The 55,900-nt window shown below is 66.7% G+C and carries 56 protein-coding genes (1 of these 56 cut by a window edge); 26 read left to right on the top strand and 30 right to left on the bottom strand.

The features are described 5' to 3' along the window. Positions 1–388, bottom strand: partial view of an Lrp/AsnC family transcriptional regulator gene (locus C7401_RS34780; protein ID WP_112176529.1) — the 5' portion only. The gene continues 152 nt to the left of window position 1, outside the view; the window shows 388 of its 540 coding nt (coding positions 1–388); it begins with the start codon at positions 386–388; its stop codon lies beyond the left edge, outside the window. 162 nt (positions 389–550) lie between these two features. Here C7401_RS34780 and mdeB point away from each other — a divergent pair, with 162 nt between their 5' ends. Both mdeB and C7401_RS34770 read left to right on the top strand, forming a co-directional pair. After that, the gene (gene mdeB / locus C7401_RS34775) at positions 551–3,265 is read left to right on the top strand and encodes an alpha-ketoglutarate dehydrogenase (RefSeq protein ID WP_112176527.1); all 2,715 of its coding nucleotides are present in this window, start codon (positions 551–553) and stop codon (positions 3,263–3,265) included. A 187-nt stretch (positions 3,266–3,452) separates the two neighbouring features. After that, the gene (locus C7401_RS34770) at positions 3,453–4,310 is read left to right on the top strand and encodes a VOC family protein (protein ID WP_112176526.1); all 858 of its coding nucleotides are present in this window, start codon (positions 3,453–3,455) and stop codon (positions 4,308–4,310) included. Positions 4,311–4,367: 57 nt separating this feature from the next. Here the strand turns inward: C7401_RS34770 and C7401_RS34765 are convergent, their stop codons facing one another. From C7401_RS34765 to C7401_RS34750, 4 genes are read right to left on the bottom strand one after another with little or no spacing between them, the layout of a single operon-like run. Continuing rightward, positions 4,368–5,165: an ABC transporter ATP-binding protein gene (locus C7401_RS34765; RefSeq protein ID WP_258397346.1), complete on the bottom strand. Its 798-nt coding sequence runs from the start codon at positions 5,163–5,165 to the stop codon at positions 4,368–4,370. Then, positions 5,162–6,028 carry an ABC transporter ATP-binding protein gene (locus tag C7401_RS34760; RefSeq protein ID WP_112176524.1) on the bottom strand — a complete coding sequence of 289 codons (867 nt, stop codon included), beginning with the start codon at positions 6,026–6,028 and terminating at the stop codon, positions 5,162–5,164. The genes C7401_RS34765 and C7401_RS34760 overlap by 4 nt, the downstream gene beginning before the upstream one ends. 12 nt (positions 6,029–6,040) lie before the next feature. After that, positions 6,041–7,864: an ABC transporter permease gene (locus C7401_RS34755; protein ID WP_112176522.1), complete on the bottom strand. Its 1,824-nt coding sequence runs from the start codon at positions 7,862–7,864 to the stop codon at positions 6,041–6,043. 42 nt (positions 7,865–7,906) lie between these two features. Beyond that, complete coding sequence (locus C7401_RS34750; RefSeq protein ID WP_112176520.1) at positions 7,907–9,085, bottom strand: ABC transporter substrate-binding protein; 1,179 nt, start codon at positions 9,083–9,085, stop codon at positions 7,907–7,909. A 330-nt stretch (positions 9,086–9,415) separates the two neighbouring features. On the opposite strand from C7401_RS34750, the gene C7401_RS34745 reads away from it, so the two are divergent. The 5 genes from C7401_RS34745 to C7401_RS34725 all read left to right on the top strand — a co-directional run bounded on the left by C7401_RS34745 (position 9,416) and on the right by C7401_RS34725 (position 14,372). Next, on the top strand, positions 9,416–10,390 hold the full coding sequence (locus tag C7401_RS34745; RefSeq protein ID WP_112176518.1) for a LysR family transcriptional regulator: 975 nt from the start codon (positions 9,416–9,418) through the stop codon (positions 10,388–10,390). Next, on the top strand, positions 10,387–11,883 hold the full coding sequence (locus C7401_RS34740; protein ID WP_112176516.1) for an NAD(P)-binding domain-containing protein: 1,497 nt from the start codon (positions 10,387–10,389) through the stop codon (positions 11,881–11,883). The genes C7401_RS34745 and C7401_RS34740 overlap by 4 nt, the downstream gene beginning before the upstream one ends. Before the next feature lie 13 nt (positions 11,884–11,896). Further along, complete coding sequence (locus C7401_RS34735) at positions 11,897–12,460, top strand: CMD domain protein (protein ID WP_112176514.1); 564 nt, start codon at positions 11,897–11,899, stop codon at positions 12,458–12,460. Next, positions 12,457–13,032, top strand: a complete 576-nt coding sequence (locus C7401_RS34730; protein ID WP_112176512.1) for a peroxidase-related enzyme — start codon at positions 12,457–12,459, stop codon at positions 13,030–13,032. Before C7401_RS34735 ends, C7401_RS34730 begins: the two co-directional genes overlap by 4 nt. A 140-nt stretch (positions 13,033–13,172) precedes the next feature. Beyond that, positions 13,173–14,372 carry an ABC transporter substrate-binding protein gene (locus C7401_RS34725; protein ID WP_112176510.1) on the top strand — a complete coding sequence of 400 codons (1,200 nt, stop codon included), beginning with the start codon at positions 13,173–13,175 and terminating at the stop codon, positions 14,370–14,372. Positions 14,373–14,409: 37 nt separating this feature from the next. On the opposite strand, the gene C7401_RS34720 is transcribed toward C7401_RS34725, so the two are convergent. The 7 genes from C7401_RS34720 to C7401_RS34690 all read right to left on the bottom strand — a co-directional run bounded on the left by C7401_RS34720 (position 14,410) and on the right by C7401_RS34690 (position 21,993). Continuing rightward, the gene (locus tag C7401_RS34720; protein ID WP_258397345.1) at positions 14,410–16,368 is read right to left on the bottom strand and encodes a family 2A encapsulin nanocompartment cargo protein cysteine desulfurase; all 1,959 of its coding nucleotides are present in this window, start codon (positions 16,366–16,368) and stop codon (positions 14,410–14,412) included. After that, on the bottom strand, positions 16,343–17,275 hold the full coding sequence (locus tag C7401_RS34715; RefSeq protein ID WP_110382762.1) for a family 2A encapsulin nanocompartment shell protein: 933 nt from the start codon (positions 17,273–17,275) through the stop codon (positions 16,343–16,345). The genes C7401_RS34720 and C7401_RS34715 overlap by 26 nt, the downstream gene beginning before the upstream one ends. Before the next feature lie 140 nt (positions 17,276–17,415). Beyond that, positions 17,416–17,679, bottom strand: a complete 264-nt coding sequence (locus C7401_RS34710) for a helix-turn-helix domain-containing protein (protein ID WP_112176506.1) — start codon at positions 17,677–17,679, stop codon at positions 17,416–17,418. Further along, a complete protein-coding gene (epsC, locus tag C7401_RS34705) occupies positions 17,676–18,662 on the bottom strand; it encodes a serine O-acetyltransferase EpsC (protein WP_112176504.1) in 987 nt (328 codons plus the stop codon). Before epsC ends, C7401_RS34710 begins: the two co-directional genes overlap by 4 nt. A gap of 56 nt (positions 18,663–18,718) precedes the next feature. Beyond that, entirely contained in the window at positions 18,719–19,186 is a 468-nt protein-coding gene (locus C7401_RS34700; protein ID WP_112176502.1) for a rhodanese-like domain-containing protein, read from the bottom strand. Positions 19,187–19,591: 405 nt separating this feature from the next. After that, a complete protein-coding gene (locus C7401_RS34695) occupies positions 19,592–20,557 on the bottom strand; it encodes a 2-hydroxyacid dehydrogenase (RefSeq protein ID WP_112176500.1) in 966 nt (321 codons plus the stop codon). Between the two features lie 47 nt (positions 20,558–20,604). Further along, the gene (locus C7401_RS34690) at positions 20,605–21,993 is read right to left on the bottom strand and encodes an MFS transporter (RefSeq protein ID WP_112176498.1); all 1,389 of its coding nucleotides are present in this window, start codon (positions 21,991–21,993) and stop codon (positions 20,605–20,607) included. A gap of 326 nt (positions 21,994–22,319) precedes the next feature. On the opposite strand from C7401_RS34690, the gene frmR reads away from it, so the two are divergent. From frmR to C7401_RS34670, 4 genes are all read left to right on the top strand, one after another. Next, positions 22,320–22,595, top strand: coding sequence for a formaldehyde-responsive transcriptional repressor FrmR (gene frmR / locus C7401_RS34685; protein WP_112176622.1), 276 nt, complete (start codon positions 22,320–22,322; stop codon positions 22,593–22,595). Positions 22,596–22,649: 54 nt separating this feature from the next. Next, on the top strand, positions 22,650–23,759 hold the full coding sequence (locus C7401_RS34680; RefSeq protein WP_112176496.1) for an S-(hydroxymethyl)glutathione dehydrogenase/class III alcohol dehydrogenase: 1,110 nt from the start codon (positions 22,650–22,652) through the stop codon (positions 23,757–23,759). A 22-nt stretch (positions 23,760–23,781) separates the two neighbouring features. Beyond that, complete coding sequence (gene gfa / locus C7401_RS34675; RefSeq protein WP_112176494.1) at positions 23,782–24,357, top strand: S-(hydroxymethyl)glutathione synthase; 576 nt, start codon at positions 23,782–23,784, stop codon at positions 24,355–24,357. Positions 24,358–24,723: 366 nt separating this feature from the next. Beyond that, positions 24,724–25,014, top strand: a complete 291-nt coding sequence (locus C7401_RS34670; protein ID WP_112176493.1) for a hypothetical protein — start codon at positions 24,724–24,726, stop codon at positions 25,012–25,014. A 187-nt stretch (positions 25,015–25,201) separates the two neighbouring features. Here the strand turns inward: C7401_RS34670 and C7401_RS34665 are convergent, their stop codons facing one another. Next, positions 25,202–26,098: a LysR family transcriptional regulator gene (locus tag C7401_RS34665; RefSeq protein ID WP_112176492.1), complete on the bottom strand. Its 897-nt coding sequence runs from the start codon at positions 26,096–26,098 to the stop codon at positions 25,202–25,204. A 110-nt stretch (positions 26,099–26,208) separates the two neighbouring features. Here C7401_RS34665 and C7401_RS34660 point away from each other — a divergent pair, with 110 nt between their 5' ends. Beyond that, positions 26,209–27,177, top strand: a complete 969-nt coding sequence (locus tag C7401_RS34660; protein ID WP_112176490.1) for an NmrA/HSCARG family protein — start codon at positions 26,209–26,211, stop codon at positions 27,175–27,177. A 415-nt stretch (positions 27,178–27,592) separates the two neighbouring features. Here the strand turns inward: C7401_RS34660 and C7401_RS44630 are convergent, their stop codons facing one another. Continuing rightward, the gene (locus tag C7401_RS44630) at positions 27,593–27,928 is read right to left on the bottom strand and encodes a hypothetical protein (RefSeq protein ID WP_146758048.1); all 336 of its coding nucleotides are present in this window, start codon (positions 27,926–27,928) and stop codon (positions 27,593–27,595) included. 296 nt (positions 27,929–28,224) lie between these two features. Here C7401_RS44630 and C7401_RS34655 point away from each other — a divergent pair, with 296 nt between their 5' ends. The 3 genes from C7401_RS34655 to C7401_RS34645 all read left to right on the top strand — a co-directional run bounded on the left by C7401_RS34655 (position 28,225) and on the right by C7401_RS34645 (position 30,630). Continuing rightward, positions 28,225–29,931, top strand: coding sequence for a site-specific integrase (locus C7401_RS34655; protein ID WP_112176488.1), 1,707 nt, complete (start codon positions 28,225–28,227; stop codon positions 29,929–29,931). Beyond that, positions 29,909–30,271 (top strand): hypothetical protein, encoded by a 363-nt coding sequence (locus tag C7401_RS45790; RefSeq protein WP_258397344.1) that lies wholly within the window; start codon positions 29,909–29,911, stop codon positions 30,269–30,271. The genes C7401_RS34655 and C7401_RS45790 overlap by 23 nt, the downstream gene beginning before the upstream one ends. Positions 30,272–30,369: 98 nt before the next feature. Further along, the gene (locus C7401_RS34645; protein WP_112176486.1) at positions 30,370–30,630 is read left to right on the top strand and encodes a DUF1488 family protein; all 261 of its coding nucleotides are present in this window, start codon (positions 30,370–30,372) and stop codon (positions 30,628–30,630) included. Positions 30,631–30,711: 81 nt separating this feature from the next. On the opposite strand, the gene C7401_RS34640 is transcribed toward C7401_RS34645, so the two are convergent. Beyond that, a complete protein-coding gene (locus C7401_RS34640; RefSeq protein WP_112176484.1) occupies positions 30,712–31,080 on the bottom strand; it encodes an antibiotic biosynthesis monooxygenase family protein in 369 nt (122 codons plus the stop codon). Between the two features lie 158 nt (positions 31,081–31,238). Between C7401_RS34640 and C7401_RS34635 the strand changes: the two genes are divergently transcribed. Beyond that, a complete protein-coding gene (locus C7401_RS34635) occupies positions 31,239–31,664 on the top strand; it encodes a MarR family winged helix-turn-helix transcriptional regulator (protein WP_258397343.1) in 426 nt (141 codons plus the stop codon). A gap of 53 nt (positions 31,665–31,717) precedes the next feature. Here C7401_RS34635 and C7401_RS34630 read toward each other — a convergent pair whose 3' ends face one another. Continuing rightward, on the bottom strand, positions 31,718–32,593 hold the full coding sequence (locus C7401_RS34630; protein ID WP_112176480.1) for a LysR family transcriptional regulator: 876 nt from the start codon (positions 32,591–32,593) through the stop codon (positions 31,718–31,720). A gap of 259 nt (positions 32,594–32,852) precedes the next feature. Between C7401_RS34630 and C7401_RS34625 the strand changes: the two genes are divergently transcribed. Beyond that, a complete protein-coding gene (locus C7401_RS34625) occupies positions 32,853–34,064 on the top strand; it encodes an amidohydrolase family protein (protein WP_112176478.1) in 1,212 nt (403 codons plus the stop codon). Positions 34,065–34,075: 11 nt separating this feature from the next. On the opposite strand, the gene C7401_RS34620 is transcribed toward C7401_RS34625, so the two are convergent. The 13 genes from C7401_RS34620 to C7401_RS34560 form a co-directional block, all read right to left on the bottom strand. Then, positions 34,076–34,927 carry a bifunctional allantoicase/(S)-ureidoglycine aminohydrolase gene (locus C7401_RS34620; protein ID WP_112176476.1) on the bottom strand — a complete coding sequence of 284 codons (852 nt, stop codon included), beginning with the start codon at positions 34,925–34,927 and terminating at the stop codon, positions 34,076–34,078. 71 nt (positions 34,928–34,998) lie between these two features. After that, positions 34,999–36,216: an amidohydrolase family protein gene (locus tag C7401_RS34615; protein WP_112176474.1), complete on the bottom strand. Its 1,218-nt coding sequence runs from the start codon at positions 36,214–36,216 to the stop codon at positions 34,999–35,001. A gap of 142 nt (positions 36,217–36,358) precedes the next feature. After that, a complete protein-coding gene (locus tag C7401_RS34610; protein WP_373864478.1) occupies positions 36,359–37,300 on the bottom strand; it encodes a vWA domain-containing protein in 942 nt (313 codons plus the stop codon). Continuing rightward, complete coding sequence (locus tag C7401_RS34605; RefSeq protein WP_112176473.1) at positions 37,297–37,872, bottom strand: tetratricopeptide repeat protein; 576 nt, start codon at positions 37,870–37,872, stop codon at positions 37,297–37,299. The genes C7401_RS34610 and C7401_RS34605 overlap by 4 nt, the downstream gene beginning before the upstream one ends. Continuing rightward, positions 37,869–38,855, bottom strand: a complete 987-nt coding sequence (locus C7401_RS34600; RefSeq protein ID WP_112176471.1) for a vWA domain-containing protein — start codon at positions 38,853–38,855, stop codon at positions 37,869–37,871. Before C7401_RS34600 ends, C7401_RS34605 begins: the two co-directional genes overlap by 4 nt. Beyond that, positions 38,852–39,793 carry a calcium incorporation protein MxaA gene (locus C7401_RS34595; RefSeq protein ID WP_112176469.1) on the bottom strand — a complete coding sequence of 314 codons (942 nt, stop codon included), beginning with the start codon at positions 39,791–39,793 and terminating at the stop codon, positions 38,852–38,854. Before C7401_RS34595 ends, C7401_RS34600 begins: the two co-directional genes overlap by 4 nt. Then, positions 39,790–40,671, bottom strand: a complete 882-nt coding sequence (locus C7401_RS34590) for a DUF58 domain-containing protein (protein WP_112176467.1) — start codon at positions 40,669–40,671, stop codon at positions 39,790–39,792. Before C7401_RS34590 ends, C7401_RS34595 begins: the two co-directional genes overlap by 4 nt. A 3-nt stretch (positions 40,672–40,674) precedes the next feature. After that, complete coding sequence (locus tag C7401_RS34585) at positions 40,675–41,694, bottom strand: AAA family ATPase (RefSeq protein WP_112176464.1); 1,020 nt, start codon at positions 41,692–41,694, stop codon at positions 40,675–40,677. A 42-nt stretch (positions 41,695–41,736) separates the two neighbouring features. Next, positions 41,737–42,699: a LysR family transcriptional regulator gene (locus C7401_RS34580; RefSeq protein WP_112176462.1), complete on the bottom strand. Its 963-nt coding sequence runs from the start codon at positions 42,697–42,699 to the stop codon at positions 41,737–41,739. A 15-nt stretch (positions 42,700–42,714) separates the two neighbouring features. Beyond that, the gene (locus C7401_RS34575; protein ID WP_112176460.1) at positions 42,715–43,506 is read right to left on the bottom strand and encodes a hypothetical protein; all 792 of its coding nucleotides are present in this window, start codon (positions 43,504–43,506) and stop codon (positions 42,715–42,717) included. Further along, a complete protein-coding gene (locus tag C7401_RS34570; protein WP_112176458.1) occupies positions 43,503–44,417 on the bottom strand; it encodes a substrate-binding domain-containing protein in 915 nt (304 codons plus the stop codon). The genes C7401_RS34575 and C7401_RS34570 overlap by 4 nt, the downstream gene beginning before the upstream one ends. Positions 44,418–44,446: 29 nt before the next feature. Then, on the bottom strand, positions 44,447–44,866 hold the full coding sequence (locus C7401_RS34565) for a c-type cytochrome (protein WP_112176456.1): 420 nt from the start codon (positions 44,864–44,866) through the stop codon (positions 44,447–44,449). A 182-nt stretch (positions 44,867–45,048) separates the two neighbouring features. Then, positions 45,049–46,866 carry a methanol/ethanol family PQQ-dependent dehydrogenase gene (locus C7401_RS34560; protein ID WP_112176455.1) on the bottom strand — a complete coding sequence of 606 codons (1,818 nt, stop codon included), beginning with the start codon at positions 46,864–46,866 and terminating at the stop codon, positions 45,049–45,051. A 514-nt stretch (positions 46,867–47,380) separates the two neighbouring features. Between C7401_RS34560 and C7401_RS34555 the strand changes: the two genes are divergently transcribed. From C7401_RS34555 to C7401_RS34515, 9 genes are all read left to right on the top strand, one after another. Beyond that, complete coding sequence (locus tag C7401_RS34555; protein ID WP_112176453.1) at positions 47,381–47,767, top strand: 4a-hydroxytetrahydrobiopterin dehydratase; 387 nt, start codon at positions 47,381–47,383, stop codon at positions 47,765–47,767. 170 nt (positions 47,768–47,937) lie between these two features. Continuing rightward, positions 47,938–48,966, top strand: a complete 1,029-nt coding sequence (locus C7401_RS34550) for a beta-ribofuranosylaminobenzene 5'-phosphate synthase family protein (RefSeq protein WP_112176450.1) — start codon at positions 47,938–47,940, stop codon at positions 48,964–48,966. Positions 48,967–49,106: 140 nt separating this feature from the next. After that, entirely contained in the window at positions 49,107–50,069 is a 963-nt protein-coding gene (locus tag C7401_RS34545) for an NAD(P)-dependent methylenetetrahydromethanopterin dehydrogenase (RefSeq protein WP_112176448.1), read from the top strand. A gap of 62 nt (positions 50,070–50,131) precedes the next feature. Continuing rightward, positions 50,132–51,400 carry an ATP-grasp domain-containing protein gene (locus C7401_RS34540; RefSeq protein WP_112176616.1) on the top strand — a complete coding sequence of 423 codons (1,269 nt, stop codon included), beginning with the start codon at positions 50,132–50,134 and terminating at the stop codon, positions 51,398–51,400. Beyond that, entirely contained in the window at positions 51,375–52,400 is a 1,026-nt protein-coding gene (mch, locus tag C7401_RS34535) for a methenyltetrahydromethanopterin cyclohydrolase (RefSeq protein WP_112176446.1), read from the top strand. Before C7401_RS34540 ends, mch begins: the two co-directional genes overlap by 26 nt. Positions 52,401–52,435: 35 nt before the next feature. Further along, positions 52,436–53,467 carry an ATP-grasp domain-containing protein gene (locus C7401_RS34530; protein ID WP_258397350.1) on the top strand — a complete coding sequence of 344 codons (1,032 nt, stop codon included), beginning with the start codon at positions 52,436–52,438 and terminating at the stop codon, positions 53,465–53,467. Continuing rightward, positions 53,460–54,377, top strand: coding sequence for a triphosphoribosyl-dephospho-CoA synthase (locus C7401_RS34525; RefSeq protein WP_112176442.1), 918 nt, complete (start codon positions 53,460–53,462; stop codon positions 54,375–54,377). The genes C7401_RS34530 and C7401_RS34525 overlap by 8 nt, the downstream gene beginning before the upstream one ends. 137 nt (positions 54,378–54,514) lie before the next feature. Then, positions 54,515–55,024 carry a formaldehyde-activating enzyme gene (gene fae, locus C7401_RS34520; protein WP_112176440.1) on the top strand — a complete coding sequence of 170 codons (510 nt, stop codon included), beginning with the start codon at positions 54,515–54,517 and terminating at the stop codon, positions 55,022–55,024. 78 nt (positions 55,025–55,102) lie between these two features. Beyond that, on the top strand, positions 55,103–55,510 hold the full coding sequence (locus C7401_RS34515) for a hypothetical protein (protein ID WP_112176438.1): 408 nt from the start codon (positions 55,103–55,105) through the stop codon (positions 55,508–55,510). A gap of 95 nt (positions 55,511–55,605) precedes the next feature. On the opposite strand, the gene C7401_RS34510 is transcribed toward C7401_RS34515, so the two are convergent. Next, positions 55,606–55,900, bottom strand: a 295-nt coding sequence (locus C7401_RS34510) for a transposase (protein WP_146757927.1), incomplete at its 5' end; no start/stop codon positions are given.

Below are 55,900 nucleotides of genomic sequence, written 5' to 3'. Positions count from 1 at the left end.
AGTGTTCCAGGCTCTGCATGTCGGGCATCACGACGCGCAGCAGGTAATCGGCGTCGCCGGTCATCAGATAGCACTCCATGACCTCGGGCCGTTCCGCGATCGCTTCTTCGAAGCGGTTCAGCGCGTCTTCCACCTGTTTCTCCAGGCTGACCTGGATAAACACATTCAGATGCAGCCCGAGGGCTTCCGCGTCCAGCAGCGTGACCTGCTGGCGGAACAGCCCGAGCCGCTCCAGCGTTCGCACGCGATTGAAGCACGGCGTCGATGAAAGATTGACGGCGCGCGCCAGTTCGGCGTTGGTGATGCGAGCGTCTTTCTGAAGCTGCTGCAAGATCGCGATGTCGATGCGGTCGAGCCGGCGGGGGCCGGACTTCTGTTCTGAAGTCATAGTGCGCAAATTCCTCAAACAAGCCGATTGAAGGAATTTCTACACTATACGGTAACGATTCCGGAGTCAAAAGAGACGCACATTCTGCGGCTCGGCGCGTAAGCTGGCACGACGATCCCAAGCAAGTTCAGACACCCGTTTTCCCCCATCCGGAGTTGTGTCATGACCGATTTATCGAGCGGCGGTGCGTCGCTGCTGGCCCTTACCCAAAGCAAGGAAGACGGTGATCCGCACGAGACCGCCGAGTGGCTCGATGCCCTGGACGGCGTCATCCAGCACGTGGGCCTCGACCGGGCGCAGTACCTGTTCGACCGCCTTGCCACCCATGCGCTGTCGCGCGGCGTCGCGACGGCCCGCGCAAGCAAGACGCCCTATGTGAACACGATCCCGGTCGAACAACAGGGCCCGTACCCGGGCGACGTGGAGACGGAAGAACGGCTTGCGGCGGCGTTGCGCTGGAACGCCCTGGCCATGGTGGTTCGCGCGAACCGGGCCTATGGCGAACTCGGCGGACACGTCGCCAGTTACGCGTCGGCGGCCGACCTGTTCGAAGTCGGCTTCAATCACTTCTTTCGCGGTGCGACCGCCGCGGGCGGAGGCGACCTGGTGTACTTCCAGCCGCATTCGTCGCCGGGTGTCTACGCGCGGGCGTATCTCGAAGGCTTTCTCGACGAAACCCATCTCGAACACTACCGCCGGGAGATCGCGGGGCCGGGCCTGTGTTCGTATCCGCACCCGTGGCTGATGCCGGACTTCTGGCAGTTCCCCACGGGTTCGATGGGGATCGGGCCGATCAATGCCATCTACCAGGCGCGTTTCATGCGCTATCTCCAGAATCGCGGCCTCTCGACCACCGATGAGCGCAGAGTCTGGGGATTTTTCGGCGACGGCGAGATGGACGAGCCCGAATCGATCGGCGCGTTGTCGCTCGCCGCGCGCGAGGGTCTCGACAACCTGGTCTTCGTGATCAACTGCAATCTCCAGCGGCTCGACGGCCCGGTGCGCAGCAACGGCCGCATCATCGACGAACTCGAAGCGCAATTCACGGGTGCGGGCTGGAACGTCATCAAGGTGCTCTGGGGTTCGGACTGGGACGCCCTGTTCGCGCGCGATCGCACCGGCGCGTTGCTGCGCGCCTTTTCCAATACTGTGGACGGCCAGTTCCAGACCTTCTCCGCGAACGACGGCCAGTACAACCGCGAACGATTCTTCAACCAGAACCCCGAGCTTGCGGCACTGGCGGCCCATTTGAGCAACGACGACATCGACCGCCTGCGCCGTGGCGGCCACGACGTTCGCAAGCTCCACGCCGCGTATCACAAGGCGACCGGCCACCGCGGCCAGCCGACCGTCATCCTCGCCAAGACCATGAAGGGTTTCGGCATGGGCCCGATCGGCCAGGGGCGGATGACGACGCACCAGCAGAAAAAGCTCGACGTCGAGCAACTCAAGGCGTTCCGGGACAGGTTCCGCTTGCCCTTGTCGGATGATGACGTCGAGCAATTGCGCTTCTACAAGCCCGCCGCCACGAGTGCGGAGATGAAGTACCTCCACGATCGCCGGGCGGCGCTCGGCGGCTACCTGCCCCGGCGGCGACAGGCCGCGTCGTCGGTTCCGACGGTGCCCGAACTCGCTTCCTGGGCGCAGTTCTCGCTCGATGCCAACGGCCGCGAAATGTCCACGACCATGGCGGTCGTGCGCATGCTGGGCAGTCTCCTGAAGGACCCGACGCTCGGGCCGCGCATCGTCCCGATCGTCGCAGACGAGGCGCGCACTTTCGGCATGGCCAACCTGTTCCGCCAGGTCGGGATCTATTCGCCACTTGGTCAGTTGTACGAACCGGAGGACCTCGGCACGATGCTGTACTACCGCGAGGACAGCGGCGGCCAGATCCTCGAGGAAGGCATTTCGGAAGCCGGCGCCATCTCGTCGTGGATCGCCGCTGCGACGTCGTACAGCGTTCACGATCTGCCGATGCTGCCCTGCTACATCTACTACTCGATGTTCGGCTTTCAGCGCATCGGCGACCTGATCTGGGCGGCGGCGGACCAGCGCGCGCGCGGTTTTCTGATTGGCGCCACGGCGGGCAAGACGACGCTGGGCGGAGAAGGACTTCAGCATCAGGACGGCACGAGCCATCTCGCCGCCTCGACGGTGCCCAACTGCCGGGCCTACGATCCCGCGTTCGCCTACGAGGTCGCGCTCATTATGGATGAAGGCATGCGGGAGATGGTCGAACGTCAGCGCGACGTGTTTTATTACCTGACCGTCACCAACGAGAACTACGCGCAACCCTCCGCGCCGGCCGCCGATCTCGAAGCGCTGCGCGCGGGGGTGCTCAAAGGCATCTACCCGCTTCACGACGCACAAGGCACCGAAGCAAGCGTTCAGTTACTGGGCTCGGGGGCGATCCTCGGCGAAGTGCTCGCGGCCGCGCAACTGCTCAGGCAGGACTGGGGCATCGAGGCGGCGGTGTGGAGTGTCACGAGCTTCACCGAACTGCATCGCGACGGCGTCGCCGCCGAGCGGAATCGGCGCTTCAGTGCGGCTGAGGTTGGAACGCCGCCCTATGTGACGTCGGTTCTCGAAGGCTCCCGTGGCCCGGTCGTCGCGGCGACGGACTATGTGCGCGCCGTGCCCGAACTGATTCGCGCCTACGTGCCACGGCGCTATGTCACGCTCGGCACCGACGGCTTTGGCCGCAGCGACACGCGCGCGGCCCTGCGCGAGTTCTTCGAGGTCGATCGAATCGCCATTGCGATTGCGGCGCTCGGCGCGCTCGCGGACGAAGGCGCGATCGAGCGCACCGTGCTCAAGGCGGCGATCGAGCGATATGCAAGGGAAAACACGCCGACGGCGCCGACGTGGGAGCGTTGAGCCATCGGGAGGGAGACGGGGCGCAAGGCCCCGCCTTCTGCCAAATCGCGCTGAACAAATCACGATCGCTTGGTTCAAGGCGTGCACAACAGTCAGTACACTTTCGAGCGTCTTTCCCACCCAACGGAATCGCAGCGGGCTTCGTGGCATGCGTTCCGCACCCTGCACACTGGAGGAATACGCTGCAATGAGTCGCATCCCCGCCCCCGTACTCGACCACGTCGTCGTCAACGTCAAGGATCAGCTCGACCAGGCGTCGGACATCTATCGCAAGCTGGGCTTTGCCCTGACCGCGCGCGGTCATCACTCGCTCGGATCGAGCAATCACCTCGCGATCTTCGGCGAAAACTATCTGGAACTGCTCGGCTTCGAGCCAGGCAAGCGCGTGAACCGCCCGGACATTGTCGATGCGCCGCTTGGCCTCTCGGGACTCGTGTTCAAGACCGACGATTCGTTCGCGCTGCATGAGGCGATCACCGCGCGCGGCATTGCGGTCGAGCCGCCCGCCGAATTCTTCCGGCCCGTTCAACTGGAAGGCGGCGCACAGGACGCGCGCTTTCGCACCGTGCGTCTTGGCGCGGAACTCGTGCGCAACGGCCGCACGTTTTTCTGCCATCACTTCACGCCGCAGCTCGTATGGCGCGACGAGGACCGGGAGCATCCGAACGGCGTGACCGACATTGTCGGCTTCGTCGTCGCTTCGCCCACGCCGCAACGGGTCGCCGATCTCTATGAGCGTCTGTTCGGGCCCGGCGTCATCGAGCCGGTCGGCGAGGATCGTTACCGTCTGAAGGCCGGGCGCGCGAGCGTCGAGTTCGTGACGCCGGCGGAGGCCGAGCGCCGTTATGGCGCGGTTGCCGTCACCCAGGATGGGAGCGAGCGTTACGTGGCGCTGGATCTGCGCGTGCGTTCGCTCAGCACGTTGCGGCAACTGTTCGAACGCAACGGCGTTGCCTTCGCCACGACTGCGGACGGCGCGCTGCGCGTGGCCGCCGCCGATGCCGCGGGTGTCGCGCTGCGCTTCGTGGAAGGCGGCGCGGCGTGAGGGAAACGTAATGCCAGGCGGCGCACGAACGCTTTCGCGCGCCGCCTGCTCCTTCGGTTACGACGCCGTTTGCGCCGCGAGCGGGCCGCCCAGGTAGGCGTCGCGAATGCGCTCGTCCGCAAGCAGCGCGGAAGCCTCGCCAGAGAGCACCACGCGCCCCGTTTGCAGCACGTAGCCGCGATGCGCGATCTGCAAGGCGAGACTCGCGTTCTGCTCCACCATGAAGAACGTCACGCCTTGGGCGTTGATCGTGCGGATCAGGTCGAGCACCTTGTCGACGTAAAGCGGCGAGAGCCCCATGGTCGGCTCGTCCATGCACACGAGCTTCGGTCGGCTCATCAGCGCACGCGCCATCGCGAGCATCTGCTGCTCGCCGCCCGAAAGCGTGCCGGCGCGCTGGTTGAGGCGCTCCTTCACACGCGGGAATAAGGTGAGCATACGCTCGTAATCTTCCGCGATGCCTTCGCGGTCGCGCCGCGTGAAGGCACCTATCAGCAGATTCTCGCGCACACTCATGTCGCCGAACAGCCGCCGCGCCTCGGGCACGGAGGCAATGCCGCGGCGCACGATCTGTGCGGTATCGAGCCCGTCGAGCGGTGCGCCGTCGAAACTCACCGTGCCCGCGCGCGCCTTGTGCAGGCCGAGAATCACCTTCATGGTGGTCGATTTGCCGCTTGCGTTGCCGCCGAGCAGGCAGACGATCTCGCCGCGCGGCACCGCCACCGTCACGCCGAAATGAACCTGGCTCTGGCCATAGAACGTGTCGATGCGGTCGAGCTTCAGGAGCGGCGTGGTCATGGTGCGGCGTTCGCGGGTCGGGTCGTTGAAAAGTGGAATGACTTGCGCCTCGCTCATACGGCCACCGCGCGCGAAAGGTCGTCGGCGCCCACATGGCGATGGCCGAGATAGGCTTCGATCACGGCGGGGTCGTGGCGCACCTCGTGCGGCGCGCCCTGTGCGATGACGCGGCCCTCGTCGAGCACAAGCACGCGGTCGGACAGCGTCATCACGAGTTCGAGCTTGTGCTCGATGAGCAGAATGGTCAGCCCTTCTCGCTTGAGTTCGAGCAGCAGCGCGAGCATTTCGGCCGTTTCGGATTCGTTCATGCCGGCGGTCGGTTCGTCGAGCAGCAAGATGCGCGGGCCGAGCATCAGCGCGCGCGCGATCTCCACGCGCCGCCGGTTCGCATAGGAAAGGCTGTGCGCGGGCTGGTCGACACGCGGCGTGAGCCGCTCGCCAAAGCGCTCGATCACCGCGTGCGCTTCGGCGCGCAGCGCGGCCTCGGCGCGCCGCACGGCGGGCGGCTGAAACAACGCGCGCAGCAGTTCCGCCACCGCGCCCGCAACCGGCCAGCCACGGCGCGCGACTTCGAGGCGCGCATGCGCGCCCATCAAGACGTTGTCGAGCACGCTCAGGTTGCCGAACACGCGGCCATGCTGGAACGTGCGCGCAAGGCCGCGCGCGGCAAGCTGCTCGGGCGCGTAGCCCGTGACGTCCTCGCCGTCGAAGCGGATCACGCCTTCGTTGGGCATGTCGGCGCCCGCGAGCAGATTGAAGAGCGTGGACTTGCCCGCGCCGTTCGGACCGATCACGCTCACGCATTCGCCGCGCGCAATCGAAAAGCTCACCCCCGCTACGGCGGTCAGCCCGTCGAAGCGGCGCGTGACGTTACGCACATCGAAGAGGATTTCGGCATTCGCCGTGGCATTCGTGGACATGGTGTTTCCCCTTCAGACCGAACCGAACAAGCCCTGAGGCCTGAACCGCACGAGCAGCAAAAGCACGACGCCGTACACGAGCATGCGATACTCCGCGGCGAAGCGGAACAGCTCGGGCAGGCTGATGAGCGCCGTCGCGCCGATGATTGCGCCCGCAACATTCCCCAGGCCGCCGAGAATCACCATGGTCAGCCCGAGAATCGAGACCTGCGAGTCGAAGGTCTGGTAGTTGATATAGCTGTACAGGTGCGCGGCGATCCCGCCGCCTATGCCCGCCGCGAAGCCGCCCCACGCGAACGCGAGCGCCTTGTAACGGTTCGGTTTGACACCATAGGCGCGCGCGGCCACGTCGTCTTCGCGCACCGCGCGCCACGTGCGGCCCAGATGCGAGTGCAGCAGCCGCAGTTGCAGCAGCGCGAGCACGATCAGCACGGCGAGCGTGAACCAGTAGACCGAGCGCGCGCTGTCGAGCGTCCAGCCGAACAGCGAGAGCGGCGCGATGCCCGACACGCCGATGGGACCGCGTGTGAGACCGTCCCAGTTGAGCACGACGAGCCCCACGATCTCGCCAATGCCGAGCGTCGCGATCGAGACGTAATGGCCGCGCAGGCGGAACGACGGATACACGAGCAGCGTGCCGAGCGCCGCCGTCAGCAGCCCCGCGAGCACGATGGTCAACGCGGGCGACCAGCCGAAATCGGCCGAGAGCAGCGCCGAGGCATAGGCGCCGATCAACAGCAGCGCCGCGTGACCCAGCGAAATCTGCCCCACCGTGCCCGCCACGAGCGTGAGGCTCAGCGCAAGCAGGCCGTAGATCCACGCGTTCGTGAGCGTCTGCAACACGTAGCCGGAAGAGACCGCGAACGGCAGCGCGGCGGCGATCGCGATGAGGACGGCGATCACCGGTTTGGGCACATTGATCGCGCGCCGGTTCGAAACGAAGGTGCCCGTAAGCGGCTCGGGCGGCAGGCGCCGGTTCGCGCTGAACAAACCGTTAGGACGCCACACGAGAAACGCCAGCAGCAGCACGAACGCAAACAGGTCGCGATAGCTCGTGCCAAAGAGCGCCACACCGTAGCTTTCCACGAGCCCGAGAAGCAGGCTGCCCGCAATCGCGCCCGGCACGTTGCCGAGGCCGCCTATGAGCAGCGCCACGACGCCCTTGAGGGTGGCCTGGAAGCCCATCGCCGGGTCGATGCTGTTGTAGTACATGCCGACGAGCAAGCCGCTCAGGCCGCCCAGTCCGCACGCGATCGCGAACACCACGCGGTTCACCGCGTTGACGTCCACGCCCATCTGCTGCGCCGCGTCGCGGTCCTGCGCCGTCGCGCGCACGGCCCAGCCAAGACGGCTAAAACGCAGGAACGCGTAGAGCACGGCGGCCGCGCCGATGCCGATCGCCGCGATCAGCACGTCGAGCGAGCCAAGCGTGGCGCCGCCGATCGAGAGCGTCCAGTTCGGCAGCGGTGACGGCACCGGGCGCGGGTCAGGCCCGAACACGAGTTGCGCGAGCTGGTCGAGCACGAAACTGATGCCGATGGTGGCGAGCAACGGTGCGATGCGCGCCGCGCCTTGCAGCGGCCGCAGCCCGATGCGCTCGATCGCCATGCCGAGCACCGCGCAAGCCGCGATGGTGGCGGCGAGCGCGAGCGGCAACGGCAAGCCGAGCCGCGTGAGACACAGCCAGCCGACGAACGCGCCCACCATGTAGACGGAGCCGTGGGCGAAGTTGATGAGATGCGAGACGCCGAAGATCAGCGCCAGCCCCACAGCCAGCAACGCATAGATGTTGCCGACGATCAGGCCGTTGAGAGTGTAGTCAAGCCATGCGCTCATGGTCGCCAGGTTTCCGTTTGGAGGCCTAAGGAGTCGCCACGCTTATTGCGTACGCAGCGCGCTTGCGCCGTCCCAGCGCGCGAACTTGCCGTCCTTCACGACGAGATCCTGATTCTTCGCGCCCGCCACGCGGCGCGTTTGCGCATCGAAGCGGAAGTGCCCGAAAATCACGCTCGGCACATCGTCGATTTTCGCGAGGCCGTCGTGCACGGCGGCGCGCGTGGCGCCGTAGCGGCGTAGCAGTTCGCCCGAGAGAATCATGGCGTCGTAGGCACGCGCGGCAAACGTGTCGGGGTCGGCGCCGTACTTCGCGCGATAGCGCTGCACGAAGCTCTGCACTTCGGGGCGCGGATCGCCGGGGAAGAAGTTCGACTCGGTATAGACGCCGTTCACGGCGTTGCCGCCGAGTTCGAGAAACTTCGGCGAGTACACCGACCCCACTGCCGCGATGGGCAGCGTGACGCCGGCGGTGCGCGCCTGACGCACGATCTGCGCGCCGTCCGAGTAGTACGAGATCAGCACGATCGAATCGGGGTTCGCGCTGCGCACACGCGTGAGCGTGGCGCGAAAGTCCTTTTCGTCGGGCTGGTAGCCTTCGGCGGCCACGATCTGCGCGCCGTTCGAACGCGCGGCTTTCGCGAAGATGTCCTCGCTCGTGCGGCCCCAGTCGGTGTTCAGATAGAGCACCGCGATCTTCTTGAAGCCCAGGCCGCCCGTGACGTACCGCGCGAGCATCGGCTGCTCCTCGGCCTGGCTGATCGCCGTGCTCCACATATAGTCGCCGCCCTTCGTGAAGTCGGGGTGCGAGTTCGTGAAGCCGAACTGCACGAGGCCCGCGCGCTGATAGATGGGCGAAGCCGCCATCGAAGCGCCGCTGGAGAGGTCGCCCAGTTCAAGCAGGATGCGGCTGTCGCCCGTGAACTTCTGCGCGATCGCCACGGCCTGGCGCGGGTCGCTGCGGCTGTCCTCGAACTCGTATTGCAACGGATGGCCGTGAATGCCGCCGCTACCGTTGATCTGTTCGAGCGCGAGGTCGAAGCCGCGCTTCCACTGCTCGCCGTACTGCGCGTCCTGGCCGGTGAGCGGCCCGCTCACGCCCACCCAATAGGGATCGGCCGCGTGCGCCGCGTAAGGCAACGCCAACGCGCCGAGGCACGCCAGCGTGCGCAACCACTTGAATGGCGCGAACGCGCCGCCCTCTTTGCCTGACCGGTTCGACATGCTTGATTCCCATACGACGGATTGAAGTGCTGCGATCTAATCACGCGCTAAATACGCGAACCAACCAAGTTTCGAGTTAAAGCTATTAAGTGCGATTGTGAAATGCTTATTCGCTTTGCGGGATTGCGCGGGTGCACGCATTGCGCCCAGGTGTCGCAACGCCTTGCCGTACGGCACTTTGCGTGCTTTTCGCGCGGCGTGAACGGCGTGCGGAAAACGCGGCTACGTCTCCATCATTTGTCGAACGTTCATTTGGAAAGCTCGATTTATTATAAGAATCGCGCATACAGGTGGCCCTAGAATGCCCACACCACATGAATGGGACGCCGCATGGAGTTGCATCAACTCGAAGCCTTTTCCGCCGTGATTTCAGCCGGCAGCATCACGGGCGCGGGCCGCTTGCTGGGCCGCTCGCAACCCAGCGTGACGCGCGCGATTCAGGATCTCGAACTCGAACTCGGCTACGCCCTGTTCGATCGCAAGGGGCCGCGCGTGACGCCCACGCAACGCGCCTTCCTGCTTTACGCGGAAGTCGAGCGCTCGCTGGTCGGGCTCGACGCGATTCGCGCGAGCGCGCGGGCCATCGGTCTCGACGAAGCGCGGCCGCTGCGCGTGGCAGCCACGCCTGCGCTCGCGGCGGCACTCGTGCCGCGCGCGCTCGCTCGCAGCGGCCTTGCGATCGACACGCATTTGCGTAGCGCCGCAGCAGAGCAGGTCGTGGACGCGCTGCTCTCGCGCGCCGTCGACATCGGCATAGCCACGCTGCCGCTCGCGCACGGCGATATCGATCTGCATTACGTGATCGAAGCGCCTTGCGTAGCCGTCCTGCGCGAAGACGATCCCCTCGCGCAGGCGGCAACGCTCTCGCTCGCGCAACTCGCCCCGCGCAGCCTCGCGACGGTCGCGAACCGCTATCGCCTGCGGCGCGGCATCGACCGCGCCTTCGAGGCAGCGGGCCAGCGCGCGCACGTCGTGCTCGAAAGCAATGCATCGCTCAACGCGATGATGGCGGCGCAGGCGGGGCTTGCCGTCGCCGTGGTCGATCCCGCCACCGCGTTCGGCACACCGGTCGCGGGCGTGGTGACGCGCGCGCTCGACGTCGACATTCCCTTCTTCTACGGCGTATTCAGCGCGGCGGGCAGACCGCCGCGCGACGATGCGAAGGCGTTCGTGGAAGCCGTGGCGGCCGTCTCGCTCGAACTGCTGCCGGGCGCAACACGCCACGGCGCGCAGCGTCATGACGCGCTGCTCGCCCGCCGCGAGGCGACTGCCTCGCCTCACACCAACGAAGGAGCGACCGTATGAGCGCCACCCTGCACGCCGTCGAGCGTCCAAACGACGCCGATATCACCGCCACCGGTCTTGCCGCGCTCGAAGCCCGCTTGCGCGAAGACCTCGCGTGGCTCGACCTGCCCGCGCCCGCCTGGGTGCCCCCGCGCGAAATCGATGGTCAGCGTGTGCTCGATGTCGCCATTGTCGGCGCGGGCATGGCCGGTCTCGCCATTGCGGCGGAGTTGCGCCTGTTGGGCATCGGCAACGTTCAGGCCTTCGACACCGCGCCTGCCGGACTTGAAGGACCGTGGCTCACGCACGCGCGCATGCTCACCCTGCGCTCGCCCAAGCAACTGGCGGGCCCCGCGCTCCGGTTGCCCGCGCTCACGTTCCGTGCGTGGTACGAGGCGCAGTTCGGGCGCGAGCAGTGGGAAGCGCTCTACAAGATTCCGCGCGACCAATGGATGGCGTATTTGCGCTGGTATCGGAGCGTGCTCGACCTGCCCGTGCGCAACGACACGCGGCTCGCGCTGCTGCACCCGCGCGCGGGCGGGTTGCCCGAACTCGAACTCGCTTCCACGGGCGGCGCGCAGGAGCGCGTGATCGCACGCCATGTGGTACTGGCCACGGGCCGCGAAGGCACCGGCGGCCCTGCGCTGCCCGCGCTAGCCGCGAATCTGCCGGCCCACATGCGTGCGCATTCTTCCGATGCCATCGATTTCGCCGCGTTGCGCGGCAAGCGCGTGGGCGTGGTCGGTGCGGGCGCTTCGGCGTTCGACAATGCCGCGTGCGCGCTGGAAGCGGGTGCGGCGCGCGTGGATCTGTTCATTCGGCGCGCCACGCTGCCCGCGATCAACAAGCTCACCGGCATCGGCAGTCCCGGCCTCGTGCATGGCTTCGCCGATCTCGACGACGACTGGAAATGGCGCTTCCTCCACTACGCGGGCCAGTCGCAAACGCCACCTCCGCGTGACAGCGTGCTGCGCGTGTCCCGCCACCCGAACGCGCTCTTTCATCTGTCGAGTCCGCTCGAAACGCTCACGCTGGAAGGCGAAACGATCATCCTCAGCACGCCGAAAGGTCGCTACGAACTGGACTATGTGATCTTCGCCACGGGCTTCCACACGCACATCGACACGCGCCCCGAGTTCGCAGCCATTGCGCCGCACGTGCGGCGCTGGCGCGAACGCTATTCGCCGCCGGCTTCGCTGCCCGACGACGAACTGGCGAATTCACCCGACCTCGACCGGCGCTTCGCTTTCCAGGAGCGCAAAGCGGGCGCCTGCCCCGCACTCGCGCGCATTCACTGCTTCAACCATGCGGCGAGTCTCTCGCACGGCAAGGTCGCCGGCGACATTCCGGCGATCAGCGACGGCGCGCAGCGGCTCGCGCGCGCCATCGCCTCGATGCTGTTCGACGCGGACCGCGAACGCCACTACGCGGCGCTGGAAGCGTTCGACAAGGCGGAACTGCTCGGCGACGAATGGACCGACGCCGACGCGCCCGCACCCACTCCTTCTTTCTGACTCGCTTACCACCATGTCAACCGAATCGACTGAATCCACCATCGCGCGCGACGACCTCGTCGCCCAACTCGCGGGGCTCGACGCTCACGGCGAGACCGCCGCCTTGCGCGCACACCGCGCCGAGGCCACGCGGCACACGCAAGGCAGCCTCGACGCGTTGCTCGACGCCGAGGCCGAGGATCTCCCGCTTGCCGAACGCCTCGCGGCAGCGGCTTATACCGCCGCATTGACACGCGCCGACGCAACGGCACGCGCTTACCGCGCACGTCTCGCCGCGCTGGGTGCGAGCGGCGTCGAGGCCGCCGCGCTGCTCGACACACTGACGCAATCGACGACAACCGAGCGGAGCGCCGCGTTGAGCGCCCCCTCTTCACGCCTCGCCGCGATCCTCGCCCACGCGCGCGCGGTGACCACCGCACCCGCGCAAACCGCCGAACAGGGGCCCGCCGCCCTCGCGGCACTGCAAAACGCGGGCCTGTCCACGCGCGCCATCGTCGTGCTGTCACAACTGATCGCTTTCGTCGCGTACCAGGTGCGCGTGGTCGCCGCCTTGCGCGCACTGGAGGAACTCGCATGAGCCACACACACGGTTTCACCTCGCAAACGCTCGGATGGTCGGCATGGCTCGACACGGTCGCGCTCGAAGACGCTTCGCCCGAACAACTCGCCGTGCTCGAAGCCAGTCATCCGCAAGCGAAAACCTCTGATTATTACCTGCTGCTCGTACACGAGCCTGCGGTGCTCGCCGCGCGCTCGGGGGCGTTCAACAGCATCATGTATGCCCCCGGCGGGCTCTCGCGCGCGGAGCGCGAACTGGCCAGCACAGTGGTCTCGCGCGTGAACGGCTGCGTTTATTGCGCCTCCGTGCATGCGCAGCGTTTCCAGCAACTGGCCAAACGCGACGACGTGATCGAACAGGTCTTCGCCGATCCGCGCACCGCGGGCACCACGCCGCGCGAACGCGCGATCGTGCGCTATGCGATCGACCTGACGCTCGCGCCCGAGGCAGTCAACGGCGCGTCGCTCCACGCGCTGCGCGAAGCGGGGCTCACGAAAGCCGAGATACTCGATCTCAGCCACGCGATCGCCATCTTCGCGTGGGCCAACCGCCTCATGCTCACGCTCGGAGAGCCCGTGTTTCCCGAATGACGCGGCATGAGGCCACGCGCGAGGCGCATATCGATAGCTGAATCGCTTGGTTGTGCAGACGATGGGTGCGTTGGAGACTCGTTACGGCGTCCCTTTCCATTCATTGCGTCACTCAACTCTTACAAGAAGGAAACACAGCGATGACGACATCATTTCGTGCCGTGCGGCGCAAGCTGCTCGCGCGCCTCGCGGCGGCCCTCGTGCTCGCGCCGGCCGGTGCGGGACTGCTCGCGTTCGGTGCGAATGCGCACGCGGCGGCGGCGACAGGCGAGCCGGTCTGGTTCGGCGTGAGCGGACCGCTCACGGGACCGAACGCGCAGTATGGCGCGCAATGGCAAGCCGGCTTCGATCTCGCGCTCGACCAGATCAACGCGGAGGGCGGCATCAACGGTCATCCGCTGCGCTATGTGTTCGAGGACAGCCAGAGCGACCCGCGCCAGGCCGTGACGATCGCGCAGAAGTTCGTCTCCGATCCGCGCATCCTGATCGAACTCGGCGATTTTTCGAGCCCGGCCTCGATGGCGGCGTCGCCGATCTATCAGCGTGCCGGGCTCGTGCAGCTCGGCTTCACGAATTCGCATCCGGACTTCACCAAAGGCGGCGACTATATCTGGAGCCCGTCGGTCAGCCAGGCCGACGCGCAGCCGCTCCTCGCCGATCTCGCCGTGAAGCAAGGCTACAAACGCGTGGCGGTGCTCTATCAGAACACCGATTGGGGCCGCGCGAGCAAGGACGTGTTCGTGAAGGCGGCCAATGCGCGCGGCGCGCAAGTGGTGGCCGCCGAAGGCTATCAGCCCACCGACAAGGACTTTCGCGCGACGCTCGTGCGCGTGCGCGACACGCACCCCGACGCGCTGGTGCTGATCGCCTATTACGCCGACGGTGCGCAAATCGCGCGGCAAGCAAGGGAGAGTGGCATCGGCCTGCCGGTGGTCGCGGCGAGTTCGGTGTATTCGCCGAAGTTTCTCGAACTGGGGGGCGACGCCGTGAACGGCGTGACGACGAACACGAGCTTCTTCCCCGGCGACCCGCGCCCGGAGGTTCAGCGCTTCGTGCAGGGCTTCAAGGCCAAATACCATCGCGAGCCCGACGCGTTCAACGCCTTCGCTTACGACGCCGTTGTCATCGCCGCCGACGCCTTGCGCACGGGCGGCACGACCCGCCAGGGCGTGCACGACGCCTTGCCGAAGCTGCACGACGTGCCGAGCGTGGTGTTCGGCAAGGCCACCTTCGATCCGCGCACGCGCCGCATCGACGGCGTGAAGAGCATCGACCTCGTGGTGCGCGAGCGTCAATGGACGCTGCTGCCGACGCAGCAGACCGTTGCCGTCAAGCAGTAAGCGCAAGGACGCGGGGCGTCGCCGCCCCGCGTTGGCCTTACTGGCGCGGCGCGAGCCCGCGCACGACCGACACCAGCGCATCGACCTCGTCGCAAGTGTTGTAGAACGCAAGCGAAGGCCGCACGGTCGCTTCCAGGCCGAAGCGCCGCAAGATCGGCTGGGCGCAGTGATGCCCGGCGCGCACGGCGATGCCTTCCCGGCTCAACGCCTGCCCCACCTCCTCGGTCGTGTAGCCCTTCAGCACGAACGAGAGCACGCTCGCCTTGTCGCGCGCCGTACCCACGAGGCGCACGCCCGGCACCGGCGCGAGCACGCTCGTTGCGTACGCAAGCAAATCGTGCTCATAGCGCGCGATATTCTCGATGCCGATGCGGCTCACATAATCGAGCGCGGCGCCCAGCCCCACGGCATCGGCGATATTGCCGGTGCCGGCTTCGAAGCGCGCGGGCGCACCGTGGAACACGGTCTTTTCGAACGTCACGTCCTGGATCATGTTGCCGCCGCCCTGCCATGGCGGCATGGCTTCGAGCACCTCGCGCTTGCCGTACACCACGCCGATGCCGGTCGGGCCGTAGATCTTGTGGCCCGAGAACACGAAGAAGTCGGCGTCGAGCGCCTGCACGTCCACACGCATGTGCGAGATCGACTGCGCGCCGTCAACGAGCGCTTTCGCGCCCGCCCGATGCGCGAGTTCCACGATTTCGCGCACCGGCACCACGGTCCCGAGCGCGTTCGACACCTGCGTGACCGAAACGATCTTCGTGCGGTCGTTCAGCAGCTTGCGATACTCGTCGAGCAGCACCTGGCCCGAGTCGTCGACGGGAATCACGCGCAGCTTCGCGCCCTTGAGCGCGGCGAGTTGCTGCCACGGCACGATGTTCGCGTGATGCTCCAGGTGCGAGACGATGATCTCGTCGCCTTCACCCACGTTCTGCACGCCCCACGTCTTGGCGACCAGATTGATCGCCTCGGTCGTGCCGCGCACGAACACGATTTCCTCGGGCGACGATGCACCGATAAAGCGCTGCACCGTCTTGCGCGCGTGCTCGTAGGCGTCGGTTGCGCGGGCGGCCAGCGCATGCGCGGCGCGGTGGATGTTCGAGTTCTCGTGCGCGTAGAAGTACGCGAGGCGATCGATCACGGCCTGCGGCTTGTGCGTCGTCGCGGCGTTGTCGAACCAGACGAGCGGCTTGCCGTTCACGCGTTCCTGAAGGATCGGGAAATCGCGCCGCACCGCATTGACGTCGAACGGCGGGTGCGCGCCACCGGTTGGCGTGCGCGGCGCGGCGTTTTCCTTCTCATCGAGGAAGTACCGTGCCGAGCCGTCGCGCGTACCGTATTCCGGGCGATTGAGCGTGAGCAGCCCGCGCAGTGCGTCGTCGCCTGGTAGTCCGAATGTCTCGGGGGCGGCGAGGCCATGCGAAGGCACCACGATCTCCTGCGGCTCGCGCGGCCAGCCGTGCCCGCCTGGCGACGTGAAATAGTACGGCGAGCGCTCGCTGGCCGATACCGGAGCTTCGCTTGCAGCATGGCCCTGCGGTACGCCGAGCAACGCACCGCCCACGCGCGGCTCCAGCGCGGGGGCGATCGACACGGCATTGTCCGGCAGGCCATTGGCCGCCGCGGCATGCGGCGCGAGCGCGGGCGCGCGGTTGCCCAGCGCGAGCACGTGCGTGGGCGCGGAAGGCGCGAGGTTCGCGCCCGCCACCTTGCCTTGCGGCGGCGCGAAGCCCGGCACGCCGGTGCCCGTGCCGCCCGGCCCCGCGAGCGGCGAGCCCGCCGGTGCGGGATTGCTGAGCGAGGCGAGGATCGGCGCGGCCGCGGGCAAGGCGGACGGCACGCCGCCCACCGCCCCGCTGCCCGCCGCGACGCCCGGTGCGCCCGCATTGCCCGGCAGCGTGCTGAAGAACTCGTTGGCGAGGCGCGCGAGCGTTGCGGGGTCGGGCAAGCCGCCCGGCAACGGCGTGGGATTAACGGTAGGTGTCAGGGTAGTCATGGTACTTGCCGATCTCCACATCATCGAGAACTGCCAGCGCGTCCGGCGAATGGACCGCGAGCGAGCAATACAGCGAGATCAGATACGACGCGATCGCCTGATTGTTGATCCCCATGAAGCGCACCGAAAGACCCGGCCCCTGCTCGCCCGCCACGCCCGGCTGATAAAGGCCCACCACGCCCTGGCGCTTGTCGCCCACGCGCAGCAGCAGGATCTTGGTCTTGCCGTCGGCAACCGGCACCTTGTCGGACGGGATCAGCGGAATGCCGCGCCACGTGAGGAACTGCGAGCCGAACAGGCTGACCGTGGGCGGCGGCACGCCACGGCGCGTGCATTCGCGGCCAAACGCCGCAATCGCGAGCGGATGCGTGAGGAAAAACGCGGGCTCCTTCCACACCTTCGTGAGCAACTCGTCGAGATCGTCGGGCGTGGGTGCGCCCGTGAGCGGGAAAATGCGCTGATCTTCCTCCACGTTCGCGAGCAGCCCGTAGTCGGGATTGTTGATGAGCTGGCTTTCCTGCAACTCCTTGATCGTCTCGATCGTGAGGCGCAACTGCTCCTTGATCTGGTCGTGCGGGCTGCTGTAGAGGTCGGAGATGCGCGTGTGCACGTCGAGCACCGTGCTCACCGCGTTGAGGAAATACTCGCGCGGCTGTTCTTCGTACGGCACGAAGGTCGTGGGGAGCGTGCCTTCGTCTTCACGCGCCGTGCAGGCCGCGCGCACTGCTTCGGGGTCCTTAACGCGGTTCAGACGATAAATGCCCGCTTCGACCGGCACCCATTGCAGCAGATGCGTCAGCCAGCGCGGCGTGATCGTGGAAAGCTGCGGGACGGTCTTGGTGGCGTTCGCCAGTTGCCGCGCGGCGTTATCGCCAAGCGCGGTCTGGCCGCTCAGAGTCGTGGACATGAATGAGGGCTCCGGTTACTTATGAGAAAAACAGCTTTGCTTATGAAGACAACGGATTATGGGAAGCCCTGTTGCGCGGTTCAACCGGCTATAGACGTCAAGGGGCATAAAACGACATGAAGGACAACAAGGAATTGCCCTCAGGGATGCAGCGGACTGACCGGCAGCGCCACGGCGTTCGCCACACCCACCGCGCCGCTCACGAGCAGCTCGCCTATGCTCACGCCCAGCGCGTGCGCGAGCTTTTCCACGGTGACGATCGAAGCGATGGCCGTGCCGCGCTCGATTTCACCGACGTAGGTGCGGTTGAGTCCCGCATGTTCGGCGAGGCGTTCCTGCGACCACGCATGCGCCTCGCGCAAACGCCGCACCGTGGCGCCGAAGTCGTGAACGATGGCACTCATCGCGGTGCGCCCGCTGCGATCGCGATCGGCGCAGGCGCGGGTACGGCCGTGTCGATCTCGGCGGTATATCCCGGCGTGGGCGCGCGCGTTTCGTGGCGCGAGATCGCCTGGGTGATGTGGGCGCCCGGCGGCACGCTTTCGGTCAACCAGACGTTGCCGCCGATGACCGCGCCCCGCCCGAGCGTGACACGCCCGAGTATCGTCGCCCCCGCGTAAATGACCACGTCGTCCTCGACGATCGGATGGCGCGCGAGGCCCTTCTCCAGATTGCCGGCGGCGTCGCGCGGAAAGCGCTTCGCGCCGAGCGTCACGGCCTGATACACGCGAACCCGTTCGCCGATCACGGCCGTCTCGCCAATCACGACGCCAGTGCCGTGGTCGATGAAAAATGCGCTGCCAATGCGCGCGCCAGGATGAATGTCGATGCCGGTGGCCGCGTGCGCAAGCTCCGAAATAATGCGCGCGAGCAACGGTAGTCCGAGCAGATAGAGCTCGTGCGCGAGCCGGTGATGCGTGATGGCGAGCACGCCGGGATAGCAGAGCAGCACCTCGTCCACACTGCCTGCGGCGGGGTCGCCATTGAAGGCGGCGAGCACGTCGGTGTCGAGCAGCGCGCGAATCGCGGGCAAACGCTGGGCGAATGCGCGCACCGCGGCGAGCGCGCGCGCATCGATCTCGCCGCGATCGGAGTCGGCGTGCCGGGCTTTGTAGCGCAGTTCGAGCCGTGCCTGCGCGAGCAGGGCATGCAGCGCCGCATCGAGTGCGTGACCCACGTAAAAATTCTCGCTCTCCTGGCGCAGATCGGGCGGCCCGAGGCGCATGGGGAACAGCACGCCCTTGAGCGTCTCGATCACGTCGGCCAGCGCCTCGCGCGCGGGCAGGTCGCGCCCGCCCGGCTCCAGCGCGCGCCGCTGCAACTCGCGCCATTGTTGTCGCACGCCCTGGAGCGCGTCGACGATCTCGGCCACATGAAATACGGTCACGCTCGTTCTCTCTTCGTTGTTCGTGTGAATGATCCGGCGCGCGGGATGAACCGTCGCTAGTCCTGCACCCACGGCAGGCCGCGAAAACGCCAGCCGTTGCGCACGCCGCGATGGCCCGCTTCGTCCAGATCGCCTTCGAAGCCTTCGCTGGCGTTGAACACGTGCGCGAAGCCCGCCTTCGCGGCGGCCTCGGCGGCCTGGGCCGAGCGGTGGCCGCTGCGGCACAGCAGCACGACCGCCGCGCCCTTGCCGGTCTTTGCCTCCAGCTCGCGCACGAAGCGCGGGTTACGCGTCAAGCTCGTGCCGGTCGCCCAGGCGACATGCAAGGTGTCCGGCACGTGGCCGACGAACTTGCGCTCCTCGCCCGTGCGCACATCGACGATCACCGCCTCGCCCGCCTGGTGCAGCGCCCACGCCTGCTCGGGCGTCACGCTGCCCGCATACGGCAGACCGGCTGCCTGAGCGACGCCGCGCGCGGCTACGAGATCCGCGTGCAGCGGCTTTTCCTGCAATTCCACTGTCATGAGTGTCTCCTTGGCATGTCGGCGGCGCGCATCGGGTTCGTTCGGGCTGCCGCCTTTAGACATCAGGATTCCACTATGCGGGCGCGGCAACGCGCCTCCAACCAATTAAAAATGCTATCCAAATGGGCGCGCGTGTCAGATGCAATTGCAGCTATTTGGAAACCATTGCGGATGGCTGCGACAAAGGCTCGTCGCCGGAGCACCCGGTGTCACGATCGGAGGAATTCGCGCGGAGGCAGGACGATTGCCGATGCCGACATCGAAGCCATCGGCACGGAGATTGGGAGGAAGGGAAAGTCGATCGCGAGTGCGATCGTTGGGAGGGCGGCTGGGACGGTGACGAGCGAGGAGCGAGCCGTGTTAATGCCTCACGATCCTCGCTCGCCGCCGCCGGATGACGTGTTTTCAGACAACCACGATTTCGCGCACGAGCGGATACTCGCTCACGAGCGGCGCACCAGCGAAGAACGCCGCGAGATTGCCCCGCACGAGTTCGGCCATCGCGGCGCGTGTTTGCAGGGTCGCACTCGAACGATGCGGTTGCAGCACCACGTTGTCGAGCGAAGCGAAGGCGGGATCGATAGCGGGCTCGTTCCAGAACACGTCGAGCGCCGCGCCGGCAATGCGCCGCTCGCGCAGATAATCGAGCAACACCGGTTCGTCGACAATGCTGCCGCGAGCGACATTGACCAGCATGCCGTCGGGCCCGAGCGCATCGAGCACGCGCGCGTCGATCAACGCGCGCGTGCCCTGATCGGCGGCCGCGCAAACGACCAGAAAATCCACCTCGCGGGCGAGATCGACAAGATTCTCGCACCACGCATACGGCACGTCGTCGAAGTGCATGCGGTCGTGGTACATCACCTGCATATCGAAGCCCGTCGCGCGCCTCGCGAGCGCGCGCCCTACCCGCCCCAATCCGACGATACCCAGCCGCTGGCCGAACACGCGCCGCGTGAGCGCGATCGGCTTGCGGCCCCAGTCGCCGCGCCGCACATAGGCATCGGCTGCGGGAATCTGCCGCGCGAGCGCGAGCAACAGCGCAATGCCCATGTCCGCCACGTCGCCGGTGAGCACGTCGGGCGTATAGGTCACGCGGATGCCCCGTGCCTTCGCGCGTTCGAGGTCGATCGCATCCACGCCCACGCCGTAGCACACGATGATTTCGAGCGCGGGCAGCGCATCGATCAGCGCCGCGCTCGCCCCGCTTTCGCCGTTGGTGGCAAGCGCGCGAATGCGCGGCCCCACTTCGTCGAGCAGACGCGCGGGATCGGCCGCATCGGAAAGGACGTGCAGCGTGTAATGCTGCGCGAGTGCGTGCATGTCGTCATCGGAATAACGCGTGACGACGAGTAGATCGGGTCGAGTCATGACAATGTGCGCGAGAGAAGGAACGGATGATTGTTGGAATGTCGGGATCAGCGGCTGCTTGCGCCAACGGCGTCGTCAAGGCGCGTGAGGTCGCGGCCGCGCGTTTCGGTCGAGAGCAGCGTGCCGATGACGGTGAGCAGCGACAGCGTGGCCATATACACGCCCATCACCCAGAATTTGCCGCCCGAGAGACCGACGAGCCAGAGTCCGAGAATCGGTGCGAGACCGCCTGCCAGCAGCGCGCCGATTTCACGCGAGAGCGCCACGCCGGAATAACGGTAGCGATTGCCGAACAATTCGGCGAAGTGCGCGCACTGCGAACCGAGCATGCTCTGCGCGCCGAACGTGAAGCCGCCCACGAGCGCGACCGTGACGAGGGTGGCGTCGCCGGTGCCGATCATCCACCAGGCCGGCACGGCCCACAGCACGGAGAAAATCGCACCGACGCGATACACGGGAATGCGCCCGACACGGTCGCTGAGCGCGCCAAAGAGCGGCGTGGTGAGGACGCTCAAGAGGCTGGCGATCAAGACGGCGCGCGTACCGACGCCATCGAGTTGAGCGCGCGGCAAATGCTGGTTGAGCGAAACGAAATTCGACAGATAAGCGATGGCGACCGCCGTGTAAATGGTCGACGCCCCCGTTTCACCGAGCCGCATGAGCGACGTCGCCACCAGCGGACGGCGGCCTTGCTTGAGCATCAGGCGCATCGGCGTGCCGATCACTTCGTGCTTCTGTTCGAGCGATTCGAATACGGGGCTTTCCTTGAGCTTGAGGCGAATCCAGATCGCCATGCCGATCAGCACGACGCTGCCTAGAAACGGCAGGCGCCATCCCCATGCGAGCAGGTCGGCTTCGCTCAACGACATTTGCAGGACCTTGAACGTGAGCGTGGCGAGCGCAAGCCCCGTGAAAATGCCGACGAACGGCAACGCCGCGAAATAGCCCCGGCGTTTGACCGGCGCGATTTCGGCCATCAGCGTGGCCGCGCCGGTTTGCTCGGCGCCCGCGCCGAAACCCTGCAACAGGCGCAGCAGGACCAGCATCACCGCGCCGATGGGGCCGGTCGGCAGCGCGCCGATCAGCGTCGTGGCGATACCCATGAGCAGCACGGTTGCGAGCAGCACGAACTTGCGGCCCTTGCGGTCGCCGAGCGAGCCGAAAAACAGGCCGCCGAGCGGGCGCGCGAGAAAGCCCGCGCCGAATGCGCCGAAGCTCGCGAGCAACCCGCCCGTGGCGCCGAAGCTCGCGAAAAAGACGCGATTGAAAACCAGCGCCGACGCGAGACCATACATCGCGAAGTCGTAGTATTCGAGCGCGCTGCCGACCGCGCCCGTGACGATGGCGCGGCGCAATTGCGCGGCCGAAGGCATGTGCACGGCGTGCGCGCCTTCGGAGCGAGAGAGGTCGCCTGGCGCGACGTTTCCGAGGGGCATTGTCTCCTCCAGTTTGATTCGAAATGGCGGCATGCCGCATGCACCCGCTTTGGGCGCGGATTTGCGCACGCTACCGGTTGTGTGGAACACATTTTGTTATCGGTAACACAGTGCGAAAGATAGCACGTTGAAGTGGATGCCTACAAGGCGTAATGAAGCGGGTTAACCCTGTGGCGTTGCGCACGCGTTGTGCTTGTCGAGCCCGCCGCAGTCTGCGATCCGGCGCGATTGAACGCCTTGGCGACATCATTTTCAATGGCGCAAACCTATACTCCCTGCCAGTATTGACCTATACTGCCAACCAGTATCCGGAAATCGACCCTGTCATGCCCCATTCCCCCGAAGAAAAGAAGCGTGTCTTGACGCGCGTGCGCAAGGTTCGCGGCCAGCTCGACGCGCTTGAGCGCGCCCTGGTGGAAGGCGCCGAATGCGCACCCGTGCTCCAGCAACTCGCGGCCATACGGGGGGCGATCAACGGTGTGATGGCCGGGGTGCTCGAAAGCCATTTGCGCGAAGAGTTCTCGCATCTCGCGGACTCGGAGCAGACGCCACCCGGATCGATCGACGATGTCGTAACCCTGATTCGAACCTATTTGCGCTAGTTCACCGCGCGGACCCGCAGCGGGTTGTTCGATCTTCTTTTTAACAGGACTGCTATGAAATCACGTGCTGCTGTTGCGTTTGCGCCGGGCAAGCCCCTCGAAATCGTCGAGATCGACGTCGAACCGCCCCGCAAGGGCGAGGTGCTGGTGAAGATCACGCATACCGGCGTGTGTCATACCGATGCCTTCACGCTTTCGGGTGACGACCCCGAAGGCCTCTTCCCCGTCGTGCTCGGCCACGAAGGCGCCGGCGTCGTCGTCGAGGTGGGCGAAGGCGTGACGAGCGTCAAGCCCGGCGATCACGTCATCCCGCTCTACACCGCGGAATGCGGCGAGTGTCTGTTCTGCAAGAGCGGCAAGACGAACCTGTGCGTGTCCGTGCGCGCCACCCAGGGCAAGGGCGTCATGCCCGACGGCACGAGCCGCTTCAGCTACAACGGCCAGCCCATTTATCACTACATGGGCTGCTCCACGTTCAGCGAATACACCGTGGTGGCCGAAGTGTCGCTCGCCAAAATCAACCCGCAAGCCAACCCCGAACAGGTGTGCCTGCTCGGCTGCGGCGTGACCACGGGCCTCGGCGCGGTGAAGAACACGGCCAAGGTGCAGGAAGGCGATACCGTCGCCGTGTTCGGGCTGGGCGGCATCGGCCTCGCCGTGATCCAGGGCGCGAAGCTCGCCAAGGCGGGCCGCATCATCGCCGTCGACACCAACCCCGGCAAGTTCGATCTGGCGCGCGCCTTCGGCGCCACCGACTGCGTCAACCCCAAGGACCACGAAAAGCCCATCCAGCAGGTCATCGTCGACATGACGACCTGGGGCGTGGATCACAGCTTCGAATGCATCGGCAACGTCAACGTGATGCGCGCGGCGCTCGAATGCGCGCATCGCGGCTGGGGACAGTCGGTGGTCATCGGCGTGGCGGGCGCGGGTCAGGAAATCTCCACCCGCCCCTTCCAGCTCGTGACCGGACGCCGCTGGCTGGGCACGGCCTTCGGCGGCGTGAAGGGCCGCTCGCAGCTGCCGGGCATGGTGGAAGACGCGATGGAAGGCAAGATCCAGCTCGCACCGTTTGTGACGCACACGAAGCCGCTCGCAGGCATCAATGAAGCGTTCGACTTGATGCACGAAGGCAAATCGATCCGGACAGTCGTTCATTACTGACACTGAAGGAAGGAGAAACACCATGGCCTCAGCTATTCATCCGACGGTTGACCGCGGCATCCAGAAAGGCGCCGAAAACTTCGCGGGCGGCACGTTGCGTTGCCAGTGCGCGCAAGACCCGGTCGAAGTGTGCATCGACTCGCAGGTGGCGTTCAATCACGCCTGCGGGTGCACCAAGTGCTGGAAGCCCGCGGGCGCGCTGTTCTCCGTTGTGGGTGTGGTACCGCGCGACAAGGTGACGGTAACGGCGCACGGAGAAAAGCTGAAGGTCGTGGACGACAAGGCCGTGATCCAGCGGCACGCCTGCACGGCGTGCGGCACGCACCTTTATGGGCGCATCGAGAACAAGGATCACGCGTTTTACGGTCTCGACTTCATTCACACGGAGCTTTCGAAAGATGCCGGCTGGGACGGCCCCGGATTCGCGGCCTTTGTTTCCTCGATCATCGAGAGCGGCACGCCGCCTTCGGCGATGGCCGATGTGCGTCAAACGCTGCGCGATAAGGGCCTGGAGCCGTACGATTGCCTGAGCCCCCCGCTCATGGACCTTCTGGCCGCGCAGGCGGCCAGGGCCAAGGGGACCTATCGGGAAGCTTGATGGCGGTGGCGTGCCTTGGCTTTGCCTGTGATGCGGCGCAAGACGGCCGGACTCAGGCGAAGCTGGGGCGCGGTCGTTTCGTTCACTCTGCGCTCCTTCTGCGAATACGCTCAGGCGTTAGCGCCCATCAACCGGTGTTCGAATCTGCATCGCCGCGAGATCGCACTCTTCAAATCGTCTGCATTCCTTCATTTCCATTCCGTCCGTTCGGTCCTTTGACCAGGAATATGGCCGTCCTGTGCCGCCTCGCCTGTCTCATCATGATGGAGCGTTACCTGAACTCGACAACGAAAATCAGGCAGCGTATCAACGGATTCTTTTGAGATCGGATTAGTATCGAGGGCCGCTTACACACGAGAGGTCAACATGTTCATGAAGGCATGGCGCGGTGAGGAACGGTTATGGAAGGTGTGGTGGCTATTCGGCCTGCCCTATGGCATCGCGGCCGGATTTATCCTGCGTACGTGTGTGCAACGCGAGGTATCCACACTCGCGTTGCTGGCCGTTGTGATGCTCTACGCCGCAGGACTGTTTCTATGGATGGTCTGTGCCTGGCGGTGCGCGCCCAATGTTCGAAAGTCAGTGTGGACCTCCACTTCCCGCGCGCTGATCGTGCTTCAAACGGTCGCGCTGGTCTGGCAGGCAGCCGACGCTTGAAACGCTTGCCGCCTGCTCGCGTTGGCGCTCGCCAGCGCCAGTGGGCGCGCGTGGCGCGACCTTCGATCCGGTTGCCAACCTCGCGGGCGGCCGGCATCGCGATGTGGGGCCTCGATGTAGCGCCTCGATGTGGCGCCTATCCATGGATGTTCCTGTTCCAGACTGAGCGGAGCCTTACGCTTCGAGGTCAGTTTGAAGCCGCTATCAGCGCTTCGCGCACCCAGCGCTGGCCATTGTGGGTGTGGTTACGCTCGTGCCACACCATACCCACTTCGAATCCTTCCACTGGAAACGGGCATTCGACAATCTGCAACTGACTGGTGCGATCGCGCACCAACCGTTGGGGCACCAGCGCGACGAAGTCCGATTGCGACACGATCTCCGGCAGGAACAGGAACGACGACGCCGATAGCACCACGTTGCGCCGGTGTCCCAGCGTGGCCAGCACGTCGTCTACCGGCGTGACGAAATCACCGCCGCGCAACGACACAATGACGTGCTCCAGTTGGGAGAACTGCGCCACGGTGATGCTTTCGCGTAGCCCTGGATGGCCGTGTCGACCGATCAGCACATAGCGCTCGTCGAACAGATGTCGCGTGCGCAGACGAGGCGCTGCCGCGCTCTGCGTCATCAGCGCAAGGTCCACTTCGCCACGCGCCAGCTGCGCCTCCAACTGCGGGATGTCCAGGCTGCGCAGTGCCACGCGCACGCCGGGTGCCAGTTTGCGCAGCCGAAGCACCAGCGGCTGAACCAGCGCAACCTGAAGGTAGTCGGTGCAGGCGATGACCACCGTTAGACTCGCCCGCTCGTGGTCGAAATCACTGTGCCGGGTCACCGTGGCGCGGACCTGGTCGAGTGCCTGACGCAGCGGGTCCAACAACTCCAGCGCCTTGGCCGTGGGCGTCATGCCTCGTTGCGCCGGAATCAGCAGCGGGTCGTCGAATAGATCGCGCAAGCGGCTTAGCTGCGCGCTCACCGCCGGCTGACTCAGGTGCAGGCGGCTCGCCGCCCTGGTGACGTTCTGCTCCACCAGCAGGGCTTCCAGCGTGACCAGCAGATTGAGATCCAGACGTGTGGTATCCATGGAACGGATAGTGGGTCAAAAGAATCCCAATTTTACATATACCCGCCACCGACCGAGACTAGGGGCTGATTCGCGAGCGCGAACGGCTCGCCCATATTCGGAGAAACCGCATGTCCAGCAGTTCACAAAGACCTTTGATCACCGTGGTCGGTGCGTCCAGCAAACAGGGCCGCAGCGTGGCTACGGCTTTGCTGGCCAGTGGACGCTACCGGGTGCGTGCGCTCTCCCGGCGTGCGGACAGCGCACCGATGCGCCACCTGGCCGAGCAAGGCGCCGAGATCGTCACGGTTGCGCTGGAGCTGGGTCGTCAAGCCGAGTTCACCGCGGCGATGCGTGGCTCTCACGGCGCCTTCCTGATGACGCCGCCGACCACACCGATGCCGCCCCCTGGTCAGCCCGAGCTGGCGCTGGGTCGCGAGCTTGCCGATGCGGCGTGCGCCGCAGGCGTGCAACATGTCGTGTGGAGCGGTCTGGAAAACGTCGAGGAACGCACCGGCGGCTGCAAGTGGGCGCCGCATTTTACTGAGAAGGCGCGGGTGGAAGCGCATATCCGCACGCTGTCGCTGCGCAGCACTTTCATCTATCTGGCGTTCTTTTACAGCAACTTCCTGGAGTACTACGTGCCCCGGCGCGGCGCCGATGGCAGCCTGATCTTCGCCATCTACTTGCCGCCGGACGTGCCCATGCCATTCGTGGACCCGCTCACTGCGGCCGGCCCCGCAGTGCTGGAAATATTCGACCATCCGGAGCAATACGCAGGCAAGGCCCTGCCCGTGATCGGCGAGATCCTGACCGCGCGGCAAATGGTGGACACGTTCGCCCGCGTGGCAGGACAGAAGGCGCAGTATGCCTCGGCCTACTCGCGTGACGAGCTGCTGCGGCACTTCCCCGCATTCGGCACCAGTGAATACGTTGTGCGTGAACTGGTGGGGATGGTTGAGTACGCGGTCGAATACGGCTACTACGCCCCCCAGCGCGATCTGGAATGGAGCCGAAAGATCGATCCTGACGCTTTGACCTGGGCGCAGTTCCTTAAGCGAAGCGAATGGTATGGACAACCAATGAGCTACGGTGCCTGATCCGAGGTGATGTGGCCCGGACGGCTGGCGTACGCGAATAAGACACAAAGGCGCTGAAATCGAGGGAGTCGAGTCTTATGTTCGAAGCTGAAACAGTGGAACTGATCTACCGTTCGCCGTTACACGGGATCCTGCTCCCCACCGGATGATTTGACATGCCCGCTGCCGGCCGCGGGCAATGAATCGTGCGCCTGGCGCGGCACCGTCCACAGCGGAATCCAGTTCTCTTCTCGCGGGTCAAGGCAACCAGGGCCATATGAAGCGAAGTCGTCAGCGCGAACCGATAGAACATTGCCAGTACCTCGATCAAAGAGATACCACTGTTCGACCGTCGGATCATCCCTGTATGGCGATGTCCGCAGCATGCCGCCAAGATCAAAGGAAAACGCCCATGCCCCAACGTGGGTGTCACGCGTCACAGCGACCAGCTTTGCCCGTCAAGTCGCGAAGCGGCGAAGGCGATACGGCCGTCAGGTGATTCACTATGAGCGGCCAAAGTGCCGTTGAGTGTGATTTGCCAATTGCAGCAATATATCCAGAGATGCCAATGGCCCGTCACGGTGACCAGCCTTCGGGCACATCGCGCTCTTGTTTTTGCGCTGGCGTCGGGCGGCGCGACCACGGGTTCGCGAATGCGAAGCTCAGGCTGACCGAATTCGAGCGTGAGAAAGCTCCCGTGCCCCTGCTTCACTCCCCAGGCAGGATAGTCATGAATCGGGCTCCACAGCCGATCAGATTCGACGGCATCCATTGCGAGCGTTTTGTCATCTGAGCGCATAGGAGGCAAAGCGTGTTTGTGGAGTACGTGATTATCGGCGCGGCTATCCTCTACCTATCCCGCAATTGACTGTCCCAGCAATCTCCGGCGCAACCGATAGACCGTAGACCTATCGTGCAAGGAATGCCTTCGGCCTCGCCGCTGCCCGCCCAACGCCATATAGCGCGACCAGCCAGAGTCCATGATTCTCCAAAACTCAACGCACAGTGCGTCCATTTAGATAAGCCTGATTATCATAAGGCACTCATTCATGTTGTAAACTATCCACCATGAAATCGCGCCCCATCCCACTGCCCGCCCCCGCCCCGTCCTCCTCGGCCGGTTTTCCCGACGCAGATGAACTCGCCGTGCTGCGTGCCTGGTATGAAGGGCTGCCGGTGAGGCAAGCCGTGGCGCGTTATCTGCCCGCCGCGCTCGGCGACGGGAAATCGGCGCGCGGCGTGCTCGGCCGCATCCGGCGGCGCTTGCAAGCCATCGCACGCGCCGCGCATCGCGACGATCTCGCGGCACTGCTCGCGCATCCCGTGGATGAACGCATCCAGCACGCCAAAGCCGTGGCGCAGGCCGTCGAAGCCTTGCGCGGCGCAAAAGCGCCCGAACCGCAAATCGCCGATGAAATTGCGCAGTGGTTCGCCCCGCGCGCCGTACGCGTGCTGCACGCGCACGGCATCACCACCCTAGCCGACCTCACGGTGCGCATCCCGCGCCGGCGCCAATGGTGGAAGGCCGTGCCGGGACTGGGCGCCGCGAGCGCGCGCGCCATCGAGGCGTTCTTCGCCGCCTGGCCCGCGCTCACCGAAAAGGCTCGCGCGCTCGTGGTGGCGAGCCAGCGCGGCGACATCGCGCCGTGGGAAACGCTGAAGCTGCCACACGAGGTGGACGGCTCCGAAGGCACGTTCCGCGCGCCGCGCGCGACCTGCACGCTCGACGCCTCCAACGACTACGAGGCCGTGCAGACCTGGCTGGCACTCCATGAAACGCCCGCCACGAAGCGCACCTACCGCAAGGAGGCCGAGCGCCTGATTCTCTGGGCGATCGTCGAACGCGGCCGCGCGCTGTCCTCGCTCACCACCGAAGATGCGCTCGCCTATCGCGCGTTCCTGCGCCATCCGTCGCCGCGCGGCCGTTGGGTCGGGCCGGTGCGGGCGCGCACGTCGCCGGAATGGCGGCCGTTCAACGGCAGTCTTGCCGCGCGCTCGGTCGCGCATGCGCTGACGGTGCTCGGCGCGCTGTTCCGCTGGCTCGTCGAGCAGCGCTATGTGCTTGCCAATCCGTTCGCAGGCGTGAAGGTGCGCGGCGGCAACGCTGCGTCGGTGCTCGACACCTCGCACGCCTTTACCGAAGGCGAATGGGCGTTGACACGCACCATCGCCGACGGCCTGGAATGGTCGTACGGCTGGGCCGCGCCCGCCGCGCAGCGACTGCGATTCCTGCTCGACTTCGGCTATGCAACGGGGTTGCGCGCGAGCGAACTGGTGGGCGGCACGCTCGGCCACGTGGAAACGGATGTGCGCGGCGATCATTGGCTGCGCGTGACGGGCAAAGGCGGCAAGGTGGCGCGCGTCGCGCTGCCGCCGCTCGCGTGGGAGGCGCTCGCGCACTATCTGGCCGAGCGCGGGCTGCCGGTCACGCAGGCGCGCTGGCGCCCGGAAACACCGATCATCGGCAACCTCGATGCCGACAGCGGCGCGGCCATCAGCAGCGTGCGGCTATGGGGCGTGTTGCGGCGCTTCTTCCGTCTCGCGGCAGATGCGATCGAGGCCGACCACCCGCCCCTCGCCGAAAAGCTGCGCCGCGCGAGCCCGCACTGGATGCGCCACACGCACGCCACGCACGCGCTGGGCCGCGGCGCGGAGCTGACGACCGTGCGCGACAACCTGCGCCACGCGTCGGTTTCGACGACTTCCATTTACCTGCACAGCGACGAGGTCAAGCGCGCACGGCAGATCGGCGATGCGTTCGCCGCGAAGAAATAGCCTCGCGCGCCGCGCACGCATAAGCTATGCCCGCGATGCCCAGGCACGCAATTCGCTACGCTGGCCCCGGGCAGAACACAGGAGCATTCATGAACCCGCACCGCGCGCGCTTGCGATACGATATTGCCATTGCGCCGCTGCCGTCATCGCCGCCATCGCCGCGGTCATCGCCGGTGGCGCGCGGGCGCAGACTTCCACGCCGATGGCGAAACCGCCGCATTCCGCTTCGGACGCGCTGAGCGCGTCAAACCCGGACCCCATGCCCGTGAAAAAGCCCCGCAAGCCCACCGACGACAATATGCTGCGCCGCGAGCCGGCGGGCGCGGCCACGGCAAAATAGCGCGACGGCATTCGCCCCGCCCCAAGAGCACTTCCAGGGCCAGTTCACGCTGATAGCGGACCCTGGCCATTTGCCAACGAAGCACACGGAGGACCGAGATGAGAATCGAATTTACGAGCCGCCGCCACGCCGTGGCGGCCGCGCGCGTGGCGTTCGAGGCACACGTCGACAACCACCCCGTATGGTGCAGCGTCTCGCTGGACGCGCTGAACGACCGGTTCGGCAACACCGGCACGTCGGCGCGCGCGCTGTTGAGCGCCTTCGAGGCCAACCGCCCGAGCATCGAGAAAGCCGCTCGAAACGTGCTGGAGAAAAACGGCGGTCAATCGTTCGAACTGGAGACGCGCGACCTCGAATGACACAGGCGGGCGCAGCCATTGCGCCCGCTTCAACATCGCCTGAAACGCTACTTGGGGGCACACCCCATCAAGCGAAGCGTTCTAGGCATCACAAATCCCCTCCACACCCGCCTTCCGGAACAGATGCGGTGACGCGCACACCGAGGAAGGATAAGCCGCGAGGCTGGAGCGGAACGCCGGGTGCGAAAACGCCGCCCGAAAGTGCGCCGTCGATTCCCATACCGCGTAATTCAGATACGTCGCGTTCTCACCGAGTGCGCGATGAAGTTGCGCGGAAATAAACCCGGGTTGTTGCTTCATGAACGCCGCGTCGTTTCGCCAGGCGTCGAGGAACTTCGGCTCATCGTCCACAGCCAGCGTGAAGAGGTTCACGAGCACGGCGGGCGCCGCGTCGGTAGCAAGCTGACGTTCGATCGGGAACGACGGATCGAGGGGTCGTAACTGCAACATGATTCGCTCCTTGGTGCGCAGGTCCTATATGCAAACTGAGTTCAACCTGACCTGATCGATTTATAGTAAATTGACACGATGATGTCAATTTGAAACGATCATGACCTATGCGCAAGACAGCGAGAACGCCCGCCGGTGAGTGCCTCACCGGCATCATCATGGATCTCTTCCGTCTCAACGGGGGGCTGTTGACCTCGGGGGATCGTCTGGTCGCGGGACTCGGCCTCACAAGCGCACGCTGGCAGATGCTTGGCGCCATCGCAGCGGCGCAGCAACCGCAACCCGTGGCATGGATCGCGCGGGATCTGGGGGCCAATCGCCAGAACGTGCAGCGGATCGTGAACGACCTGGCGCAGGACGGCCTCGTCCGCTTCGAGGCGAACCCGCACCATCGCCGCGCGCAGCTAGTCGTTTTGACCGACGAAGGAAGGCAAGCCTTCAACGCCGCGATGAAACTTCAGGGCCCCTGGGTCAACCGCCTCTCCGATGGGTTGACCGTGAAGGAAATCGAGGCCGCGCATCGCGTCATCATGACATTGCAGGCGAACCTTGAAGGCATGGCGCAAACCGACGACGTGGATTGATCGCCGCCCGGCCATTAATTCGATATCCGAATCAATGGAAAAGGTGATGGAATTCAAGGCGTCGCGAGCATGCGCGACAACATCTTCGCCAACTCCTTGACGACCTGATCGGCCGTGGGCCGGTGCAGCAATGCAATGTCCATCGTCTCGATCGCAGGCAGCCCGCTTTCCTGTGTCAGAACGGCGTGCTCGGCGGTCACCGAGCGCGCCGGCAGCAGGCTGATGCCAAGGCCGTCGGCCACCGCGGCCTGAATGCCGCTCAGGCTCGAACTGATGAAGCTCATGCGCCAGCGTCGCCCGAGCCCCTCGATCGCATTGGTCATGTCGTCGCGATAGAGTCCGCGCGGCGGGAAGGCGACCAGCGGAACCGGATCGAGCAGGATCGACGGATGCTTCGCGCTGTCGATCCAGCGCAGTTGCTCCGGCCAGCTCGCCACCGCTTCGCGGCTGTTGCGCCGCTGCTTCACGAGCGCGATGTCGAGATCGCCGCGGTCGTAGCTGCTGGCGACGTCGCGGCTCAATCCGCTCGTCACTTCGAGCTTCACCTGTGGATGCTTGCGATTGAACGCCGCGAGCATATGCGTCGTCGGTCCGCCAACGAAGTCCTCCGGCACGCCCAGGCGCACCGTCAAGCCCACGCTCGCGCCCGCCAACGATTCGATCATTTCGTCGTTGAGCGCCAGCATGCGCCGCGCGTAGGCGAGCAGCGTCTCGCCCGCGTCGGTCGGCTGCACTTCGCGGCTGCCGCGCTCCAGCAGCTTGTGCCCGGCCATGTCTTCCAGGCGGCGCACTTTCTGGCTCACCGTCGACTGTGTGGAGTGCAGTCGCGCCGAAGCGGCCGTGAACGAACCGCAGTCCGCCACCATGACGATCGCGCGCAGCAGATCCAGATCGAACAGCGGCCTATGTCCTTTCGCGTTGCCTTTCATTGGATGAATTGTCTGTCGAATGCCTATGCCGTCTTCCGTCGCGCGGCATGAATGCGGGCAGTCTCGCCGCCTGCGAAATGCCCCAATGTATTCAATTGTGCACTGGTATGCATTAGAACATTTAACTTCTGCATGCCGCGAGTCGCCGCTAACATGGCACCGTGCCCGCGGCGACCTGTCGTGGCGCGCCTCAACGCTTCTCGGCAGCCGCAAAGCATCGCGCGCTGCGCGACCCCATGATCATTTCAGTGGAACCGGCATGACCTCCGCCACTCGCCCTCTCCTGCTTTCCAATGTCCGCCTGCCCACGGGCGAGGCCGTGTCCGTTTCGATAGCGAACGGGCACATCGAGGCGCTCGGCCCGAACCTGACACCGCCGCCGGGCGCGGCGACCGAAGACGGCGGCGGCGCGCTGCTGCTGCCGGGCTTCGTCGAAGGCCATACCCACCTCGACAAAACCCACTGGGGCCGTGCCTGGTATCGCAACGAAGTCGGCCCCAATCTCGTCGATCGCATCGAGAACGAGCGCGCATGGCGCAAGACCTCGGCGCACGATGCGGGCGTGCAGTCGCTCGCGCTTGCGCGCGCGTTCGTGGCGGCGGGCACCACGCGCCTGCGCACCCATGTGGACATCGACACCGACGCGGGCCTGCGCTACCTCGAAGGCGTGCTCGAAACGCGCCACGCGCTGCGCGACGTGCTGGACATGCAGATCGTCGCGTTTCCGCAGTCGGGCATGCTGGTGCGCCCCGGCACCCAGGAATGGCTTGAGCGCGCGCTCGCGGCCGGCGCCGACGTGCTCGGCGCGCTCGACCCCGCCTTGATCGACGGCGATCCCGTGGCTTCGCTGGACGCCACCTTCGCGCAGGCGGTGCGTCACGGCAAGCCCATCGATATTCATCTTCACGAGCCTGGCGAAGTTGGCGCGTTCACGTTGAAACTGCTGCTCGATCGCGTGGAAGCGACGGGCATGCAAGGGCGGGTCGTGGTAAGCCATGCGTTCTGTCTCGGCGCGCTGCCGCAACCCGAGCCGCTGCTGGAGCGCCTCGCGCGTCTTGACGTGGCGCTGCTCACGAGCGCGCCGCCTTCGCGCCCCGTTCCGCCGCTCAAGCGCTGCCGCGAACTGGGCGTGACGATCTTCGGCGGCAACGACGGCATCCGCGATACATGGACGCCGTACGGCATGCCCGACATGCTCGAACGCGCGATGCTGATCGGCATGCGCTACGATCTGCGCCGCGACGACGAGCTGGCAATGGCGTTCGACTGCGTGAGCACGGCCGCCGCGCGCGGCTGCGGTTTCGCCGACTATGGCCTGCACGCGGGCGCGCGCGCCGACCTCGTGCTGGTGGAAGCCGAAACCGTTGCGCATGCCGTGGTCGCACGGCCACCGCGCAAGCTGGTGGTGGCCGGCGGGCGCATCGTTGCCCGCGATGGTGCGTTGGTCGGTGCGTTGATCAGCGCAACGTAACCGCGCCGTGGCTATTTGCCCCGGTTCCCACCCGCCGCACCGAGCGTGAGCTTCATGTGCCGGTTCACATCCTTGTACAGCAGATACCGGAAGCGCGACGGCCCGCCCGCATAGCAGGCCTGCGGGCAGAACGCGCGCAGCCACATGAAATCGCCGGCTTCGACCTCGACCCAGTCCTGGTTGAGCCGATAGACGGCCTTGCCTTCCAGCACGTACAGGCCGTGCTCCATCACATGCGTTTCCGCGAACGGAATCACGCCGCCCGGCTCGAACGTGACGATATTGACGTGCATGTCGTGACGCATGTCGCTCATGTCGACAAAGCGCGTCGTCACCCAACGACCCTCTGTGCCGGGCATGGGAACCGGCTCGACGTCGCGCTCGTTCGTCACGAACGACTCGGGTGCGGGCACGCCTTCCACTCCTTCGTAATGCTTACGAATCCAGTGAAAGCGCGCGCAGTCCGCACCGCGATTGCGCAACGACCAGTTCGCGCGCGGCGCGATGTATGCATAGCCGCCAGGCACGAGCCGGTGCTCGACGCCGTCGAGCGTCAGCACGATCTCGCCTTCCACCACGAAAAGCACGCCTTGCGCCGCTTCATCGAGTTCCGGGCGCTCGCTGCCGCCGCCGGGCCCCACTTCCATGATGTACTGCGAAAACGTTTCGGCGAAGCCGGAGAGCGGACGCGCGAGCACCCACAGGCGCGTCTGCTCCCAGAACGGCAGATAGCTCGTGACAATGTCGCGCAGCACGCCTTTCGGAATGACCGCATACGCTTCGGTGAACATGGCGCGATCGGTCAGCAGTTCGGTCTGGGGCGGATGGCCGCCGTGCGGTGCATAGTAGGGACGCGATGACACTCGGTACGCTCCGTGTAGTGGGATGACGCGTTTTCAGGAAGCGCGCCGCGCGTGGGCGGCGCCGGGGATAATCAGCCGTGCTGCGCGCACGCGGGCGTCGCGGGTTCGAATTGCAGACGGGCTGCGTCGTTCTCGAACCGCCCGCGTCGAACGATGACGCGCTCGGCGGGCGCGGCTGCCACGGCCGCCGCCGCGTTCTCGGCCTTCAGGATAACGAACGATGCTTCGTTGCCGGCCTTCAGGCCGTAGCCCGGCTTGCCGAGCACGGCCGCGCCGGCCTCGGTCGCCATGTCCAACGCGACTAGCAGCGCTTCGTCGGTATAGAAGCCGGAGCGATAGCCCACCAGCATGGCGCGCTGGAGCATGTCGCCGTTGCCGTACGGCCACCACGCGTCCTGAATGTTGTCGTTGCCGGTGAACACGCGCACGCCCGCCGCGCGCAGCGCCAGCACCGGCGGAAAGGCGCGGTCGCCGGGCGCGTTCGTCATGATCGAAACGCCCGCTTCGGCCAGCGCGTCGGCCACGCGCCCAAGCGGCGCAGCGTCGACATCGCCCAACGCGTAGGCGTGGCTCACCGTCACCTTGCCCGCCAAGCCCCCCGCGCGGGTGCGCGCGGCGATGCGATGCAACTGCTCGACGCCCTGCTCGCCCGGCTCATGCAGATGAATGTCGATCTTCACGCCGTGCTTCTGCGCAATGCCAAAGACGATATCGAGCTGGCGCCCAGCGTCGCCGTCGAGCGTGGTCGGGTCGATGCCGCCCACGACCTCGGCGCCCTCGCGCACGGCGGCGTCGAGCAGATCGGCGGTGCCGGGGCACGACACCACGCCCGCCTGCGGAAAGGCCACGAGTTCGATGTCCACGACATCGCGCCATTTTTCGCGCGCTTCCATGACGGCATGGAGATGGGTCAGCCCGGTCGTCGCATCGACGTCGACGTGACTGCGCATGGCCATCGTGCCGAACGACGCGGCCTGGCGGATCAGCGCTTCGGCGCGCTGCGCGATGGGCGCCGCGCTCGCGAGCGCCTCTTTTTCGGCGGCAAGGCGCTCGCGCAGCGTCGCGGCGGCGCGATGCGCGCGCCAACGGTCGCCCACGAAGCTCTTGTCGAGGTGGATATGGCCGTCGACGAAACCCGGCAGCACGAGGCGGCCCTTCAGGTCCACGACCTCTGCGCCGCCCGTCTCCACGCGCTCCGGGCCGATGCTGACGAAGCGCCCGTCACGCACCGCGAGATTGATGGGCTTGCCGTCAGCGCCCACGGCGTTGACGAATACGCGGTCGATCATGAATGTGCCTCGGCGGGTGGGGGCCACGCTGCGCGCCCCAGGGGAAATGGACCTCCATAAGCTATCGGATCCCGCCGTCATCCACAAATTAAATGTTGGAATGGGTCACATTCATTTTCCCGATAGGCGCGGCGCGGGCCGCTCAGCCGCCGGGACGAGTGCTTTGCTTCGCCCGGCCGCGCGCCACCGGCGGCAAGAAGCGCCAGACGAGCATCAGCAACGCCAGCAGCGCGGGACACCAGCGCAGGTCCGTCGGCACGGGTTCGCGGTGGGCGAGCCGCGCGTCCAGCATGGCGTCGCGCAACGAATCGGCCCCCGTCAGCCGGCGGTAGCGAAAGCCGATGTGCCCGGCAACCGACTCCAGGTAGTGGCCCTGCAAAGCCGACAACTCCTCGTGGCTCGGCCCGGTCGTGGCCGCGCGATCCTGCTCCGGCACCTGGATCACGTCCTCGGCGCGCCAGTAGCCCATGCGGCGGCCGTTGTCGTCCGTGCGCGGAATCGGCACGGCCTGGTCGCCGCCCACGCCGATCAGCCAGCCTTTGACGCCGCCCGGATTGATGTCGCGCGCGAGCGTGTCGGCGTGCAGGAGCGGCGGCGCTTCCTGGCCGTCGGTGACGAACAGCACGGCCGCGCCGTGTCCCACGTCCTGCGCCGCGCGCACCGCCGAATAAACGCCCCCCTCGGCAATGCGGCTCCAGTTGGTCCAGCGCATGTGCCCGTCGATGCGCTCCAGCGACGACAGCAGCGCGTCGTAGTTGCCGCAGACTTCGACGGGCGGCAGCAGCAGCATCGTCCGCTGTCCCGTGAACGCGCCCCAGCCGACTTTCGAGCCGCATGGCAATTGCCCCAACGCGTCGCGCATCGCCGCGCGCGCGAAGGCGATGCGGCTCGTCGGCACGCCGTCCATCGCGACGTCCTCGACGCTCATGCTTTGCGTGATGTCGAACGTGACGATGACGCTCGACGTATCGCGCGGCACGGCCACGCTGGGCATGCTCACCGCTGCGGCCAGCAACAGGCACGCGGCCGGAATCTTCCAGTGAGGCCCCGCGAAAAGCCCGCGCACGCGCGCCGCGAAGCTCACGGCAGATCCTTGCTCTGCGGGTCGTGCACCTTCACGTCGTGCTGCTCCGTGATGTTGGGCTTGTCGGCGGCGGTGCGCGTTTCGGGCGCGAGCCACAGCGCGCGTTCGAGGTTGTAGCGCGCGTCCCAGTCGTCCGGATCGTCGCGCAGCAACGCGCGATAGCGCGCCTTGGCCTCCTCGATCATCGGGGGTGCGACGATCGTGCCCGGCGCGCCGTGGCCAATTCCTTCGCGCAGATACAGGTTGCCGAGATCGAACAGCGCCGCGCGGCCGGCCGCGTCGAGCGGGCCGTCGCGAACCAGCGATTCGAACAGCGGAGCCGCCGCATCGTACGCGCCCTGCTTCGAGAGCGCGACCGCGTGCGCGAGCCGCACTTCGCGCGCTTCGCCTTGGACCGCTTCGCCTTGGGCCGCAGCGCGCGGCGCGCCCTTCGCCTGCGCGGAATGCGCGGCAGCCGTCACCGCCTCGTTGATCTGCTGCGCGCGCAGCAGGCGCAGCCCGTCGTAGGCCGCCACCCCGGCGCAGGCCAGCGCGAGCGCCGCGAACATGAGGTGAACCGACGCGCGCTTCACGACCAGCCCCGCACCTGAAACACCCGCAGCAAGACGAGCAGCGCGCAGGCCGCGAGCGCCACGGCGAAGCAATACGGACTCAGATCCTGGCGCGGCACATGCTCGACGAACGTGGTCCGCGCGTTTTGCTGCCGGTTGATTTCGGCCATGGCGTCCTTCATCGCCTTCGCGTTGCCGGCCTGAAAAAGACGGTAAGGCGTACTCAGGGAGGAAAAGTAGCGATGCAGTTCGGCCTCGGCCGATGCCCCGCTCGCGGGCGCGGCGGCGTTCAGGTCGGGGCTGTACACGCTGCTGCGCAAATAGATGAAGTAAAGCGCGATCTGGTCGCGCAGCAGCCCGTCGCGCACGAGCCGTTGCACGCGCTCGTCGAGCCGCGCGCCGCCATCGGACACGAGCACGATCGCGCGGCGGCCCGACGCGTGCCGCCCGTCGAACTCGCCGATGGCCGTGAGCAGCCCGCGATCGAGCTGCGTATCCGGCATGCCGCGCCCCACCGCCGTGCCCGCGATCGCCGCGTCGATCACCGGGTGATCGTAGGTGAACGGCATGACCAGCAGCGCGCTCGTGCCGAACATCATGAAGGCCAGTTGGTCGTGCGGGCGCTGGGCGACGAATTGCGTGAGCGAAGCGCGCGCGACATGGCTTTTCGATTCGCCCACGGGCGCGCCCACTCCCTTGCTGTTCATCGTTTCGTCCATGCTCGCGCTGCGGTCCATCAGAATCAGGATCTGCGCGCCGCTGCCGGTGCGCAGCACTTGCCGGTGCGGCCGCCCGGGACCGGCAAGCCCGACGATGATCGCCAGCATCGCGATGACCGCGCCGCCCTGTGCGATCCAGCCCATCCAGCACCCGAGGCGATCGGCGGGCAGCCATGCGAGCGAGGGGAACACCAGCGCGTCGCCGCGCCTTGGCAACAGCGGCAGCAACGCGAGCGGCAGCAAGGCCAGCAGCCACGGCAGGGAGAAGTCGGGCGAGAAGCTCATCGCTGCTGACGGCGCTCGGCGCGGTACAACGCCTCGCTTAGCGTGCGCAGCGCGGCGGCGCCCTCAAGCGGCGCGGGTGCGGCCGTCGCTACAGGCGAGGGCGTGAAAAACCGCGCGGCCGAGCGGCCATAGAACTGCTCAAGTTGCGCGCGCAACGGCTTCAGGTACGGCGCGCGCTCGAACAGACCGGGCAGCGAGCCCGCGTGGACAACGCGTCCAGCCGTTTCGTTGAGCGCGCGATGCAGGTGGACCCAGGCATCGGCGGACGTGTCGGCGTTCGCGCCGTCGAGCTTGCGGATACGACGCCACGCGCGTGCGAACGGCAACTTCGCGGCTTCGCGCCGGTTGCGCCAGCGCCACCACCCGGCCCACGACAGCAGCGTGAGCCCCAGCAGCGCGAGTGCGACGCCCGCCCGGCGGCGCAACGGCTCGACAGGCACGGCGGGCGCCAGGCGGTCGGCCCGCATCGCTTGCAGGTCGCCGGTATTGAAGGCATCGAAAGTATCGGCAGGCGTCATCGGGCCCACGCTCACGGGCCACTCGGGCACCTGCATGGCCGCGCCGGACGCCGATGTCAGCGTCAACGCGGGCAACGCGATGCGCGTGAGCGTCGGATCGACGTTGACGACCTGGTACTCGATCGCCATCCACGAGCGGCCTTCGGCGTCACTGTCGATTCGAACGCGCCTGCGATCGAGCCAGGCGCTGGCGCGGCCGATAGAGGGCGGCGCCACCGCATCGCGATCGCCGTCCGGCAGCAGGATGCGCTGCGTGAGGATGTCGCCAAGCTGATAGCCGAACGCGCGCGGCTCCTGCACCGTCGCTTGCGCCGCGCTGTTCGAAGGGGCGGCATCCGCTGGAGTCGTGGCGAACGCCTGCGCAGCGGCAAACGCGAGCGCAAGCGCGAGGCGAAGGCCGCGTGCAGCGCCCGCGCTCATGCGGCCGCCTCCAGAAAGTAGCGCGACATCGCCTCCGGATCGAATTCGTCGTGCAGATAGAACGGCCGGATGCCGCGCGGCGCGAACGCCCGCGCGAGGTCGGTACGCCGTTGCGCGACCGCTTCCAGCCAGCGCTCGCGCACGCCGCGCCGCAGCCACAGCGTGCGGTGCCGCGCCGCTTCCGCATCGCGCACGGCCAGCAGTCGCCCGGCTTCGGGCGGCGTGATCTCGGCGCGGTCCCACACCACCACGGGCACCACATACGCATTGACCAGCAGATCGAGCACCAGCGCCATGCCGGAGAGCGGCCAGTGGAAATCGGAGACGAGAAAAACGAGCGCCTGCCGCCCGGCCAGTCTCGACGCGACGCGTTGCAGCCCCGCGATCGTCGCCCCGTGGCCTGGCGCGCCGGCAAGATCCGCCGTATCGGCGTGCTCGCGCAACATCGTTGCATATACGTTGCCGACGCCGCGCCCCGTTCGCGCCGGCATGAACAGGTCGTCGCGCTTGTCGTGATCGAAAGCAAGCATGCCTAACGGATCGCCCGCCCGAAACGCGCTGTACCCCAGCGCCTCCACGAAGTCGGCTGCCACCTGCAATTTCGTGCGGCGCGCGCCGAAGCGCATCGACGCGGAGACATCCACCAGCGCCTGCACCGGCACGGCGGAGCGTTGCAGGTGCAGCCTCACGAGCCATTCGGAGCGCGCCGCGCGCACGCTCGCGCGCAAATCCAGCCGGCGCGGGTCCGGGTGATCAAACAGGCGCCCATGCAGCGCGAACGTGTCGCCCGCGCCCACACTCGTTCCCGGATGCGAGCCGGGGCGATGCCCCGAGGCACGCAACGCAAAGCGATAGTGAAATGGCGCCGTCGCGTTCATGGCTCAGGGCACGGCCACCCGGTTCACGATTTGCGCGATCAGCGCTTCGGCCAGTTCCTGGCGGCGCAATTCGTAGATCGGCGTGAAGAACACGCGATGACCGAGCGCGGGCAACAGCACGCCGTGAATGTCCTCGGGCACGAGGTGCGAGCGGCCGTCGAGCCACGCCACCACGCGTGCCGCGCGCAACAGCGCGCTCATGCCGCGCGGGCTCGCGCCCGCGAGCACGAGCCGCTCCATTTCCACGCCTTCGAGCGCGATGCCGAAGTGCTGCGGCGTTTCCGTTGCGCGCCAGATGTCCAGCACATAGCGCTCGATGGTCGGGCTCGACTGCACGCTCTGCTGAATGATCGCGCCGATGTGATTCAACTGCTCCCACGGCACGACGGCGGGCGAGAGCCTCGCGAGCAGCGTGTCGACGTCGTGGTACGCGGCGTCGAAAATCAGCGCGCGCCTCACCTTGGCGTCGTCCGGCGTGGGCATGCTCAATTCGAACAGAAAGCGGTCGCGCGCCGCCGATGCCAGTTCGAACGTCTCTTCCTGTTCGACCTTGTTGCGATCGGCGAACACCGTCATGTGCGGAAAGTGATGTTCGCGGTCGAAGGCCCAGACCGAACGCTCGGCCATCGCCCGCAGCAGCAGCGACTGCACCTGCGGGCGCGCGCGATTGATTTCGTTGAAGAAGAACGTGGTGAGACGCTCACCGTGGCGCAGCAGCGGGCCGGGGTCGATACGCGGCTTGCCTTCGGCGTCGACATAGGTGTGATAGACGAGGTCGCCCGGCATCATGTCGATCGTGCCTTCCACGCGCTCGAACGCGCCGCCCACCACGCGCGCGAACGCACGCAGCACGGTCGTCTTGCCGACGCCCACGCCGCCTTCGAGCAGCACGTGGCCGCGCGCGAACAGCGCCACCGTGATGAGGCGAATGACCTGCGCCTGACCGATCACGACGCTCGCGACTTCCTCCTCGATCTGCAAGGCACGCAGGCGCCAGTCCTGAAGCGGCTCGCTGGAATCCATCGATACCCTCTCTCCTATCCCGGCAGCAGGCAACGGCATGGCTCAGGCCCACACCTGCGACTTCGCGGGCGACGGCACGAACACCGCATATTCGCTCTCCAGAAACGCGGCGGTGTGTTCGAGCAGATACTGCCGGAACACGCGGCAAGTGGGCGAAAGCTGCTTGGCCCCGAGATGCACGATCTGCCAGGTGCGCTCGATCGGCGTGCCGTTCACCTTGAGGAGCGCGATCTCTTGCGTGCGCAACTCCAGCAACAGCGTGTGCAGCGAAATCAGGCTCACGCCCATGCCCGCCATGACCGCCTGCTTGATCGTTTCGTTGCTGCCGAACGTCACGACCTTCGCGGGCGTGAAAAGATGCTGTCTGAACATTTCCTCGGCGGCCATGCGCGTGCCCGAACCCGGCTCGCGCAGCAAGAAGGTGTCGCCGCGCAATTCCTGTAGATCGAAGCCGCTCGCCCCGTACAGCGGATGGTCAAGCGGGGCGATCAGCACTTGCGGGTGCCACGCGAGCGCCTCGCTCGTGGTGCTCATTTCCGGCGGCGGGCGGCCCATGATGGCGAGGTCGATCGCGTTGTCCTGCAACAGGCGCAGCAGCGCATCGCGATTGCCCACGGACAGATGCACGTCCACCTTCGGGTACAGATGCGAATACATCGCCAGCAGCTTGGGCGCGAAATACGTGGCGGAACTCACGATCCCCACCGAAATCGAGCCGCTGTCGGCCTGCGTGAGCGACGTCATCGCATCTTCGGCATCCTTGATCTCGCCAAGAATGCGGCTCGCGTGGTGCGTGAGCTTTTCGCCGGCCTCGGTCAGCGAGAGCTTGCGCCCGATGCGCTCGAAGAGTTGCAGGCCGACCGCCTCTTCGAGCTGGTGTATCTGCATCGACACGGCGGGCTGGGTCAGATGCAGTTCCTCCGCCGCGCGCGCGAAGCTCGTATAGCGGCTCGCGACGACGAAGATCTGCAATTGGCGCAAGGTCAGCGAGCGGACAAAATTCACGGCTGGCCCACCCGTTCAACGATTCGCGCGCGGCGCGTTCGGCGACTTCGCGGGACCGTTTTGCGGCGTCGGCAGCTTGCGCACGACAGTGTCGAAGCGCAGGGTTTGCGTTTGCAACGGATGCGCGAAGTCGTCGTTCGCACCGGGCACGTCGGTGCGGATCAGCGCGACCTGACCCGGCACGCTGTCGGCGATCAGGAACGTGTAGCGCTTGCCCGTGTACTGCGCGAAGCGCTCCGCGTTGGGGTCGTTCTTGTATGGCTGGATCACGATCTGCTGGGCCTTGACGGCCTTGCCGTTGATCTGGCTCGTGACCGTCTCGATCTTCGGGTTGGCGGCGAGCGCGAGACGCACGCGCTGCTGGAAGTACCGGCGCTTGCCGCCGGTCGCGCGCTCCATGTCCGCAATGTCGCGTTCGAGAAAATAGATGATGACGGGATTGCACGCCAGGCCCGCGTTCGGCAAGGGCACGGCCCCGCTGTGGTCGGACACCTGCGCGTCGCCCTTGGCGTTGCCGGGGCTCGACACGAGCACGCGCACGGTGTCGGCGCCCTGTTCGGGAGCTTGCGAACCCGCTTGAGAACCCGATTGAGAACTGAGCAGCGCGTAGTCGAGTTCGCTTTGCTGCGCCACGTCGTGCAGATGATCCGTCATGAAGATGAGCCGCTCGGCGGGCGAAATCTCGTCGTTGCCCGTGGCGCGCGCCGGGCTTTGCAGCAGGCACGCGCAGCACGCGAGGCACACGGCGAGCGCCCGCCGCCATGCGCGCGGCGCCCGCATGGCCTGAACACCGGAACCGCGCCTCATTGAGCCGCGTCCGCGGGCTTCGCGGCCGGTGCGTCAATGGGCTTGAGCAGCGGCACCTGGTAGCTCGTGAGGATGCTGTCGATCTTGTCGTGGTTCGCGCCGATCCATTGATCGATCTTGTCCTTCCACGCTTTCTCGCCGTAGCGCACGCCCATCGAGATCGTGTAGTCGAAGCGAATGCCCGGCGTGCTCGGGAACGGCACGAGCTTCACCGTGTCGCCCGAGCGGCTCGCGAAGTAGCCCGCAATCGGCCCCCAGAGAAACACGACGTCGACATTGCCCGCCTGCAAATCCTTTTCGATCATCTGGCCGGGATACTCCTGCGGATCGCCGCTTTGCACGCGGTACGACACGGCCTGGTCGATCAGGCCGTGGCTGAGCAGCCAGTCGACGGCGGGCGTTTGCGAGAAGATGCCAAAGCGCAGCTTGTGAAGCTGGTCGGGCGGCAGCTTGAGCAGGTCGTCGGGTGTGTTGATGCCGGCGAGCTCGGGCCGCTTCGTGAATACCATCGCATAGGTCGAGCGCAGATAAGGCTGCGTGGTCGACGTCATGTCATAGCCCTTGGGCACGCCGATCACCAGATCGCACTTGTAGCGATCGGAGTCGGGCTCCTTTTCGCGCAGCGTGTGGCGCACGAACCCCATGCGCTGCGGAAAATACGTGTATTCGAGCTTGTAGCCGAAATCGCTCGCCATCTGGCTCGCGATGCGGTTCTCGTAGCCCTCGCCCTTGCTGTTGGACAGCGGCATGTTGTTCGGGTCCGCGCACACCCGCAGCACGCCGTCGGCGCCGTCGTTGTTGGGCAGCGCGGCCTCGCCCTGGGCGCGCACCGCGCTAAAGGAGAGTGCCGCGTATCCCAGTGCGGCGGCTACGAGCGCGCCATACACGTGCATTCGGTTGCCATGACGCATCGATCACCTCCTCAGGTCGGCCCGCGGACTTATTTCGGATCCATCGATTGCAGGTCGCCCGGCTTGATCTGGCCGTCCGAGCGCCCCTTTAGATAGGCATACAGATTTTCCCAATTCTTCTGCATCATCTGGCTCGAACTGAAGTCGGGCATACCCTTGGCCACGCGGCCGCCGAACACGGTGCGGTGAAATTCGGTCTTGTCGAGCGTCTTGAACGCATCGACGAGCGACGGACCCACCAGCCCCTGTTGCTGCGCGCCGTGGCAGCGTTCGCAGTCGAGCGCGCGCCAGGTCTTCCAGCCCAGGAACGTATTGCCGTCGACCTTGGTGCCGTCGACCACCTTGTACGCCACCTGGGCGATCGCGGGATTGGTCTGGGCGTACGCGACGGGCAGCACGAGAAAAGCCACGGGCAGCGCCGCACGCAACAGGATGGATGGGCATTTCATTTGCAGATGTCTCCCTGAAAATAAGGCTGCGCCGCGATGCGTTGCATCGGCTTCATGCCTGAAACGGCGCAGTGTGCACAAGCTGGACGGCGCATGAACAAGGCGTCCAGGGGAAGGCGCGGCCGCCCGCCGTCATGCGACTGGCGGCGAGAGGCCCGCGCGCTTCGGTCCGACCCAGCCGCTTAGCTGTGGCTGTCGGGAATGGCGAAGACAAAGAGCGTGCCGCCGAGCGCCGTGTACTTCGCGAGCTCGCGATACCCGCCCACCGCGCCCAGGCCTTCGGTCGACTTCTGGAGCCCGGCCGCCATGCCGATGCCGGCCCAGCCGCCAATGCCCGAGTAGACGCCGATGAACTGCTTGCCCTGATACTCGTAGGTGAACACGTTGCCGATAATCCCCGAGGGGGTCTTGAAGCGCCACAGTTCCTTGCCGTCGCTGATGCGAACCGCCTTGATGTAGCCTTCGAGCGTGCCGTAGAACGCGATGCCGCCCGCCGTGGCCAGCGCACCCGACCACACCGAGAAGCGTTCCGGCTTGGACCAGACGATCTTGCCCTTCGAAGCGTCCCAGGCGATGAAGTTACCCATCGAGTTGTTGTCGTTCGGACCCGGGTACATCGAGAGCGTCGCGCCCACGTACGGCTGGCCCGACACATAGTCGACATCGAATGGTTCGTAGTCCATGCAAACGTGATTGGTCGGCACGAGGAAGAGATGCGACTTCGGATCGTACGCGGCCGGTTGCTGGTCCTTCGAGCCGAGCGCCGCCGGGCAGATGCCCTTCACGTTGTGGTCCGCGCCCGCGGCCTGGGTCGAATACGCCGCGTTGCGAATCGGCTTGCCGCTGTGCATGTCGATGCGGTCGGCCCAGTTCACCGCCGGATCGAACTTCTGCGCCACCAGCAGTTGCCCGGTCGCGCGGTTGAGCGTGTAGCCGAAACCGTTGCGGTCGAAGTGAACGATGGCGGGCACGTTCTTGCCGTCGATCGACAGATCCGTGAGGATCATTTCGTTCACGCCGTCGTAGTCCCATTCGTCATGCGGCGTCATCTGGTAGACCCACTTCGCCTCGCCGGTGTTGAGATCGCGCGCGAAGATCGAGAGCGACCACTTGTTGTCGCCCGGCCGCTGCGTGGGGTTCCACGTGCCCGGATTGCCCGTGCCGTAGTAGACAAGGTTCAGCTTCGGGTCCCACGCATACCAGCCCCACGTGGTGCCGCCGCCCAGCTTCCACTGGTCCCCCTTCCACGAGTTCAGCGACGAATTCGCGCCCACGGGCACCATCTTGCCGTCGGCGTAGGTCATCGTCTTGTCGGGGTCCATCAGCATGTCCTTGTCGGGCCCGGTGCTATAGGCCGTCCACGCGGGTTTGCCGGTCTTGATGTCGTAGGCGATGAGACGCCCGCGCACGCCGAACTCGCCGCCCGAGATGCCGGTGAGCACCTTGTCGCCGAAGACGTGCGGCGCGTTGGTGTTGGTTTCACCCGCTTTCGGATCGCCATTCTGCGCGGTCCACACCACGTCGCCGGTTTTCGCGTTGAGCGCGACGAGCTTGGTGTCGGCCTGTTGCAGGAAGATCTTGCCGTCGCCGTAGGCGAGCCCGCGATTGACCGTGTCGCAGCACATCACGGAGACCACGGCGTCGTCCTGCTTCGGCTGGTACTGCCAGAGGAAGGTCTGGTCCTTCAGGTTGATGGCGATGACCTTGTTGGGAAACGGCGAATGGATGTACATGGTGTCGCCGATCACGAGCGGCGAGCCTTCGTGGCCTCGCAGCACGCCGGTCGACATGGTCCATGCCACCTGTAGTTTGCCGACATTGTTTTCGTTGATCTGCTTGAGCGGACTATAGCGGTGATTCGCGTAGTCGCCCGCTTGCGACGCCCAGTTGGACGGATTTTTCATGGCTCCGTCAAGCTGGGGATCGGCTTGTGCAACGATAGCGCTCAGGGCTGCCGACGCGAGGATCGCGAGCCCAAGAACCGCGGTGCGTAAGTTCATGTCTCCTCCAGAATGGTCTTGCAGTGCAACTCACAAATGACCCACGCTACCTCGTCGCATCGAGCGCGCCTCATCGAATGCAGGGTAACGAACCCGCGCACGTTCCCGATCGTTGTTGTCGGGCTTTATTCGGCGCACGGTGCCCAATGCAGGTTTCATGCCGGAATGGCCGGGCCGCGCGTGTTTGTCGTGAATTCGTCATGCATGGCCAATGGCGGCGCGGGTGTGCGCGCGAGCCGCGCCGCCCTCGCATGGGCCGGGCGGCGCGCGGGCGTGCGCTCGCCGGTGTCACACGTGTGAACCGTCGCGCCGCGGGGTGGGACATACTGTGTCACCGGCCGGAACGAAACGTGCCCGCCGCGAGGCACGACGGCGACCACGGGCACCGCGCTTCGTTGCCGGCGCACCGGCTGCTGGCTCGCCAATTGCAAATCAAATCGGCAACTCACCTGGCGATGCCTCTTCGGCAGCGCAGCATCGCCGACGTCCCTGCAACCCGCGCGGAGCAACGCTCATGGCAAACGCAACCCAGGTTTATACCGACGACGAGGTCCGTCAACGCCTCACCGGCCCTTTGCAGCACTGGTATCTGGAGGACGGCTGGCTGCGCCGCAAGTACCGCACCGAAGGCTGGAAAGGCACGCTGATGGTGGTGAACGCCGTGGGCCACCTTGCCGAGGCGGCGTGGCATCACCCCGATCTCACGGTCTCCTATGCATTCGTGATCGTGAAGCTCAAGACGCATTCCGCGAAGGGCATCACCGATAAAGACTTCGCGCTCGCCGCGAAAATCGAATCGTTCATTCAGTGGCAGCCGGGCGCGGAAGGCGGCCCGCTCGAAGGCACGCCCCGCGACGACCCGCGCTTTCGCTATATCAAGTACGACGCGCCCGGCGGCTGAGGCGCATACGTTGGGCGCGATGGTGCCTGGTGCAGTGCCTGGTGCAGTGCCAGGCACAGCGCCTGGTACAGCTTTTGCGTCTGCGTTCGCGTGAAACCGTTCGCCGCGTCACGGCACGCGCCGTCGCTGCGGCGGCCCTCCGGCACCCGCCAAGCACGAGGACTCTCGCGATGCAGCTCCACGTTCGCCGCCTTCCCCCCGACGCCAGCGTGAGCGTCGACGCCCCCGCGCGCCTGCACCTGGGCTTCCTCGATCCGAACGCCTCGCTCGGCCGCGCGTTCGGCAGCCTCGGGCTCGTGATCGAGGGCGGCGGCACCCGCATCGAAGCGCGGCGCGCCGAGCGCGACCGCATCGAAGGCGCGGCGAGCGAGGCGGAGCGCGAGCGCATCGCGATCTGTCTCGCGCGGCTGCATGCGGCCTATGACCCGGCACCTGTGGCGATCGAGGTGATCCGCACGCCGCGCGCGCACACGGGACTCGGCTCCGGCACGCAGCTCGCGCTCGCCGTGGGCAGCGCCTTCACGCGCCTGCTCGACCACGCGGCGACGAGCGCGGAGCTCGCCGCGCTGCTCGGGCGCGGCGCGCGCTCGGGCATCGGCGTGCTCGGCTTCGAAACGGGTGGCCTGCTGGTGGACGGCGGCCCGTCACGCGGCTTGCGCGAGGGCGTGCCGCCGCTGCTCGCGCGCCAGCCGTTCCCGGAGAGCTGGCGCGTGCTGCTCGTGAGCGACAACGCGCGCGAGGGGCTGCATGGCGACGCGGAACGGCGCGGCCTCGCGGCGCTCGCGCCGTTTCCGCAAGCGCTCGCCGCGCATCTGTGCCATCTCGTGCTGATGCAGATCCTGCCGGGCGCGGCCGAAGGCGACATCGCCGCGTTCGCGCGCGGCCTCACGCAGTTGCAGCAAACCATCGGCGAATACTTCGCGCCCGTGCAAGGCGGCGTGTTCGCGAGCCCCGACGTCGAGCGCGCGTTGCGCGCCGTGGCGGCGCAACGGCCGGCCGGCATCGGCCAGAGTTCGTGGGGCCCCACGGGCTTCGCGATCGTCGCGAGCGAATACGACGCGGCCTGCGCGCTGGCCACGGCGCGCGCCGCCACGCGCGGCATGCCGCACATCGAATGCACGGTCGTCGCGGGACGCAATCGCGGCGCCGACGTGCGGCGCGCCGACGTGCGCGCGCAGCGGCGCGTCGACGCCGCATGAGCGGCCCTGCGCGCGCCGCGAGGTCTTGAGCCCCGGCAGCGCGCGCCGCGCCCCGACTCCCAACCCTGCCCAGCCATGCGTGGCCACGAGCCCTTCCCTTGCGCAGTCCACGAGATCGCCACCGAAACGAGCCCCCTGCCATGTCGACCAGCCCTGAAAAGCCCACCGAAAAGCCCGCCGAGCGGCCCTATATCCTGCACATGTTCACCGCCACGCCGCAGATGAGCCCGTTCGACGTGAACATGGCCGCCGACGCCGGCTACCAGGTCATCGTGCCGTACTGCAACGTCGAAGCCGCGATGGTGGCGAACCTGACCCAGGACGCGATTTTTTCGCGCGGTCCCAAGGGCGTGTCGCGCACCGGCATCTTCATCGGCGGGCGCGACGTCATGCTCGCCGCCGACATGCTCGACGCCGCGCGCAAGGCCATGGTCCCGCCGTTCGAGGTATCGGTATTCGCCGATCCGAGCGGGTCGTACACGACCGCCGCGGCGCTTGTCGCGCTGGTCGAACGGCATCTGGCCAAGGCCTACGGCATGGAACTGGGCGGCAAGCGCGTGCTGATACTCGGCGGCACCGGCGCGGTCGGGCGCGTGGCGGCGGCGATGGCCGCCTCGCTCGGCGCGGACGTCTCGATTGCGAGCCACAGCGGCCAGGCGCGCGCCGCGCGCGTGAGCGACGAAATCAACGCGCGCTTTCGGATTCCGACCAAGGGCGTGAGCACGGCCACGCCCGCCGAAACCCGCGACGCGCTGGGCGAGGCCGAGATCGTGTTCGCCACGGCGCTCGCGGGCGTACAGGTGGTGAGCGCGCAGGACCTCGCGCACGCGCGGCACCTGCTCATCGCCGCCGATGTCAACGCGGTGCCGCCCGAAGGCATCGCGGGCGTGAACGTGGTTAACAACGGCAAGCCGATCACGGGCCTGGCGAATGCCACAGGCGCGGCCGCGCCGATCGGCATCGGCGCGCTTGCGATCGGCAACGTCAAGTATCAGGTGGAGCACCGGCTTTTTATCCGCATGCGCACCGGCGGCAAGCCGGTCTACCTGGGCTTCCCCGAAGCGTTCGACGAAGCCCGCGCCGTGGCGGCGGGCCTCGATTGACCTCGATTGCCTCGATTGCCTCGATTGAGCGCGCCGCCTTCGCGACCAGTCATGAAGCGCCCATGAAATCGGCCACGCCGGCGCCCTGCATCGCGGTCGCGGGACTGTCCGCGCGCATGCTGGCGCAGTCCGCCGCGCGCTCGGGCCTGCGCGTGCTCGCGCTCGACGCGTTCGGCGATCGGGACACGCGCGCGGCCGCCGCGCAATGGACCGACATCGGCGGCAGCGCGCCGTTGTCGATCGACGGCGAGCGCCTCGCCGAAGCGCTCGCGCGCGCGGCGCAAGCGCCGGGCTTGATCGGCTGGATCGCGGGCAGCGGGCTGGAACCGTTCGTCGCGCGGCTACGCGATGCACCGGGGCTGCCGCGCTTCATCGGCAATCCTGTTGCGGCGGGCGCGGCGGTGCGCGAGCCACGGCGCTTTTTCCCGCTGCTGGACGCGCTCGCGATCCCTCACCCTCCCGTGCGCTTCGCACCGCCCGCCGCGCCGCCAGGCTGGCTCATCAAGCGCGCGGAAGGTTGCGGAGGCACCCATATCGAACGCGCGGAAAGCGTCGGCGATCTGCACGCGTTGGCCGGCTTTGGCGAGCACGATCCCTCGCCGGCCTATTTCCAGCGGCACGTGCGCGGGCGCCCGCTCTCCGCGCTGTTCATCGCCGCGCACGGCATGGCGCGCGTGATCGGCTTCGCGGAGCAACTCGTCTGCGCGATGGGGAGCCTGCCCTTCGTGCACGCGGGTTCGATCGGGCCGATCGACCTCGCGCCCGCTATCGCCGCGCGCGTGTGCGCGGCCATCGCCGCGCTTTGCGCGCAAACCGGACTCACGGGCATGCATAGCTGCGACTTCCTGCTGGACGGCGACACCTTCGCACTGCTGGAGATCAACACGCGCCCCAGCGCGACGATGGCGCTCTACGAAACCGCCGCGCCACGCACGTGGCCGCGCGGGCTGCTCGCCTGGCATATCGAAGCCTGCCTGCATGACCGCCTGCCGCCCGCAACCGCGACCTGCGCGGCCTGCGCAGCCCCCCACGCGCGCGGGCGAGCGGGTCAGCGCGTGCTGTTCGCGTCGCACGCGTTCGACGTCTCGCCAGCCTTCAGCGACGCCTGCCTGCGCGATCTGCGCTGCCGCGACGTGCCGATGCCCGGCACGCACTTCGAAGCGGGACAGCCCGTCTGCACGCTGCTCGTGCGAGCGCCCTCCGTGGAGGCCGTGCGGCGCGCGCTCGACGCGCAGCAAACGCGCGTTCTGCAACGCATCGAACCCAGCCCGGCGTACCCAACCGGGCAAAAAACCGAGCCCGACCATGACCGACTCTCCTGCAACGCCTGACACCCCGCCGCCCGTCGGCCCCAATGCACCGAGCGTGAACGCGCTGAGCGAGCGCCTCGTCGCCCGGCTGGTGGACGACGCGCCGCGCTTCGGCGCCGCCGTGAGCCACACGGCGCACGGCACCGTGCTCGTCGACGCCGGCGCGCAAGCGCCGGGCAGCGTCGCGGCCGGCGTGCTGATCGCGCGCATCTGCATGGGCGGGCTTGGCCACGTCACCGTTCGCGAAAGCCTGGACGCGCAGCCGCTGTGGCCGAGCATGATCGAAGTGCGCACCTCGTGGCCGGTGCTCGCGTGCCTGGGCAGCCAGTACGCGGGATGGAGCCTCTCGGCCACGCGCGAGCAGACCGGCGGCAAGAAGTTCTTCTCGCTGGGCTCGGGGCCCGCGCGCGCGCTGGCCGTGAAGGAGCCGCTCTATGCGGAACTGGGTTACCGCGATCGCCACGCGCGCGGCGCGCTGGTGCTCGAAGTCGAGCGCCTGCCGCCCCAGGTGGTGATCGACAAGGTGCTGCACGACTGCGGCCTCGCACCCGCGCAGCTCACGCTCATCGTCACGCCGACGCACTCTGTCGCGGGAACGGTACAGGTGGTGGCGCGCGTGGTCGAAGTCGCGCTGCACAAAACACATGTGCTCGGCGTGCCGCTCGACGAAGTGGTGGAAGCGGGCGGCTCCGCGCCCTTGCCGCCGCCCGCGCCCGACGGCCTCCAGGCGATGGGGCGCACCAACGACGCGATCCTCTACGGCGGCCGCGTGCATCTCACCGTGAAGCACGACGCCGTGGCAAAGCGCCTCGCGGCCGAACTGCCCGCTTCGACCTCGCGCGACTATGGCCGCCCGTTCGCGGACATCTTCGCCGCGTTCAACCACGACTTCTACCAGATCGATCCCGCGCTGTTCGCCCCCGCCGAGGTGTGGGTGAGCAGCCTCGAAAGCGGCGCGACCTGGCACGGCGGTGGCGTGGACGCGGCAGTGCTGCACGGCCAGTGGAGCGCCGCGTCATGAGCCTCGACTTGCCCGGCTTGAGCGACATGAGCGACATGAGCGACGCGAGCGACTTGAGCGCGCCCCGCGCGCAGACGTCGCTGCGCATCGCCATCATGACCGACGAGACCGGCTGGCATACCGCGCGGCTCAAACGGGCCTTTCGCGCGCGCGGTGCGCAGGCGCGCTGCGTCGATCTCGCGCAATGCCGCATCGACACCACGTGGACGCCTCACGGCCTGATGCTGCCCGGCTTCGGCCGCACGCTGCCCGACGCCGTGTTCGTGCGCGGCATTGCCGGCGGCACCTTCGAGCAGGTCACGCTGCGCCTGGGCATTCTGCACGCGCTGCGCGAAGCGGGCGTGCCCGTGTATAACGACGCGCGCGCGATCGAGCGCAGCGTCGACAAGTCGATGACGAGTTTCTTGCTGCATCGCAGCGGCGTGCCGACGCCCGCGACGTGGGTGGGCGAATCGGCGGCCTTTGCGCAGCGCGTGCTGATGCGCGAGGCGGCGGCCGGGCGCAGGGTCGTGCTCAAGCCGCTGTTCGGCTCGCAAGGCCACGGCCTCAGGCGGCTCGGCCCCGCGGGCGGGCGCCCTCGTGCGCTCGCGCCGCTGCCCTCGCTCAAACCGTACCGCGACGTGGCCTATTTGCAGCGTTATGTCGATGCGGGGCGCGCTGGCTTCGACTGGCGCGTGCTCGTGATCGGCGGGCGGGCCGTGGCGGCGATGCGGCGCACGGGCGGCAAGGGCTGGATTCACAACGTCGCGCAAGGCGCGAAGTGCGAAGCGGCCGAACTCGACGCGGCGCTCGCCCGCACGGCGATACGCGCGACCGAAGCGCTCGGACTCGACTACGCGGGCGTGGACCTGATCCCCGATCCGGACGACGCGGCGCGTCCGCTCGTGCTGGAGGTCAACGGCGTGGCGGCGTGGCGCGGCCTGCAATCGGTCACGGCTATCGATATCGCGGCGGCGCTCGTCGACGATCTGCTTGTGCGCAGGCTGCCCGCGCAACGCGAAGCGCTCGCGCGCGCCAGCGACGCGAACACCGCCGCCGTGGTGCCGCTGCACGAACGCCATGGCTGAGCCGCCGGGCGACCCGACGCCGGCCGCCATCACGCGGGCGCGGCAAGCTTTTCTCGACGCCTGCCGGCTCGACGTGGAAACACCCAAGCCGGGCAACGTGAGCGAGCGCAGCGCGGGCCACGGCATGCGCGCGGCGCAGTTCCTGGCCAGCGCCGAAGCCGCCGCGGGCGCGCTGTTCACGCCCGGCGTGCCCGTGGGCAGCCGCGTGCTCGACGCGGTCGCGCGCACGCGCGACGCCGCCGGCTGCAATACGAACCTCGGCATCGTGCTGCTCGTCGCGCCGCTCGCCGCCGCGCTGGAAAACACGGCGCTGCCACTCACTGAGGGCGCGTGGCGCGAAGCGACCGAAGGCGTGCTGGCGCGGCTCGATCTCGACGACGCGCGCCTCGCCTATCGCGCGATCGCACTCGCCAACCCGGGGGGCCTGGGCGACGCGCCCGAGCAATCGGTGCACGCCGCGCCCACGATCGCGCTGCGCGAGGCGATGACGCTCGCCGCCGCGCGCGACAGCATCGCGCGCCAGTACGCGAACGGCTTTCGCGACGTGTTCGAGACCGGCCTCGCGGCATGGCGCGAGATGCCCGCCGGGCAGCCGCAGCTGGCCACGCTGCACGTCTTTCTCGCCTTCCTCGGGCGCTGGCCCGACTCTCACATTGTGCGTAAGCAGGGCGACGCCGTGGCGCACAGTGTCACGCTTGCGGCACGCGAGCGGCACACCCAATGGCTCGCGGCGCTGCGCGGCACGGGCCCGATCACGTTCGATGCGCACGCACCGTTCGACCCGTTCGCCGCGTTCGACGCATGGGATGCCGACCTGAAGGCACGCGGCATCAACCCCGGCACGAGCGCCGACCTCGCCGTGGCGACGCTGTTCGTCGCGGGCTGCCTCGCCGCGGCGCGCGCAGCGTGAGTCTGTGCATGCGCTGGCACGGATCCTGTTAGTCAATGCCACCGTGTCACAACCCGCCGCCCGTCGATCGCCGTCCTGCGCCGACCTGGACGGCAACTCAGTCGGCAAGTCCCTAGTCCATTCATCGGAGGAACAGCATGGCCAAGATCAATCGCGTCCTGATAGGAGAGTCGCTCGTCGGCGATGGCAACGAAGTCGCGCACATCGACCTGCTGATCGGACCGCGAGGTTCGGCTGCGGAAACCGCATTTTGCAACGCGCTCACCAACAATAAGGATGGCTTCACATCGCTGCTCGCAGTCGTCGCACCGAACCTGCTCGCCAAGCCGAACACGATCCTGTTCAACAAAGTGACGATCAAGGGCGCGCGCCAGGCCGTGCAGATGTTCGGACCGGCGCAGCACGCGGTCGCGCTCGCGGTGGCGGACAGCGTGGAGGACGGCACGATCCCGCAGGCCGAAGCCGACGACCTGTTCCTGTGCGTGGGCGTGTTCATTCACTGGCAGGCGGAGGACGACAAGAAGATTCAGGAGTACAACTACAAGGCCACGCGCGAGGCGATCCAGCGCGCGGTGAACGGCGAGCCGAGCGCGGCCGAAGTGGTGGCCAGGAAAGGCAGCGTGGCGCATCCGTTCGCGCCGAACTGAGCGCGGCGAGAGAGAGCATGGCGGCTTGCGCCTCGCGCGGGCCGCCGCCTGATGCGACTCCATTCATGAAGGCGTGAAATGAACCTACGATGTTTTACGCTGGTGGCGTGTGCCTCTTTCGCGTTTGCTGTGCCGCTCGCCCGCGCGGACGACGACGCGCCTAAATCGCCCGCACCGGCGAGCGGGTACAACTACCCGACACAAGGGCGCGTGGAATACGTGCTGGGATGCATGGACGATAACGGGCACGATTTTGCAAACGTCTATAAGTGCTCGTGCGTGATCGACAAGATGGCCGCTGTGTTGCCCTATGACGAGTTTGTCGATCAGTCGACGTTTGCCAAGTACGCGACGCTGGGTGGTGAAGGTGGGTCGGAGTTTCGCGTCGATCGCGCGAAGGCGCAGGCCAAGCGGTTTCGGACTTTGCAGACGGAGGCTTATCGGAGTTGTGGGTTGGGGAGGGATAAGACGGCTTCGGCGCCTTGAAGTTTAGAGGGCTTTTTTGTTTTTTCGTGGTTTTTTGTTTTTTCGCGTTTCCTGAACCTATCCGCATTTTTGTGTGCAAGGCGGTTTAACAGATCCTAACCTCGGGCGAGCGTAAAGCGTTCGCCAAACAGGATGGCAAACTGGTTCATCGCGGATTTCCAGTCGAAGGTTGCCCGTACCGACTTGGCCAGCACATTGCGCAGCGCCAGCCAGAGTAGTTTGATGGCAGCCTCGTCGGTGGGGAAGTGGCCCCGGGTCTTGATGATCTTGCGTAGCTGCATGTTCAGACTCTCAATGGCGTTGGTCGTGTACACAACCCGTCGAATCTCGGGTGGAAACACAAAGAACGGCGTGACGTGCTCCCAGGCTCGCTGCCAGCATTGCACAATC

Source organism: Paraburkholderia unamae, assembly GCF_003268775.1.
GTDB lineage: Bacteria > Pseudomonadota > Gammaproteobacteria > Burkholderiales > Burkholderiaceae > Paraburkholderia > Paraburkholderia unamae.
Note: the sequence above shows the minus strand (reverse complement) of the source record. Positions and strands in the feature narration are given on the sequence as shown.

Bases quoted from the DNA above. Each gene is read 5' to 3' on its own strand.
- mch (WP_112176446.1), top strand. From the start codon at position 51,375: ATGACCGACTCTCCTGCAACGCCTGACACCCCGCCGCCCGTCGGCCCC.
- C7401_RS34735 (WP_112176514.1), top strand. From the start codon at position 11,897: ATGTCAACCGAATCGACTGAATCCACCATCGCGCGCGACGACCTCGTC.
- C7401_RS34550 (WP_112176450.1), top strand. From the start codon at position 47,938: ATGCAGCTCCACGTTCGCCGCCTTCCCCCCGACGCCAGCGTGAGCGTC.
- C7401_RS34645 (WP_112176486.1), top strand. From the start codon at position 30,370: ATGAGAATCGAATTTACGAGCCGCCGCCACGCCGTGGCGGCCGCGCGC.
- C7401_RS34680 (WP_112176496.1), top strand. From the start codon at position 22,650: ATGAAATCACGTGCTGCTGTTGCGTTTGCGCCGGGCAAGCCCCTCGAA.
- C7401_RS34710 (WP_112176506.1), bottom strand. From the start codon at position 17,679: ATGAGTGCCATCGTTCACGACTTCGGCGCCACGGTGCGGCGTTTGCGC.
- C7401_RS34700 (WP_112176502.1), bottom strand. From the start codon at position 19,186: ATGACAGTGGAATTGCAGGAAAAGCCGCTGCACGCGGATCTCGTAGCC.
- C7401_RS34765 (WP_258397346.1), bottom strand. From the start codon at position 5,165: ATGAGCGAGGCGCAAGTCATTCCACTTTTCAACGACCCGACCCGCGAA.
- C7401_RS34640 (WP_112176484.1), bottom strand. From the start codon at position 31,080: ATGTTGCAGTTACGACCCCTCGATCCGTCGTTCCCGATCGAACGTCAG.
- C7401_RS34590 (WP_112176467.1), bottom strand. From the start codon at position 40,671: ATGAACGCGACGGCGCCATTTCACTATCGCTTTGCGTTGCGTGCCTCG.
- C7401_RS34690 (WP_112176498.1), bottom strand. From the start codon at position 21,993: ATGCCCCTCGGAAACGTCGCGCCAGGCGACCTCTCTCGCTCCGAAGGC.
- C7401_RS34515 (WP_112176438.1), top strand. From the start codon at position 55,103: ATGAACCTACGATGTTTTACGCTGGTGGCGTGTGCCTCTTTCGCGTTT.
- C7401_RS34755 (WP_112176522.1), bottom strand. From the start codon at position 7,864: ATGAGCGCATGGCTTGACTACACTCTCAACGGCCTGATCGTCGGCAAC.
- C7401_RS34725 (WP_112176510.1), top strand. From the start codon at position 13,173: ATGACGACATCATTTCGTGCCGTGCGGCGCAAGCTGCTCGCGCGCCTC.
- C7401_RS34630 (WP_112176480.1), bottom strand. From the start codon at position 32,593: ATGAAAGGCAACGCGAAAGGACATAGGCCGCTGTTCGATCTGGATCTG.
- frmR (WP_112176622.1), top strand. From the start codon at position 22,320: ATGCCCCATTCCCCCGAAGAAAAGAAGCGTGTCTTGACGCGCGTGCGC.
- C7401_RS34555 (WP_112176453.1), top strand. From the start codon at position 47,381: ATGGCAAACGCAACCCAGGTTTATACCGACGACGAGGTCCGTCAACGC.
- C7401_RS44630 (WP_146758048.1), bottom strand. From the start codon at position 27,928: ATGGATGCCGTCGAATCTGATCGGCTGTGGAGCCCGATTCATGACTAT.
- C7401_RS34720 (WP_258397345.1), bottom strand. From the start codon at position 16,368: ATGACTACCCTGACACCTACCGTTAATCCCACGCCGTTGCCGGGCGGC.
- C7401_RS34565 (WP_112176456.1), bottom strand. From the start codon at position 44,866: ATGAAATGCCCATCCATCCTGTTGCGTGCGGCGCTGCCCGTGGCTTTT.
- C7401_RS34570 (WP_112176458.1), bottom strand. From the start codon at position 44,417: ATGCGTCATGGCAACCGAATGCACGTGTATGGCGCGCTCGTAGCCGCC.
- C7401_RS34770 (WP_112176526.1), top strand. From the start codon at position 3,453: ATGAGTCGCATCCCCGCCCCCGTACTCGACCACGTCGTCGTCAACGTC.
- C7401_RS34575 (WP_112176460.1), bottom strand. From the start codon at position 43,506: ATGAGGCGCGGTTCCGGTGTTCAGGCCATGCGGGCGCCGCGCGCATGG.
- gfa (WP_112176494.1), top strand. From the start codon at position 23,782: ATGGCCTCAGCTATTCATCCGACGGTTGACCGCGGCATCCAGAAAGGC.
- C7401_RS34745 (WP_112176518.1), top strand. From the start codon at position 9,416: ATGGAGTTGCATCAACTCGAAGCCTTTTCCGCCGTGATTTCAGCCGGC.
- C7401_RS34670 (WP_112176493.1), top strand. From the start codon at position 24,724: ATGTTCATGAAGGCATGGCGCGGTGAGGAACGGTTATGGAAGGTGTGG.
- C7401_RS34595 (WP_112176469.1), bottom strand. From the start codon at position 39,793: ATGAGCGCGGGCGCTGCACGCGGCCTTCGCCTCGCGCTTGCGCTCGCG.
- C7401_RS34655 (WP_112176488.1), top strand. From the start codon at position 28,225: ATGAAATCGCGCCCCATCCCACTGCCCGCCCCCGCCCCGTCCTCCTCG.
- C7401_RS34560 (WP_112176455.1), bottom strand. From the start codon at position 46,866: ATGAACTTACGCACCGCGGTTCTTGGGCTCGCGATCCTCGCGTCGGCA.
- mdeB (WP_112176527.1), top strand. From the start codon at position 551: ATGACCGATTTATCGAGCGGCGGTGCGTCGCTGCTGGCCCTTACCCAA.
- C7401_RS34540 (WP_112176616.1), top strand. From the start codon at position 50,132: ATGAAATCGGCCACGCCGGCGCCCTGCATCGCGGTCGCGGGACTGTCC.
- C7401_RS34525 (WP_112176442.1), top strand. From the start codon at position 53,460: ATGGCTGAGCCGCCGGGCGACCCGACGCCGGCCGCCATCACGCGGGCG.
- fae (WP_112176440.1), top strand. From the start codon at position 54,515: ATGGCCAAGATCAATCGCGTCCTGATAGGAGAGTCGCTCGTCGGCGAT.
- C7401_RS34740 (WP_112176516.1), top strand. From the start codon at position 10,387: ATGAGCGCCACCCTGCACGCCGTCGAGCGTCCAAACGACGCCGATATC.
- C7401_RS34715 (WP_110382762.1), bottom strand. From the start codon at position 17,275: ATGTCCACGACTCTGAGCGGCCAGACCGCGCTTGGCGATAACGCCGCG.
- C7401_RS34665 (WP_112176492.1), bottom strand. From the start codon at position 26,098: ATGGATACCACACGTCTGGATCTCAATCTGCTGGTCACGCTGGAAGCC.
- C7401_RS34585 (WP_112176464.1), bottom strand. From the start codon at position 41,694: ATGGATTCCAGCGAGCCGCTTCAGGACTGGCGCCTGCGTGCCTTGCAG.
- C7401_RS34600 (WP_112176471.1), bottom strand. From the start codon at position 38,855: ATGAGCTTCTCGCCCGACTTCTCCCTGCCGTGGCTGCTGGCCTTGCTG.
- C7401_RS34545 (WP_112176448.1), top strand. From the start codon at position 49,107: ATGTCGACCAGCCCTGAAAAGCCCACCGAAAAGCCCGCCGAGCGGCCC.
- C7401_RS34750 (WP_112176520.1), bottom strand. From the start codon at position 9,085: ATGTCGAACCGGTCAGGCAAAGAGGGCGGCGCGTTCGCGCCATTCAAG.
- C7401_RS34760 (WP_112176524.1), bottom strand. From the start codon at position 6,028: ATGTCCACGAATGCCACGGCGAATGCCGAAATCCTCTTCGATGTGCGT.
- C7401_RS34730 (WP_112176512.1), top strand. From the start codon at position 12,457: ATGAGCCACACACACGGTTTCACCTCGCAAACGCTCGGATGGTCGGCA.
- C7401_RS34530 (WP_258397350.1), top strand. From the start codon at position 52,436: ATGAGCGACGCGAGCGACTTGAGCGCGCCCCGCGCGCAGACGTCGCTG.
- C7401_RS34615 (WP_112176474.1), bottom strand. From the start codon at position 36,216: ATGATCGACCGCGTATTCGTCAACGCCGTGGGCGCTGACGGCAAGCCC.
- C7401_RS34660 (WP_112176490.1), top strand. From the start codon at position 26,209: ATGTCCAGCAGTTCACAAAGACCTTTGATCACCGTGGTCGGTGCGTCC.
- C7401_RS45790 (WP_258397344.1), top strand. From the start codon at position 29,909: ATGCGTTCGCCGCGAAGAAATAGCCTCGCGCGCCGCGCACGCATAAGC.
- C7401_RS34625 (WP_112176478.1), top strand. From the start codon at position 32,853: ATGACCTCCGCCACTCGCCCTCTCCTGCTTTCCAATGTCCGCCTGCCC.
- C7401_RS34635 (WP_258397343.1), top strand. From the start codon at position 31,239: ATGGATCTCTTCCGTCTCAACGGGGGGCTGTTGACCTCGGGGGATCGT.
- C7401_RS34695 (WP_112176500.1), bottom strand. From the start codon at position 20,557: ATGACTCGACCCGATCTACTCGTCGTCACGCGTTATTCCGATGACGAC.